General features: G+C 72.1%; 50 protein-coding genes (2 of these 50 cut by a window edge). 15 read left to right on the top strand and 35 right to left on the bottom strand.

Translation table 11 applies throughout. The features are described from left to right. On the top strand, nt 1-836 hold the 3' portion of the coding sequence (truB, locus tag BMY07_RS15310) for a tRNA pseudouridine(55) synthase TruB (RefSeq protein ID WP_092778723.1). It extends 64 nt beyond the left edge of the window; 836 of the gene's 900 nt are visible here — the last part of the coding sequence; the start codon falls outside the window, past its left edge; the stop codon is at nt 834-836. Here the strand turns inward: truB and BMY07_RS15305 are convergent. Then, nucleotides 833-2,134, bottom strand: coding sequence for an MATE family efflux transporter (locus tag BMY07_RS15305; protein WP_092779128.1), 1,302 nt, complete (start codon nt 2,132-2,134; stop codon nt 833-835). The two genes, truB and BMY07_RS15305, sit on opposite strands and share 4 nt — an antisense overlap. A gap of 253 nt (nt 2,135-2,387) precedes the next feature. Between BMY07_RS15305 and BMY07_RS15300 the strand changes: the two genes are divergently transcribed. Together BMY07_RS15300 and BMY07_RS15295 are read left to right on the top strand one after the other, a co-directional pair. Further along, nucleotides 2,388-2,831 (top strand): hypothetical protein, encoded by a 444-nt coding sequence (locus tag BMY07_RS15300; RefSeq protein ID WP_218150670.1) that lies wholly within the window; start codon nt 2,388-2,390, stop codon nt 2,829-2,831. A gap of 31 nt (nt 2,832-2,862) precedes the next feature. Continuing rightward, nucleotides 2,863-3,405, top strand: a complete 543-nt coding sequence (locus tag BMY07_RS15295) for a hypothetical protein (protein WP_092778720.1) — start codon at nt 2,863-2,865, stop codon at nt 3,403-3,405. Here BMY07_RS15295 and BMY07_RS15290 read toward each other — a convergent pair. The 11 genes from BMY07_RS15290 to rimP form a co-directional block, all read right to left on the bottom strand. Next, a complete protein-coding gene (locus BMY07_RS15290) occupies nt 3,353-4,741 on the bottom strand; it encodes an ABC transporter substrate-binding protein (RefSeq protein ID WP_092779126.1) in 1,389 nt (462 codons plus the stop codon). The genes BMY07_RS15295 and BMY07_RS15290 overlap by 53 nt on opposite strands. A gap of 199 nt (nt 4,742-4,940) precedes the next feature. Then, nucleotides 4,941-5,924, bottom strand: coding sequence for a DHH family phosphoesterase (locus BMY07_RS15285; protein WP_245782400.1), 984 nt, complete (start codon nt 5,922-5,924; stop codon nt 4,941-4,943). A gap of 59 nt (nt 5,925-5,983) precedes the next feature. Then, entirely contained in the window at nt 5,984-6,802 is an 819-nt protein-coding gene (locus BMY07_RS15280) for an alpha/beta hydrolase (RefSeq protein ID WP_092778718.1), read from the bottom strand. 146 nt (nt 6,803-6,948) lie between these two features. Continuing rightward, entirely contained in the window at nt 6,949-7,815 is an 867-nt protein-coding gene (locus BMY07_RS15275; protein ID WP_092778717.1) for an alpha/beta hydrolase, read from the bottom strand. A 133-nt stretch (nt 7,816-7,948) separates the two neighbouring features. Continuing rightward, entirely contained in the window at nt 7,949-8,326 is a 378-nt protein-coding gene (locus tag BMY07_RS15270; protein ID WP_281245068.1) for a GNAT family N-acetyltransferase, read from the bottom strand. A 140-nt stretch (nt 8,327-8,466) separates the two neighbouring features. Next, the gene (rbfA, locus tag BMY07_RS15265) at nt 8,467-8,919 is read right to left on the bottom strand and encodes a 30S ribosome-binding factor RbfA (protein ID WP_092778714.1); all 453 of its coding nucleotides are present in this window, start codon (nt 8,917-8,919) and stop codon (nt 8,467-8,469) included. Nucleotides 8,920-8,951: 32 nt separating this feature from the next. Further along, nucleotides 8,952-9,245, bottom strand: coding sequence for a DUF503 domain-containing protein (locus tag BMY07_RS15260; RefSeq protein ID WP_092778713.1), 294 nt, complete (start codon nt 9,243-9,245; stop codon nt 8,952-8,954). A 69-nt stretch (nt 9,246-9,314) separates the two neighbouring features. Further along, nucleotides 9,315-12,380, bottom strand: a complete 3,066-nt coding sequence (gene infB / locus BMY07_RS15255) for a translation initiation factor IF-2 (RefSeq protein WP_092778712.1) — start codon at nt 12,378-12,380, stop codon at nt 9,315-9,317. Between the two features lie 75 nt (nt 12,381-12,455). Further along, a complete protein-coding gene (locus BMY07_RS15250; RefSeq protein WP_211346489.1) occupies nt 12,456-12,824 on the bottom strand; it encodes a YlxR family protein in 369 nt (122 codons plus the stop codon). 22 nt (nt 12,825-12,846) lie between these two features. Further along, on the bottom strand, nt 12,847-13,860 hold the full coding sequence (gene nusA, locus BMY07_RS15245) for a transcription termination factor NusA (RefSeq protein ID WP_092778711.1): 1,014 nt from the start codon (nt 13,858-13,860) through the stop codon (nt 12,847-12,849). Continuing rightward, a complete protein-coding gene (rimP, locus tag BMY07_RS15240; protein ID WP_092778710.1) occupies nt 13,857-14,399 on the bottom strand; it encodes a ribosome maturation factor RimP in 543 nt (180 codons plus the stop codon). The genes nusA and rimP overlap by 4 nt, the downstream gene beginning before the upstream one ends. A 165-nt stretch (nt 14,400-14,564) precedes the next feature. On the opposite strand from rimP, the gene BMY07_RS15235 reads away from it, so the two are divergent. Further along, the gene (locus tag BMY07_RS15235; RefSeq protein ID WP_245782399.1) at nt 14,565-15,041 is read left to right on the top strand and encodes a hypothetical protein; all 477 of its coding nucleotides are present in this window, start codon (nt 14,565-14,567) and stop codon (nt 15,039-15,041) included. Then, nucleotides 15,038-15,529, top strand: coding sequence for a ferritin-like domain-containing protein (locus tag BMY07_RS15230; RefSeq protein WP_092778709.1), 492 nt, complete (start codon nt 15,038-15,040; stop codon nt 15,527-15,529). The genes BMY07_RS15235 and BMY07_RS15230 overlap by 4 nt, the downstream gene beginning before the upstream one ends. Before the next feature lie 403 nt (nt 15,530-15,932). Here BMY07_RS15230 and BMY07_RS15225 read toward each other — a convergent pair whose 3' ends face one another. From BMY07_RS15225 to BMY07_RS15215, 3 genes are all read right to left on the bottom strand, one after another. After that, a complete protein-coding gene (locus BMY07_RS15225) occupies nt 15,933-17,528 on the bottom strand; it encodes a methyl-accepting chemotaxis protein (protein WP_092778708.1) in 1,596 nt (531 codons plus the stop codon). Between the two features lie 128 nt (nt 17,529-17,656). Then, the gene (locus tag BMY07_RS15220; RefSeq protein WP_143073503.1) at nt 17,657-18,424 is read right to left on the bottom strand and encodes a hypothetical protein; all 768 of its coding nucleotides are present in this window, start codon (nt 18,422-18,424) and stop codon (nt 17,657-17,659) included. Between the two features lie 34 nt (nt 18,425-18,458). Continuing rightward, entirely contained in the window at nt 18,459-19,526 is a 1,068-nt protein-coding gene (locus BMY07_RS15215; protein WP_092779120.1) for an aminotransferase class V-fold PLP-dependent enzyme, read from the bottom strand. 24 nt (nt 19,527-19,550) lie between these two features. Between BMY07_RS15215 and BMY07_RS15210 the strand changes: the two genes are divergently transcribed. After that, nucleotides 19,551-19,961, top strand: coding sequence for a YjbQ family protein (locus tag BMY07_RS15210; RefSeq protein ID WP_092779118.1), 411 nt, complete (start codon nt 19,551-19,553; stop codon nt 19,959-19,961). Here BMY07_RS15210 and BMY07_RS15205 read toward each other — a convergent pair. Further along, entirely contained in the window at nt 19,936-20,889 is a 954-nt protein-coding gene (locus tag BMY07_RS15205) for an ABC transporter permease (RefSeq protein ID WP_342741543.1), read from the bottom strand. The two genes, BMY07_RS15210 and BMY07_RS15205, sit on opposite strands and share 26 nt — an antisense overlap. A gap of 124 nt (nt 20,890-21,013) precedes the next feature. On the opposite strand from BMY07_RS15205, the gene BMY07_RS15195 reads away from it, so the two are divergent. From BMY07_RS15195 to BMY07_RS15175, 5 genes are all read left to right on the top strand, one after another. Continuing rightward, complete coding sequence (locus BMY07_RS15195) at nt 21,014-21,721, top strand: DUF8017 domain-containing protein (protein WP_143073501.1); 708 nt, start codon at nt 21,014-21,016, stop codon at nt 21,719-21,721. 30 nt (nt 21,722-21,751) lie between these two features. After that, nucleotides 21,752-22,534 carry a DUF8017 domain-containing protein gene (locus BMY07_RS15190; RefSeq protein ID WP_092778704.1) on the top strand — a complete coding sequence of 261 codons (783 nt, stop codon included), beginning with the start codon at nt 21,752-21,754 and terminating at the stop codon, nt 22,532-22,534. Between the two features lie 59 nt (nt 22,535-22,593). Beyond that, nucleotides 22,594-23,331, top strand: a complete 738-nt coding sequence (locus tag BMY07_RS15185) for an HAD family hydrolase (protein ID WP_092778703.1) — start codon at nt 22,594-22,596, stop codon at nt 23,329-23,331. Next, nucleotides 23,328-24,209: a DUF8017 domain-containing protein gene (locus BMY07_RS15180; RefSeq protein WP_092778697.1), complete on the top strand. Its 882-nt coding sequence runs from the start codon at nt 23,328-23,330 to the stop codon at nt 24,207-24,209. The genes BMY07_RS15185 and BMY07_RS15180 overlap by 4 nt, the downstream gene beginning before the upstream one ends. Nucleotides 24,210-24,277: 68 nt before the next feature. Then, on the top strand, nt 24,278-26,842 hold the full coding sequence (locus BMY07_RS15175) for a hypothetical protein (protein WP_092778695.1): 2,565 nt from the start codon (nt 24,278-24,280) through the stop codon (nt 26,840-26,842). A gap of 18 nt (nt 26,843-26,860) precedes the next feature. Here BMY07_RS15175 and BMY07_RS15170 read toward each other — a convergent pair whose 3' ends face one another. From BMY07_RS15170 to mtnA, 4 genes are all read right to left on the bottom strand, one after another. Then, complete coding sequence (locus BMY07_RS15170) at nt 26,861-31,648, bottom strand: hypothetical protein (protein ID WP_092778693.1); 4,788 nt, start codon at nt 31,646-31,648, stop codon at nt 26,861-26,863. Continuing rightward, a complete protein-coding gene (locus tag BMY07_RS15165) occupies nt 31,645-32,448 on the bottom strand; it encodes a DUF4132 domain-containing protein (RefSeq protein ID WP_245782398.1) in 804 nt (267 codons plus the stop codon). The genes BMY07_RS15170 and BMY07_RS15165 overlap by 4 nt, the downstream gene beginning before the upstream one ends. Nucleotides 32,449-33,092: 644 nt before the next feature. Further along, entirely contained in the window at nt 33,093-34,838 is a 1,746-nt protein-coding gene (locus tag BMY07_RS15160; protein WP_092778688.1) for a proline--tRNA ligase, read from the bottom strand. Between the two features lie 69 nt (nt 34,839-34,907). Then, nucleotides 34,908-35,918: an S-methyl-5-thioribose-1-phosphate isomerase gene (gene mtnA, locus BMY07_RS15155; RefSeq protein ID WP_092778687.1), complete on the bottom strand. Its 1,011-nt coding sequence runs from the start codon at nt 35,916-35,918 to the stop codon at nt 34,908-34,910. Here mtnA and BMY07_RS15150 point away from each other — a divergent pair. Then, entirely contained in the window at nt 35,911-36,276 is a 366-nt protein-coding gene (locus BMY07_RS15150; RefSeq protein WP_092778686.1) for a VOC family protein, read from the top strand. The genes mtnA and BMY07_RS15150 overlap by 8 nt on opposite strands. A gap of 4 nt (nt 36,277-36,280) precedes the next feature. Here BMY07_RS15150 and BMY07_RS15145 read toward each other — a convergent pair whose 3' ends face one another. The 5 genes from BMY07_RS15145 to yaaA form a co-directional block, all read right to left on the bottom strand. Continuing rightward, entirely contained in the window at nt 36,281-37,477 is a 1,197-nt protein-coding gene (locus BMY07_RS15145; protein WP_092778685.1) for an RNA polymerase sigma factor, read from the bottom strand. Next, on the bottom strand, nt 37,474-37,827 hold the full coding sequence (locus BMY07_RS15140; protein WP_092778684.1) for a YciI family protein: 354 nt from the start codon (nt 37,825-37,827) through the stop codon (nt 37,474-37,476). Before BMY07_RS15140 ends, BMY07_RS15145 begins: the two co-directional genes overlap by 4 nt. A 184-nt stretch (nt 37,828-38,011) precedes the next feature. Further along, nucleotides 38,012-39,871 (bottom strand): DEAD/DEAH box helicase, encoded by a 1,860-nt coding sequence (locus BMY07_RS15135; protein ID WP_425426298.1) that lies wholly within the window; start codon nt 39,869-39,871, stop codon nt 38,012-38,014. 232 nt (nt 39,872-40,103) lie between these two features. After that, nucleotides 40,104-41,045, bottom strand: coding sequence for a serine protein kinase RIO (locus BMY07_RS15130; RefSeq protein ID WP_177215591.1), 942 nt, complete (start codon nt 41,043-41,045; stop codon nt 40,104-40,106). Nucleotides 41,046-41,633: 588 nt separating this feature from the next. Next, the gene (yaaA, locus tag BMY07_RS15125) at nt 41,634-42,380 is read right to left on the bottom strand and encodes a peroxide stress protein YaaA (RefSeq protein WP_092778683.1); all 747 of its coding nucleotides are present in this window, start codon (nt 42,378-42,380) and stop codon (nt 41,634-41,636) included. 61 nt (nt 42,381-42,441) lie between these two features. Here yaaA and BMY07_RS15120 point away from each other — a divergent pair, with 61 nt between their 5' ends. Continuing rightward, complete coding sequence (locus tag BMY07_RS15120; protein WP_092778682.1) at nt 42,442-43,398, top strand: GNAT family N-acetyltransferase; 957 nt, start codon at nt 42,442-42,444, stop codon at nt 43,396-43,398. A 65-nt stretch (nt 43,399-43,463) separates the two neighbouring features. On the opposite strand, the gene BMY07_RS15115 is transcribed toward BMY07_RS15120, so the two are convergent. After that, complete coding sequence (locus tag BMY07_RS15115) at nt 43,464-45,380, bottom strand: intein-containing Rv2578c family radical SAM protein (RefSeq protein WP_092778681.1); 1,917 nt, start codon at nt 45,378-45,380, stop codon at nt 43,464-43,466. Between the two features lie 76 nt (nt 45,381-45,456). Here BMY07_RS15115 and BMY07_RS15110 point away from each other — a divergent pair, with 76 nt between their 5' ends. Further along, a complete protein-coding gene (locus tag BMY07_RS15110) occupies nt 45,457-46,842 on the top strand; it encodes a YibE/F family protein (protein WP_177215590.1) in 1,386 nt (461 codons plus the stop codon). Here BMY07_RS15110 and BMY07_RS15105 read toward each other — a convergent pair. Beyond that, complete coding sequence (locus BMY07_RS15105; protein WP_245782397.1) at nt 46,814-47,485, bottom strand: hypothetical protein; 672 nt, start codon at nt 47,483-47,485, stop codon at nt 46,814-46,816. The two genes, BMY07_RS15110 and BMY07_RS15105, sit on opposite strands and share 29 nt — an antisense overlap. A gap of 1 nt (nt 47,486) precedes the next feature. After that, nucleotides 47,487-48,194 (bottom strand): MBL fold metallo-hydrolase, encoded by a 708-nt coding sequence (locus BMY07_RS15100; RefSeq protein ID WP_092778680.1) that lies wholly within the window; start codon nt 48,192-48,194, stop codon nt 47,487-47,489. A gap of 128 nt (nt 48,195-48,322) precedes the next feature. Here BMY07_RS15100 and BMY07_RS15095 point away from each other — a divergent pair, with 128 nt between their 5' ends. Continuing rightward, nucleotides 48,323-49,207: a peptidylprolyl isomerase gene (locus tag BMY07_RS15095; RefSeq protein ID WP_092778679.1), complete on the top strand. Its 885-nt coding sequence runs from the start codon at nt 48,323-48,325 to the stop codon at nt 49,205-49,207. Between the two features lie 60 nt (nt 49,208-49,267). On the opposite strand, the gene BMY07_RS15090 is transcribed toward BMY07_RS15095, so the two are convergent. The 7 genes from BMY07_RS15090 to ruvB all read right to left on the bottom strand — a co-directional run. Beyond that, entirely contained in the window at nt 49,268-50,023 is a 756-nt protein-coding gene (locus BMY07_RS15090) for a hypothetical protein (protein ID WP_245782396.1), read from the bottom strand. A gap of 177 nt (nt 50,024-50,200) precedes the next feature. Then, on the bottom strand, nt 50,201-52,495 hold the full coding sequence (locus tag BMY07_RS15085) for a RelA/SpoT family protein (RefSeq protein WP_092779106.1): 2,295 nt from the start codon (nt 52,493-52,495) through the stop codon (nt 50,201-50,203). Between the two features lie 227 nt (nt 52,496-52,722). After that, nucleotides 52,723-53,250, bottom strand: a complete 528-nt coding sequence (locus tag BMY07_RS15080; RefSeq protein ID WP_245782395.1) for an adenine phosphoribosyltransferase — start codon at nt 53,248-53,250, stop codon at nt 52,723-52,725. Next, complete coding sequence (secF, locus tag BMY07_RS15075) at nt 53,247-54,494, bottom strand: protein translocase subunit SecF (protein WP_092779102.1); 1,248 nt, start codon at nt 54,492-54,494, stop codon at nt 53,247-53,249. Before secF ends, BMY07_RS15080 begins: the two co-directional genes overlap by 4 nt. Before the next feature lie 5 nt (nt 54,495-54,499). Beyond that, nucleotides 54,500-56,341 carry a protein translocase subunit SecD gene (gene secD, locus BMY07_RS15070; RefSeq protein ID WP_092778678.1) on the bottom strand — a complete coding sequence of 614 codons (1,842 nt, stop codon included), beginning with the start codon at nt 56,339-56,341 and terminating at the stop codon, nt 54,500-54,502. A gap of 203 nt (nt 56,342-56,544) precedes the next feature. Further along, nucleotides 56,545-56,904 carry a preprotein translocase subunit YajC gene (yajC, locus tag BMY07_RS15065; RefSeq protein ID WP_092778677.1) on the bottom strand — a complete coding sequence of 120 codons (360 nt, stop codon included), beginning with the start codon at nt 56,902-56,904 and terminating at the stop codon, nt 56,545-56,547. Nucleotides 56,905-57,030: 126 nt separating this feature from the next. Beyond that, nucleotides 57,031-57,671 carry the 3' portion of a Holliday junction branch migration DNA helicase RuvB gene (ruvB, locus tag BMY07_RS15060; protein ID WP_092778675.1) on the bottom strand. 415 nt of this gene lie beyond the right edge of the window, so the window shows 641 of its 1,056 coding nt (coding positions 416-1,056); its start codon lies beyond the right edge, outside the window; the stop codon is at nt 57,031-57,033.

Genomic DNA, 57,671 nt, shown 5'->3' with positions numbered 1-57,671 from the left:
GCATGACCTCCCACGACGTGGTGGCCCGGGTCCGCCGCATCATCGGCACCCGCAAGGTCGGCCACGCGGGCACCCTCGACCCGATGGCCACCGGCGTCCTGGTCCTCGGTGTGGAGCGCGCGACGAAACTCCTCGGACACCTCGCCCTCGACCGCAAGACCTACCTGGCCTCGATCCGGCTCGGCGCCGCCACCACCACCGACGACGCCGCGGGCGAGGTCGTGTCGACCGCGGACCCGACCGGCGTCACCGACGAGGCGATCGCGGCGGGGATCGCGGTGCTGACCGGGCCGATCCAGCAGGTCCCGAGTTCGGTGAGCGCGGTGAAGGTGGACGGGAAGCGGGCGTACGCGCGGGTGCGGGCCGGTGAGGAGGTTCAGCTGGCCGCGCGACCGGTGACGGTGTTCCGGTTCGACCTGCTGGCCACCACGCGGACGGCCACGGGGGTGGAGCTGGACGTCATGGTGGACTGTTCTTCCGGGACCTACGTGCGCGCGCTGGCCCGCGACCTGGGCGCGTCCCTCGGGGTCGGCGGCCACTTGGGGGCGTTGCGCCGGACGACGGTGGGGCCGTTCGATTTGCGGGTGGCGCGGACGTTGGAGGCCCTGGAGGAATCACCCGGCCTGTCCTTGGACATGGCCGCGGCGGTGAACACCGCGTTCCCGCGACGCGATCTGGACCGGGTGGAAGCGATCGCCCTGTCCCACGGGAAACGCATTCCCGCGGCGGGGATCACGGGGACGTACGGCATTTTCGACCCGGCAGGCACAGCCGTGGCATTGGGCGTGGACGAGGGCAACACAGCCCGGGCCCTGGTCGCGCTCAACGTGAGCTAGCGCGTCGCCCCGGTCACCGCCCAGCGGCCGGAGCGGAGGCGGGCCAGCAGGGTGATGAGGCGCAGGAGGATGAACAGGGTGAGACCGGTCCAGATGCCCGCCAGGCCCCAGTCCAGGGCCAGCGAGAGCCAGATCAGCGGGAGGAAGCCGATCAGCGCGCTGGCCAGGGTGGCGGTGCGGAGGTAGGCGATGTCGCCCGCGCCGAACAGGACGCCGTCGAGCGCGAAGACCACGCCCGCCAGGGGTTGCATGGCCACGAAGAACCACCAGGCGTGCGGGATCTCGCTCAGGACGGCCGGGTCCATGGTGAACGCGCGCGGGAGCACATGGGACAGTCCCGCGAAGACGACGCCCAGCGCGATGCCGAACACGAGGCCGTAGCGGGCGAACTGGCCGCTGAGCTCACGCGCGCGTTTGGCCTGCCCCGCCCCGAGCGCCGCGCCGACAAGCGCTTGCGCGGCGATGGCGAGGGAGTCGAGGACCAGCGCCAGGAACGTCCACAGTTGCAGCACGACCTGGTGCGCGCCAACGGCCCCGACCGACGTCCTGGCGGCGACCGCGGCCGCGGACAGGAAGCACGCCTGCATGGCGAGGCTGCGCAGGACGAAGTCGCGGCCCAGCACCAGTTGCGCCCACATCACCCTCGGCTGCGGCGCGCGCACGTTGCCGCGCAACGCCCCGAGGAACAGCACCGCGGCGATGGACTGCCCGATGACGTTGGCGATCGCCGACCCGGCCAGGCCCCAGTCCAGGGCGTGCACGAAGGTCGGGCACAGCACCAGCGACACCCCGTTGCCCGCCAGCACGTACCCCAGCGGCCGCCGGGTGTCCTGCACGCCGCGCATCCACCCGTTGCCCGCCAGGGTGATCAGCACCATCGGCACGCCGAGCACCGCGATCCGCAGCCACCCCTCGGCCGCGTCCGCCACCGCCCCGGACCCGGCCAGCGCCCGCGCCACCGGCCCGGCCACCACCTGCCCGACGCCGACGAGGACCAGTCCCAACCCGATCGCCAACCACGTCGCCTGCACCCCCTCGGCGACCGCCTCCCCGCTCCTGCCCGCGCCGTGCAACCTGGCCGCCCGCGCGGTGGTGCCGTAGGACAGGAACGTCAACTGCGTCGACAACTGCGCCAACACCACGGCGCCGATGCCGAGTGCCCCCAACTCGAGCCCACCCAGGTGCCCCACGACCGCCGTGTCCACCAACAGGTAGAGCGGCTCGGCGGCGAGCACCGGGAGCGCGGGAACGGCCAAGCCGAGGATCTGCCGCAAGGAAGCCGAGCCGATTCTTCCCACCTGCACCCCCTAGTGACCGGAGAACACCGGCGGCAACCCGGTCCACCCACCAGACAATACGCAGCGGAATCGCCCACCGCCCGCCCGTGACCCCGATAACAGGGGTGCGGACTCAGGGGGAAGGAACGCCTGTCCACACAGGTCGCAATTGACCGAAGGTGAATTCCGTTTCGTCAGGCAGCATGATTATCGGCCGGTGCGCGCGGTGATCGACACGACTAGCCTGGGTACCGAGCGGACTGCTGGGGGCGCGATGCCGACAAGGTGGCCGGACTGGGGCGGGTTGGCCTACATCGGGGTCCAGGCGGCCTCGGTGCTCGGGGTTTTCGGCGGGATACCGGCCGAGGCGGGACCGGTGGTGTACGCGGGGTACGCCGTGCTCGTGTTCGGCGCGCTGCCGGTCGCGTTGATCGCGGGGTTGATGGTGCGGCACTCGCTGTGGGCCGCGGTCCCGTGGCACGGCTTCACGGTCTGGTGGTTCGTGCTCTTCGGCGTGTGGCACGCGTCCGGTGTCATCGCGCTCCTGGAGGGAGCGAGCAGGAGCTTCGCCTTCTCGGTGACACTCTGGTTCTCCGAGACCGGAAACCTCGTGGCGGCAGTGGCCTACCAGACCGCGATGGCCGCCGCGAGCGTCCTGTTGATCGCGGGTGACCGGAAGCGGGCCGATGCGGGGATGGGGACTGTCAGGTCACAGTGACGCCGTGAGTTCGCGTGGATACGGTGCAGGTATGGGGGACGACGAGGATCAGGGCGAGGTCGAACCGGTCTACCCGCTGGGGGCGGCGGTGTTCGCTCCCGCACCGGAACCGCCGCCGGACCAACCCGTGGCGCGTAACGGGCGATCAAGACCGCTGCTGAGCGTGCTCGCGATCGTCTGCGTGGGGGTGCAGATCGCGGCGTCCTTCGGTGTGTTCACCCCGGGATCGCGGCACAGCAAGCTCGACCTCATGTTCCTGGCCTGCCTGGCCGCCCTGGCCCTGGTGGTCAACCTGCTCGCCGTGGCGCTCCTCTGGAAGTCGTTGGTCGAGTCCGAACCCTGGTACGGCTTCCTCACGGTGCTGGTCGCGTTGTTCGCCGTGTGGCACGGGCTCTTCTTGTTCGCGCTCGTCCGGTGGGGACCGAGCCCGTTGTGGTCGGCCTTCGACAACAACAGGGCCTCCATCGCCTACCAGGCAGGCATGACGGTGGTGTACCTGGTGCTGTTCTTCGCCAACCTGGCTACTTCGCGCTCTTCCAGAACCGGGCCTGCTTGTCCGCCACCGCGTCGATGAAGTCGGAGGCGGAGATGTTGCCGCGCAGCAAGTTGTCGGTCAGCGGGTAGAGCACCGTCTCCACCCACCGGCCGCCCGCCACCGCGTTCACGCCGTCGAGGTACAGGGCCTGTTCCACGCCCGGGTCGGTCAGCTGTGCCTTGATGTCCTTCTGGGACTCCGGGACGGCCAGGTCGGCGCGGGGCGTCAGGTTGTCGGCGACCGCGGGGACGCCGGAGAGGATGTCCTTGTTCAGGACGTAGGCGATGAACGCCTTGGCCGCGCCCGGGTTCTTGGCCTTGGCGGTGACGGCGAAGCCGACCGGGACCCGTTCGGCGACGGTGTGCGAGGCGGCGGGTGGTTGCGGGAACGGGAACGAGGCGAGGCTCACCGAGTGGTCGCCGCCCTTGCGCGCCAGGTAGTCCTTGGTCTCGCCGGGCAGCCAGCCGGGCAGGGAGAGGTACGCCGCCTCACCGGTGGCCCAGCGGTGTTGCAGGGTCGGGTACTTCGCCGAGTCCCAGCCGGGGATCAGGTACCGGCCCTTGGCGATCTTCTCGACGAACTCGGCGGCCTGGTAGAGGCCGACGTCGTTGCGCCACACGTCCCCGGTCTTGTCCTCGGCGGCCTTCACCAGTCCGCCCGCGCCGAGGTAGCGCAACGCGGCCTGGGTGAACAGCGCCGCGTTGCTCGTGCTCCGGTCCCCGTCCTGGGCGATCGCAGCGACACCGGAGGACTTGGCGTTGTCGAACAACTGGAACAGCTCGTCGGTCGTCTTCGGCGCGGTCACCAGCCCGGCGATGGTGCGGTCATACCACCAAGCGGACCCGAACACCACGTACGGGATCTCGAAGATCTTGCCGTCCGGGCCCTTGTTCTGCGGGAAGTCGTAGGAGGCGACCGGGAGCACGTCGCGCACCTTCAGGTCGCCCTCCCCCACCCGGTAGTCGAGCACGTCCTCCACCGGCTGCGTGCCGCCGGACGCGACGACGGCGGCCATGACCTGGCTGACGTCCTGGTCGAACAGGTCGGGCACGGTGCCGGTGTTCAGCGCGGGCGCGACGTTGCGGGTCAGCAGGTCGCGGCCGAGCCACAGCACGTTGACCTTGACGCCGGTCTTGTCGGTGAAGCACCGGATGGCCTTGCTCAGCACCCGGCCCTGCGGCTCGTCGGCGTTCCACATCGACCAGTAGGTGAACTCCTTGTCCCCGTTGGGCCGGACACCCGCGTCCGGGCAGCCCGCGCCGAGGAACGCGTCCGCGCCCTGCGGGGCACCGGCCCCCGGGTCGGCACCGCCCCCCGAGCCGCACCCGGCGAGCGCGAGCGCGGACGCGAGCGCGAGCAGTTTGGTCGACCGCATGAGCACCACCTGATCGAGTCGCACAACACCGGCGGCGCCCGTCCCGACCCACACGCCCGGTAACAAATGGTTTATACCATCAGGCCATCACATGGCCGACCGAAAACGTCGGGAAGTCGCGCGCGGTTTTTCCCGGCAATCACAGCCGGTCCGCGCGCGATCACCGAGTGGTCCCGAAACCGGTGGGGTCCGAAGTGGACTAGGCGAAGGCGGCCTTGATGAGCACGAGCACGTCCTCGGCCGACCCGGCGGCGGGGAACCCGGCGGCCAGCCGGTGACCTCCACCACCGAGCGAGGCGGCCACCGCGCGCACGTCCGTGTCCCCCACCGCGCGCAGCGACACCGACCAGCGGCCCGGGGTGAGCTCCTTGGCCACCGCGGCGACCTCGGCCTCCTCGGCGGTGCGGATCAGGTCGACCACGCTGTCGGCGTCCTCGGGCTCCATGCCCTCCAGGTCGGTCAGCGACACCACGGTGACCACCAGGCCGCGGCCGCCGACGGCGTCGGGCACCAGCTGCGCGCGGGACAGGGCGCTGGACACCAGCCGCAGCCAGGCGAACGGGCGGGAGTCCATCAGCTCCCTGGCCACCTCGGTCGGGTCGACCCCGGCCGCCAGCAGCCTGCCCGCCAGCGCGTGCGTGTCCGGGGTGGCCCGGCGGAACGACCCGGTGTCGGTGATCAGGCCCGCGTACAGGCACCGCGCGATCCGCGGCGTCAGCTCGACCCCCAGCTCGTCGAGCAGGGCCAGGACCAGCACCACCGTGGCGGGCGCGGACTCGTCGACCACGTGGTCGGTGCCGAACCGGGTGTTGGCGACGTGGTGGTCCACCACCAGGACCCGGCCACCGGCGGCGATCGTGGCGGGCACCCGGTCGATCAGGGTGCCGAGCCGCTGCTCACTGGCGCAGTCCAGCGCGACCAGCAGCGGCGGCGCGGCGGGCACCTCGGCGGCGGGCACGACCATGTCCCCGGGGTCGAGCGAGCGCAGCGACCGCGGCACGTCGGCGGGGAACCCGAACGACACCCGCACCGCGACCCCGCGCGAGCGCAGCCCCATGCCGAGCGCGAGCGCGCTGCCCAGGGCGTCGGCGTCCGGGCTGACGTGCGCGAGCAGCGTCACCTCGGTCGCGGTGCGGAGCAGGTCGGCGGCGGCGGCCAGGTCGGCGGCAAGATCGGTTCCCACCACACCCAGGGTTCCCGCGTCGGGGCACGCTGTCCAGTCGGGCCCCCGACGTGCCGGGGTCAGGGCGTTTTCTTGCCGAGCGAGTCACCGACGAATCGCAGCACCTCGGGCAGGATCTTCTTCCAGTAGAGCGCGGAGTGGTCGCCGTCACCGAAGGTGGCCGGGTTGGCCTTGGTGCGCTGGGCCAGCTCCCGCGCCGCGGGCAGCAGCGGGTCGTCGGTGCCGCACCACACGGCGAACGGCAGGCCCGCGACCGCGGTGAGGTTGCGCAGCGGTTCCGAGCGCTCCCACTGCTTCTCGTCGGTGTAGCCGCCGAAGCGCTCGGCGTCGCGCCACGAGGTGAACACCGCCGGGCTCAGCGCCGTGAGCAGCGCGAGACCGGGGGTGCGGGCGTACTCGAAGGCGCCGACCGCGCCGCTGGAGATGCCCAGCACCGAGAACGGCGTCGCCGCCAACTCGGCGCGGCTGAGCCAGTCCGGCAGCTCCTCGGCCAGCATCTTCTGCGGCGCGCCGAGCCAGCCCGCGGTGCCGCCGTCCACCGCGACCACGGCGAACGGCCTGGTGCCCGCGCGGACGGTGGCGGTGAGCAGCGGCGGCAGGCCGATCTCGACGAACTGGTTGGCGTCGGTGCCCTCGCCGTGCAGCGCGAGGCAGACCGGCAGCGGGCCCGCGACCTCGCGCGGGCGCATGACGATCATCTTCACGTCGCCGATCGAGGAGCGCCAGATCAGGTTGCTCACCGAGGTCGAGTCGACCGGCGGCTGGCTGCTGGGCAGCGCGGTCGGCGCGGCCTGCGGGGTCTGCCCGCGCGCGCCGCAGCCCGCGACCGCGGCCGCCGAGGCGAGGAGGAACCCGCGCCTGGTCCAACGTCCGTCCACTGTGGAACTCCCGTGGTGGGATGATCGGGTGGTCAGCACCGGCCGGGGTGGCGCTGCACGCGCGCCCCGTCGCGGTCGGCCACCGCCCGGCAAGTGCGGAACAACAGGTCTACACCACCGGGCGCAGAAGGTCTACACCACTGGCCTCAGATGTGCGAACCGAGGAAGGACAGCGCCTCGGGCATCGCGGTGACCCAGTAGTCGGCGGTGTGGCCCCCGGGCGCGGTCCTGGCGACGGCGGGTCGCGCCGTATCGATGAGCCGGTTGGCCGAGGGCAGCAGCGGGTCGGCTTCGCCGCACCATACACCGAGTTTCACGCCCGCGAGGGCATCGATGTGACGAAGCGGCTCGGTCTGCTCCCACTGCGCGCGGCTGTCGAAGACGTTGCGGGCGCGCGCGTCGGTCCAGGACGTGAAGAGGGCCGGGCTGAGCACGGCGGCGGCGCGGACGGTCTCGCGGTGATCGCGGACGTAGTTGAGCGCGCCGTACCCGCCCATCGAGATGCCGAGAACGGCGAAGGGGCGCGGGTTGAGGCCCAGCTCGGCGAGCCAGCCGGGCAGCTCGTCGGCGAGCATCGCGGGCGGGTCGTCGGTGGGGGACGACTTGAGCCAGTACGACGCGTCACCGCCGTCGGCGGCCACCACGGCGTAGGCCGCGGCCGCGCTGAGCTGGTCGCCGACGCCGAGCTCGGTGAACACCCTGGCCCGGGCGCCCCGCCCGTGCAGCGCGAGGCAGACCGGCAGCGCCCCCGGCGCGACCCCGTCCGGTCGGAACGCGACGATCTCCACGTCCCGGCCGCGCGCTTTCGACCGGACCGTCTTGATCTCCAGCAACTTCGGCGGTGGCACGGTGCTCGTCGGCCCCATCTCGGTCGGGATCGGCGTCCTGGCGTCACTGGGCGCGGGCTTCTCGTCCTCGCGCAGCGCCCACGCGCCGAACAACCCCAGCCCGACGGCGGAGGCGACACCCCCCACCGATGCCGCGATAACCCGGCGGCGGGACAACCCGGCCATGCACTCCCCGAACAGCGGTACCCGAAGACGCCCCGACGACTCTCCGTGGAGTCAATCTTTCCGGGAACCGCCCGATAGCGCTAGTGCCCGTTCCACCGATCGTGGGATCAGCGCGCTCGGTGTCAACCGCCAGCTAGACCCCGAAGGCCGCCGGGTACCGGACGAGACCGGTCGGGGTGGGACGCCCGGGGTCGAGGGACAGGACCAGGAAGGCCTCGTCGGGCACGTCGAACGGCGCCAGGACACCGGACCCGGACGCCGGGGTGAACCCGAACCGCGGGTAGTACTCGGCGTGCCCCAGGACCACCACGAGGTTCTCCCCCAGCGCGCGAGCGGCGTCGAGGCCCGCGCGGATCGCCGCGGACCCGGCACCCCGGCGTTGGGAGTCCGGCAGCACCGAGCACGGGGCCAGCGCGAGGGCGGGCGACCCGCCGACGTGGCAGCGGGTCAGCAGGGCGTGGGCGACGACCGCGTCAGCGCCGTCGACCGCGACGATCGAGAGCCCGTCGATCCACGCGGCCGCGTCGGCGCGCAGCGCGTCGACCAGGTCGGCCTCGTCCCGGGTGGGGAAGGCCGCCGCGGTGACCGCGTGGATCGCCGCGATGTCGTCCGGGGACTCCGGGCGGGTGACCCACCCGGGCGGGCCGCCGGTCAGTCCTCGTCCTCGTCGTCCTCGCGCGGGGCGCGGTACGGGTCCGCCTCGCCCGCGTACGTGGCGCCCGAGGCGCGGGCGGCGACCTCGGCGTCGGCGGCGCGGGCGCGGGCCAGCAGGTCGTCGATGCGGCGGGCGTCGTCCGGCACGGTGTCGGCCATGAACGTCAGCGTCGGGGTGAAGCGGACGCCGGTGCCCTGGCCGACCAGGGTGCGCAGCACGCCGGTGGCGCTGTCGAGGGCGGCCTTGGCGGCGGCGTGGTCCGGTTCGACGTCGAGCTTGTCGCCCAGGACGGTGTAGTAGATCGTGGCGTCGTGCAGGTCGGCGGTGACCTTGGCGTCGGTGATGGTGACACGGGCCAGCCGGGGGTCCTTCACCTCGTGCTCCAGGGCCGAGGCCACGATCTGCGAGATGCGCTTGGCGAGCTTGCGCGCGCGGGGTGCGTCAGCCACGACGCTCCTTCTTTCCTTGTGCGGTCGGTGGTCTAGTCGTCCGGCCCGAGCAGCCTGCGCCGAGCCGAGAGCAGTTCCAGCTCGGGGCGCCCGGCAACCAGCCGTTCGCAGGCGTCGAGGACGTCGTTGACGTGCCCCACCTCGGCGGACACCGCCGAGACGCCGATCAGGGCGCGGCGGTGCAGGTCCAGGTGACCCGCCTCGGCGACCGCGACCTCGAACCGCTTGCGCAGCTCGGCCACCACCGGCCGGACCGCGGAGCGCTTCTGCTTGAGGGAGTGGACGTCCCCGAGCAGGACGTCGAGTTCCAGGGCACCGACGTACACCAGGCATCACCGAGGGGGGTGAGTAGGGAGCCCCGGGGGCCGGACGACCGGCCCCCGGGGCGTTACCGCTTACGTGCGCGGCTTCTCGCGCATCTCGTAGGTCTCGATGATGTCGTCGACCTGGAGATCGCTGTAGGAGCCGAGCGTCAGACCGCACTCGAAGCCCTCGCGGACCTCGACGGCGTCGTCCTTGAACCGGCGCAGCGAGCTGACCGGGAGGGACTCCTGGATCACCGCGCCGTTGCGGATGAGGCGCGCCTTGGAGTTGCGCCTGATCTCACCGGAGGTGACCATGCAGCCCGCGATCGTGCCGACCTTCGAGGACTTGAAGACGTCGCGGATCTCGGCGCGGCCGAGCTCCACCTCCTCGTAGATGGGCTTGAGCATGCCCTTGAGGGCCGCCTCGATCTCGTCGATGGCCTGGTAGATCACCGAGTAGTAGCGGACATCGATGCCCTCGCGGTTGGCCAGCTCGGTGGCCTTGCCCTCGGCGCGGACGTTGAAGCCGATCACGATGATGTTGTCCGCGATGGCCAGGTTGATGTCGCCCTCGGTGATCGAGCCGACGCCGCGGTGGATGACCCGCAGCTCGACCTCGTCGCCGACGTCGATCTTCGTGAGCGCGTCCTCGAGTGCCTCGACGGTACCCGAGTTGTCGCCCTTGATGATCAGGTTGAGCTGGCTGGTCTCCTTGAGCGCCGCGTCCAGGTCCTCCAGGCTGATGCGCTTGCGCTTCTGCGCGTTCTGCGCGGCCCGGTTCCTGGCTGCCCGCCGCTCGGCGATCTGGCGCGCCGTGCGGTCCTCCTCGACCACGAGGAAGGTGTCGCCCGCGCCGGGCACCGAGGTGAACCCGATGACCTGGACCGGACGGGACGGGGTCGCCTCGAGGATGTCCTCGTTGAACTCGTCGACCATACGCCGCACGCGACCGTAGGCGTCGCCCGCCACGATCGAGTCGCCGACGCGCAGGGTGCCGCGCTGCACGAGGACCGTGGCCACCGGACCGCGACCGCGGTCCAGGTGCGCCTCGATCGCCACGCCCTGGGCCTCCATGTCGGGGTTCGCCCGCAGGTCGAGCGCCGCGTCGGCGGTCAACAGGATCGCCTCGAGCAGGCTCTCGATGTTGGTGCCCTGCTTGGCCGAGATGTCGACGAACATGGTGTCGCCGCCGTACTCCTCGGCCACCAGCCCGTACTCGGTGAGCTGCTGGCGGATCTTCTGCGGGTTGGCGCCTTCCTTGTCGATCTTGTTCACCGCGACCACGATCGGCACCTGGGCCGCCTGGGCGTGGTTGATCGCCTCCACCGTCTGCGGCATGACGCCGTCGTCGGCGGCGACCACGATCACCGCGATGTCGGTGGCCTGGGCGCCGCGGGCACGCATGGCGGTGAACGCCTCGTGACCGGGGGTGTCGATGAAGGTGATCAGCCGGTCGTTGCCCTCGAGCGAGGTCGCGACCTGGTAGGCGCCGATGTGCTGGGTGATGCCACCGGCCTCGCCCTCGTGCACCGTCGTCTTGCGGATGGTGTCGAGCAGGCGGGTCTTGCCGTGGTCGACGTGACCCATGACGGTGACGACCGGCGGGCGGGCCTGCAGGTCCTCCTCGTCGCCGGAGTCCTCGCCGTAGCTGATCTTGAACGAGTCGAGCAGCTCGCGGTCCTCCTCCTCGGGGGACACGACCTGCACGGTGTAGTTCATCTCGGAGCCCAGCAGCTCCAGGACCTCGTCGGAGACCGACTGGGTCGCGGTGACCATCTCACCGAGGTGGAACAGCACCTGCACCAGCGAGGCCGGGTTGGCGTTGATCTTGTCGGCGAAGTCGGTCAGCGAGGCGCCGCGGGCGAGCCGGATGACCTCGCCGCTGCCCTTGGGCAGCCGGACACCACCGACGCTGGGCGCCTGCATGTTGTCCATGTACTCCTGGCGCTTCTGGCGCTTGGACTTGCGACCGCGCCGCGACGGACCGCCGGGGCGGCCGAACGCGCCAGCCGCGCCACCGCGACCACCGGCACCGGGACGGCCACCGCCGCCACCGGGGCGGAAGCCACCGCCACCGCCTGCCGGGGCACCGCCACCGCCACCACCGGGACCGCCGCGGAAGCCACCGCCACCGCCGCCGCCACCACCGGGGCGGAAGCCGCCACCAGCACCGCCGCCACCGGGACCGCCACGAGGACCGCCGGGTCCACCGCGGAAGCCACCGCCGCCACCGGCACCGCCGCCGGGGCCACCACGGGCTCCGCCGGGGCCACCACCGGGACCGCCGCGACCGCCACCAGCGGGGCGGGCGGGCCGGGGCGGCATCATGCCGGGGTTGGGCCTGGGCGGCATGTTGCCCGGGTTCGGGCCACCAGCCGGACGCGGGCCCGCGGGACGGTCACCGCGGGGACCACCCGCGGGACGGTCGCCACCGGGACGCGGCGGCCGGTCGCCACCGGGGGCACCGCCACCGGCGGGCCGGTCACCACCGGGCCGGGGCGCGCCCGGCCGGGGGGACGGGGCGCCGCCACCGACGCCGAACGGGTTGTTGCCCGGCCGGGGCGCGCGCGGCCCCGGCTTCGGGGACTGCGTCCTCGGCGGCACGACCCCGCCACCAGGACCACCCTGCTGGGGCGGCGTCGACCGCTCCTGGCGCTGGGCGGGCTTGGGGGCGGCGGGCGGCGTCGCGGGCGCGGCGGGCGGGGCCTGCGCGGCGGCGGCGGCCGGGGCCTGCTGCTCCCGCACGGGCTCGGCCTGGCGCGGCGCGGGCTTGGGCCGCGGCGGGCCGGGGACGAAACCGGGCTTGGGCGGCGCGGTCTGCGCCTGGCCCTGGGTCTGGGTCCGCGCCGGAGTCGGCGCGGGTGCCGGTGCGCTCGGGGCGCTGCTCGCGGCCGCCGGGGCCTGCGCGGCGGGGGCGGGGGCCGCCTCCGGGCGCGGCGCCGGGGGGCGCGGGGTCGGCTTGGGGCCGGGTCGGGGGCCTGGCTTGGCCTCGCCCTTGCCCGGGTAGGCGTCCCGCAACCTGCGGGCCACGGGCGCCTCCACGGTGGAGGACGCCGACTTCACGAACTCGCCCAAGTCCTTCAACTTGGCGAGTACATCCTTGCTGGTGACTCCGAGCTCCTTCGCGAGCTCGTGCACACGGGCCTTGCCTGCCACTGCTCTCCTCGTCTGATGAGGCCGGCGGCAGTCCCGTCGACCTCGTCCTATCGTCGCGCGTTCATGTCTTCAGCTTCACGGCTGACTCATGACGGGTCGACCTGCTTCCTCTGTTCCACCACGGGGCGGGAGTATCCCGGTCCCGACACCGCCTGCGACCCGCTCGATCTCCGATCGCAGACCGGCCACGTCGAGCGCGCCCCCGACCTTGAAGGCCCTGGGGAACGCCCGCCGCTTCTCGGCCTTGGCCAGACACCCCGGCTCGGGGTGCACCCACGCACCCCTGCCTGGCATCCGTCGCCGTGGATCGGGCACGACAGCCCCGTCCACGAGCACCACTCGCAGCAGTTCCGCGTCCACCGCCCTGACCCGGCACCCGACGCACGTGCGCACGGGGCCAGGCCCCGACTGGCGAGCGGAAACCGGTTCCTGATGACGAACCATGGGAAAGTCTATCTTGTCCGGCTCACTCGGCCGAACCGGATACCGGAGCGGCCTGCGCGCCCGCCGCGGCGTCGCTGCGGATGTCGATGCGCCACCCGGTCAACCGGGCGGCCAGCCGGGCGTTTTGCCCCTCTTTCCCGATCGCCAGCGACAGCTGGTAGTCCGGGACGACGACCCTGGCCGTCTTCGCGCGCTCGTCCACGACCGTGACCGAGACCACCTTCGCGGGTGACAGGGCGTTGCCGACGAAGGTCGCCGGGTCCTCGGAGTAGTCGATGATGTCGATCTTCTCGCCCGCGAGCTCGCTCATCACGTTGCGCACCCGGGCGCCGACCGGGCCGATGCAGGCGCCCTTGGCGTTGACCCCGGGCACCGACGAGCGGACCGCGATCTTCGAACGGTGCCCCGCCTCCCTGGCGACCGCGGGGATCTCCACGGTGCCATCGGCGATCTCGGGCACCTCTAGCGCGAAGAGCCTGCGGACCAGGTTCGGGTGCGTACGGGACAACGTGATCTGCGGTCCCCGTGTTCCCCGGGTGACGCCGACGACGTAGCACTTGATGCGCGTGCCGTGCTCGTAGGACTCACCGGGGACCTGCTCCACCGCGGGCAGCACGCCCTCGGTGTCGCCGACCTGCACGACGACCATGCCGCGCGCGTTCGCCCTGGTGTCGCGCTGCACGACACCCGCGACGATCTCGCCCTCCTTGGCGGAGAACTCGCCGAAGGTGCGCTCGTGCTCGGCGTCGCGCAGCCGCTGCAGGATGACCTGGCGGGCGGTGGTGGCCGCGATCCGGCCGAAGCCCTCCGGGGTGTCGTCCCACTCGTCGGCGACCTCGCCGTCTGCGCCGGTCGTGAACGCCAGCACCCGGACCAGGCCGGTGCGCTTGTCGATGTCGATGCGGGCGTGCGGCTGGTGCCCCTCGGTGTGCTTGTACGCGGTCAACAGCGCCGTCTCGATGGCGTCGATGACCGTCTCGAACGGGATGTCCTTGTCCCGCTCGATCGCCCGCAGCGCCGCGATGTCCACGTTCATCGCGCGTCCTCCTCAGTACCGGACGCCCGACCCTCGAGCATCGCCAACTCCGCCACCGGCGGTTGCTTGAACTCCACCTCGACCACGGCGTGGGCGACCTCGTGGTAGCCGACCCGGCGCAGTGCGTCGCCGACGAGCAGCTGCACCCCGCCGTCGGCGTCCTCGTCCGCCGCGCCGACACGCGCGGTGAACACCTCTCCCTCGACCGGGCGAACCTTCACCAGCCGCAGCCGGGCGCGCCGCCAGTGCCGGGGCCGGGTCAGCGGCCGGTCGACCCCCGGCGAGGTGACCTCGAGGGTGTAGGGGCCGCCGAGCACCGCGTCGTGCTCGTCGAGCACCGCCGCCACCGCCCTGCTGACCACCGCGACCTCGTCGAGCCCCACCCCGTCGTCGCCGTCAACCACGACCCGCACCAGCCGCCTGCGGCCTGCCTGGGCCACGTCGAGCTGTTCGAGCTCGAACCCGGTGGAGGCAATGGCGCCCGCCACGACCGGCTCGAGCTCGGCCGTGACGCGGTCGCCTTGTCCCTGGTTGGCCACGTTGGCCGCTCCCTGTTCTGGTAGACGGTGCGATTGTCTGCCGGTCGGCGGTACTGCCGCCGACCGTGGTCACCTAGCGTATCTCGCCGGTCCGGGGGCAGCCGCCGCAGGCGATCATCCCGGCTCCCCGACCGGACGGACCGGGGCCTGGCAGGATGACCGGCTGTGAGCGTCCTCCCTCCCCTGACCCGCCGCGCCCTGCTGGTGACGACCGCGGTGGCCGGGCTGGCCGCCTGTACCCCGAAGCCGACCGCGCCGCCACCACCCGACCCGCTGGCCGCGTTGGCCGCACGGGCCCGGGCGGACGCGGCACTGGCCAACGCGATCGCGGCGGCGGTCCCGGCCCTGGCGCCGAACGCGTCGGCCGTGGCCACGGCGCGCACGGAGCACGCGGAGCTGCTGCAGCGGGAGGTGGACCGGGAACGACCGCCCGCACCGTCGTCGTCATCGGCGGCTCCCCCCACCACCGCTGCTCCCTCCGCGCCCACGGACCAGGCAGCCGCGGTGAAGGCGTTGGTGGACGGGTTGACGGCGGCGCAGCAGGAGGCGATCGAGGTGGTGGTCGGGGTGCCGAGGTACCGCGCGGGGATGGTCGGGTCGGTGGCCGCGGGGTGCGCGAGCCTGGTGGAGGTGCTGGCATGACGCAGCCGGGAACCGAGGTGGCGTCGACGTCCGTGCCGCCGTCACGACCGCCACTGCCCCAGGACACGGCGGCGGCGGTCCAGGCGGCCCTGGGCGCCGAGCACGCGGCGGTGTGGGTGTACGGCCTGGTGAGCGCCTTCCTGCCCGCCTCGTTCGACAAACCGATCGCCGAGGGCGCCCAGTCCCACCGCACCCGCCGCGACACCACCGAACGCCTCCTCGGCGCCTCCGGCGTCACCCCGGCCCCCGCCGAACCCGCCTACCTGCCGCCCAAACCGGTCACCAACCAGGCCTCCGCCCTGGAACTGATCATCAACGCCGAACAGGACTGCACCACAGCCTGGCGAGCCGTCCTCGAACGCACCGACGACCCCACCACCCGCACCACCGCCGCGACGGCCCTCACCGACTCCGCGGTCCTGGCCACCCGCTGGCGCAAGACCGCCGGACTCACCCCCCTCACCCCCGCCTTGCCCGGCCAGCCCTAGCCCGAGCAGCCTTCGGGACCAACCTGCGTCAGACAGATACGCCGGAAGGCGTCGCCAGCAGATCCCACGGCACCTTCGGTCGGCGCTTTTCCAACCCACAGGCGACTTTCCCCACCACCGCAGCACGGCCCGCCGCGGACCCCAGCGGCGGCCTTCGGCGCACACAGCCGCGGTCGCTCGCCGCCCACCCCCGGCGGACGGCAGACCCCCGCCCACCCGGGGGCCACCCGCATCCAGCGTATCGCTTCGCGGCCTTTGTCAAGTGGGTGAACCAGGTGCCTGTGGACAGGTCAGGCCTATGTGGACAACCCTGACGCGACAACCTCTCGAGCACCGGACAAGCAGAAACCGGGCAGCACCCCGAAAGGGATCCAGCCCGGTCTCCTGGCACGTGCCGAAGTGGTCAGTACCGGAAGCGGGTGACCATTTCCTGGAGCCTGCCGCTGAGGTGGGCCAGTTCGGTGGTGGCCTGTTCCGCCTCGGTGACGCCGCGGGTGGTCTCGTCGGCGGCGCCTGCTACCTCGGTGATGGCGGAGGCGATGGCGTTGGTGCCGTTGGCCGCCTCGGAGACGCTGCGGCTGACCTCGTCGGAGGTGGCGGACTGCTCCTCCACCGAGGCGGCGATGGCGGACTGGAACTGGTTGACGCGGTCGATGACGTGGACGATCTGGCCGATGGCGGCGACGGCGGCCTCGGTGTCGGTCTGGATGGCGGCGACGCGGCGGCCGATGTCCTCGGTGGCGCTGGCGGTCTCCTGGGCGAGGTCCTTGACCTCACCGGCGACGACGGCGAAGCCCTTGCCCGCGTCCCCGGCCCGCGCGGCCTCGATGGTCGCGTTGAGCGCCAGCAGGTTGGTCTGCTCGGCGATGGAGCGGATGGTCTTGAGCACGTCGCCGATCTCGGCGGAGGACGAGCCCAGGCGGGTGATGATGTCGTTGGTGTGCTGGGCGGTCGCGGTGGCCTCGGCGCCGACCTTGGCGGCCTCGGAGGTGTTGGCGGCGATCTCGCGGATGGAGGCGCCGAGCTCCTCGGCGGCCGCGGAGACGGTGTTGACGCTGTCGGACACCCGGCCCGCGGCGTTGGACACCTCACCGGCGCGGTGCGAGGTCGAGCCCGCGGCGTCGGTCAGCCTGCCGTTGGTGGCGGCGAGCCGGTCGGCGGAGCCCGCCAGGCCGGAGGCGGAATCGGCGACGTCGGAGACGACGGTGCGGATCTCGTTGACGGCGTGGTGCAGCGCGCGGCCCATCTCGCCGATCTCGTCGGCCGACCCGACCGCGACGTCCTGGGTGAGGTCACCGGCGGCGACCTTGGTGGCGTAGTCCTGCAGGGTGCGCACCGGCTTGCGGATGCTGCGGGTGAGCAGCCAGCCCAGGGCGAGGGCGAGCAGCACGGCGACGGTGATGACCGCGATGGTCAGCCAGCGCGAGGTGCTGGTCATGTCCGAGATGTCCTGGCGCTGGGTCTCGGCGTAGCGCACCAGGTCGGCGGTCAGCTTGGCGAAGCCCTCGTTGACCTTGGGCAGGTTCGCCTGGGCCTCCTGGTTGTACTTGACCTCGTTGGCGGTGTCGCCGGAGGCGGTGGCGGCGCGGCGGTTCTTGTGCGAGGTCCAGAACGCCTGGTTGTCGGCCATGAGCTGGGTGAGCACCGGCTGCAGCTCGGCCGGGATGCTGGTGGCGAGCTTGGCGAAGTCGGTCTCGGACTGGGCCAGGTAGCCGTCGCGGCCCTTGGCCAGGCTCTCCAGCGCGGCGGGGTCCTTGACGGTCTCCATGACGACATCGGTCAGCAGCGCGGTCAGGTTCGACGTCTGCGCGGCCTTCACGTCCACCAGCGGGGTGACCGTGTCCTCGGAGATGGCGGTGGCCCGGTCCCGCAGGTCGCCCTGCTGGGTGATGCTGAAGACGCCGAGCGCGACGACGACGACAGCGAGCGCGAGGAAGGCGCTGAACACGCGGGCGCCGAGGTTGCGGCGCAGCGGGTTGCGGGTCACTCGATCAGCCATGCGATGTTCTCCCTGTCCGGCGCGCGGTCCGCCCGCGCGGCGACTACGGGCGGCACGGCGAACGCCGGGACACCCTCAGCCCTGGTTATCGGGAGCGGGAGGTGCGGCTGTAGGAGTTTGCGCGGGTCTCAGCCGCCGGGGTTGGGGTCGATCTCGGCGCCGAGGCGCAGCGCGTCCGCGCAGACCTTGTCCAGCACCGGCTTGTCGGCCTTGGTGCCGACGGCCTTGCCGTTGGCCGGGGCGAAGTCGGCCTCGACGATGACGACGGTCTCGCCGGTGAGCTGCGAGTCGTAGCCGTTGCTCAGCGACTTCAGCGGCGGCGCCTTGACCACGCCCTCGCGGACCAGGTCCTTGACGTTGCCGGTGCCGTCGTTGTCGGTGAGCGCGATCAGGCCCGCGGCCTTGTCCTTGTCGACCATCCGCACGACCGAGACCGCGACCAGCGCCTGGCGGCCCTTGACGTCGGCGGTGAACAGGGCCTGGGTGACCCGGCGGCACTGGCCGGGTTGGGCGAGCAGCTTCTGGGTGTCGTCGTAGGCGTGCTGCCCGCAGTCGCTGTCCACCCTCGGTTGGGTGACATCTGGGTGGGCGACGAAGGTGTAGACCCCGGCCGAGCGGGGCGCGGTCGACGGGGTGGTCGGCGTGGTCTGCGTGCCGCCGTCGCGCTGGACGTAGAAGAACGCCAGGCCGGACAGCACGGCGACGGCGACGAGGCCTGCCGCGCGCAACGCCCAGGTCAGCGCCGGGTTGGTCTTGGCGGCGGGGGCGGGCTCCTGGAACCGGAAGGGTTCCTCGGGGCGCCGCCCGCCCTGCACGCGGGGGATCCACTCGGTCTCACCGGAGCGGTTGTACTGCTCGGGCGGCCAAGGCGGTCCGGGGCGCTGGGGATCCGACACGAACGCTGACAGTAGTTGGTGTCGCCCGCCGGTGTCATTCGACCCGTTTCATCCGACTTGGTTCCCGTGCCCTAGCCGGGGGCCGCCGCTTCACCGTGTTGACGGCCAGGTCGACGTCCTCGACCGTGTTGTACAGGTGGAATGCCAGCCTGGCCCGGCCCGCGCGGGTGGCGAAACGGATGCCCACGGCGGTGAGACGGTCCGCGGCGTCGGGCAGGTCGAGTGACACGATGGCGGAACCTGCGGGCGGTAGGTCGAAGCGAGCGCGTAGGTCGTCGGCGAGCGCGACCACGTGGGCGTGCACGGCGTGGATGTCGAGACTCGCGAGCCAGGGCAGCGCGGCGGCGGCACCGACTTGGGAGAACCATGCCGGGCCGAGGTCGTAGGCGCGCGCGTCGTCCGCTAGGCGCAAGGGCATCCCGTAGACGGAGTTCCAGGGGTTGTCGCCCGCGAACCATCCTGCGGCTACCGGGTGGGTCCACTCGCGGGCGTGGGGGCGGACGGCGAGCCAGGCGGCGCCGCGCGGGGACAGCAACCACTTGTAGCCCGCGCCGACGACCCAGTCGACCCAGGTCAGGTCCATCGGGAGCCAGCCGAGGGCCTGGGTCACGTCGAGCAGGACGCGGGTGCCCGCGGCGCGCAGGCCGGGCAGGTCGGCGATGGCGCCGTCGGCGGACTGCACGGCGCTCACGGCGACGAGGTCGAAGCCGGGGGCGCGGTCGACGAGTTCGGCCGGGTCGACCTCGGTGACGGTGACGCCGCGGTGGGCCTGGGCGGCGAAGGGGAAGGTCACGCTGGTGAACTCGCCGCGGACGGTGAGCACGCGCGTTCCGTCCGGCACGGCGGCGGCGACGGAGGCGATGAGCTGGGAGACCGCGGTGCCGATCGCGACCTCGGCGGGGTCGGCACCGATCAGGGCGGCCCAGGCGGCGCGGGCGGTGGCGATGTCGGGGCCGAACGCCGGGGCATTGTCCAGGCCCAGCGCCCACCGCCGAACCGCGGCGGCCACGGCGTCGACGACCCGGGCCGGTGGGACGCCGATGCTCGCCGAGTTGAGGTAGCCGGGGGTGATCTCGAACCGCTCTCCGAAGGCCGCGCGCACACCCCCGACAGTACGGTGGTCAGCGTGTACAGCGAGGAGTTCGAGATCAGGACCGGCACGTCCGAGGTGGTCCACGACCTGACCGGCACCTGCGGGCAGTTCCTGGCCGACACGGGCGCGGTCGACGGCCTGCTGCACGTGTGGGTCCCGCACGCCACCGCGGGCGTCGCCGTCCTGGAGACCGGCGCGGGCAGCGACACCGACCTGCTGGCCGCCCTGCGCGCGGTCCTGCCCCGCGACTTCCCCTGGCACCACCGCCACGGCACCCCCGGCCACGGCCGCGACCACGTGCTGCCCGCGTTCATCCCGCCGTACGCCAGCATCCCGGTCCTCAGTGGACAGATGACCCTCGGCACCTGGCAGTCGATCTGCCTGGTCGACACCAACGTGGACAACCCGGTCCGCAAGGTCAGGCTGAGCTACCTCCCCGGCTGACCTCCACCCGACCCGGCAGCCCAACAGCAACCAACCCCACGACGGCAAGGCCACCGAGCACCGTCAGACCCAACGCAACATCGGGCGCGCTTGGGGTGTCCTGCAACAGGCTCCGCAATCCTTCCGCGGCGAACCTAAACGGCGTCCACGACCACAAGAGCGCGCGGTAGGCCGGGTTGAGCATCTCCGGAACCTGTCCCGCCACAGCGGGTGCGATGAGGTAGAGCGGCCCGAGGATCGCCATCGCCCTGATGCCCAGGTAGCGCAAGAGAGCCCCTTGCACAGCAGCGAAAGCGACGGCGATGAGCAAGAGGTAGCCCAAGACGGACGCGTTCAGCGGCAGCGTGGAGTCCCATAGCGCGAAGAAGCCCGCGACCACAGCGACACCGGCAACGCTAACGGCTGCGATGAGGGCAAGACGCTGGGTTGGCGTCGCGTGGAGGTTGGACCTCGCGCCCAGAACGACCAGTCCTGCGCCCGCGACGAGTCCGGCGATCCACAGCAGCGCGGACGCGGCCAACGGCGCCGTTCGACCGGCCGTGCTCGCCGGGGAGATCGTCTCGACCCGCGCCTGGCCGCCCAGCGCCGCTGCCGCACCGGTGAGCACCTGCTGCGCAACCTGCGTTCCCTGCGGGTTGACGGCACCGGAGAGCACGATCGTCGCCCCCGACCCGCCGAGTTCGAGGACGCCGTAGACCGCCTTGTCCGCCAGCGCCGCACGGGCTCCCGCCGGGGTGTCGACCCGCCAGGCGACAGCGTCTCCGCCGTGCGCGGCGATCTTCTCGGCGGCGGGCCGCAGCGCGTCGGGCGCGGCGATGGCGAGCGGGACTCGGTCGGGGCGGGCACTGGCCTGGGTGCCGAAGGTGAGCAGGCCCAGGACCGCGGCGACCGCCGCACCCACGACCGCGAGCAGTGCGAACAGGCGCATCGGGACTTCCATTCATCGACTGTTGAATTCGACGGCGAGGGTAGCGCCGCGGCGACCGCGAAGTCAACGTGTGTTGAAATTGGCCGTGGGGTGTGGGGGCGGGTGGCTGGACTACGGTCATGGGGTGCGCAACCAGCGGGTGGCGATCGCGGGGCTCTCGCTTGCGGTGGTTGGGGTGGTGTTGGGGGCGGTCGTGGTGTTGGGGGCCGGGGAGGACGAGTCGGGGGCGCCTCGGGTGACCGCTGTGCCGTTGACGCGGACGAGGGCCGCGTCGCCCGCGTCGCCGAGTCGGGCGGGGTGGCAGGTGGTGGACGACGCCGACACCGGGCTGCGGTACGAGGTGCCGTCGGAGTGGGCGCTGGCGCCGGACACCGAGACGCTGGAGTCCTCGTCCGGCACCGTGCTCGGGCACCTCACCGACTTCGGCACCTACCTGTGCCAGGGCGCGGAGTACGGGCGGGCCTTCTCCGGCAGCGGGCGCGTCGAGGGCGACCCGGCGGACGTGGCGACCGAGGTGGCCGCGGCGATCGCCGCCGACCAGTACAGCGACGGCAGCCAGACCGCGAAGGTGACGCTGTCCCGTCCGACGCCGGTGGTGCGCGACGGGGCCCGTGGGACGGTGATCCGGGCCGAGGCCGAGGTCATGGCCGACGAGGTCGCTGACAGCTGCGCCGGCACCCGGGGCGTGGTCACGGTGATCGCGCTGGCCACGGCGGTCGGCACGTCGGTCGTGGTGCTGGGGGCCGACACCGACGACCGGGGTCCCGCCGTGCCGCTCGCGGATCCCGACGCGCTGCGGGGCATCTCCGACAGCGTCCGTCCCCGCGGCTAGCCCGGGGTCCGCAGGCTACTCTCAGCGGTCGTGACGTATCCCGGTGGTGACTACCAGGGCCTGGGCTTCTACCCGGGTCCACCGCGGCGGGACCGGCGGCTGCTCGTGATCATCGTGTCGGTGGCGGCGATCGTGCTGGTCGTGGGCGCCGTGGTGGCGATCATCCTGCTGCAGCGGCAGTCCTCGACCCCCGCCGCGCCCACCAGCAGCACCGGGCCCACCAGCACCACCAGTTCGGCGGCGAAGACCACCACGACCACCGAGCAGGCCGGGCGGAAGGTCGAGAACGACACCGCGAAGCTGTCCTACGTCGTGCCGGACTCGTGGACGCCGATCGACAGCGCCACCCCGATCACCCTGAAGGCGCTGCCCGGGGTGTCCATCGACCACCTGGTCGGGCTGACCGAGTACCAGTGCGGCGGCAAGTCCTACAGCCGCGGCGTGGTCGGCGGCGGCAAGGTCGCCAGGGGCGAGCTGAACCAGCGGGCCACCGAGATCGCCCAGGCCTTCGGCAAGCAGCTCTACACCGGCGGCTCCGGCGTCGAGGTCGTCCCCGGCACGCCCGAGCCGGTCACAGCCGCGACCGGGGCGGGCACCGAGCTCAAGGGCGTCCGGGTCACCGCCGCGGTCACCAGCACCGGCGACGCCTGCCTGGCGGGCAAGGGCGAGCTGGTGGTCGTCCTGCTCGACGACGGCACCGACCTGCGCCTGCTCCTGGTCAACGGCGACACCGAGGGCGGCCCCGCCACCCCGCCACCGGCCAGGTCCGCCGAGCTGGACACCATCGCCGACAGCGTCCGCCCCCTGGGCTGAGGCAGGCCACCTGGCTGTCGGCCCTGCTGGCGAGCACGCGGTCGTGCCACGATGGCCGGGTGAGTGAGAAGCGCATCCTGGTCCTGTGGGACGTCGATCAGACACTCGTCGACTACAGCGGTACCGGGCGGGAGTGGTACGGGCAGGCGTTGACGGCGGTGGCGGGTGTGGAGCTGGCGCACGTGCCCGCGTTCCCCGGGCGCACGGAGCGGTCGATCACCGTGGAGTTGCTGGAGGCGCACGGGGTCGAGTGGACCGAGGAGCACGTCGAGCGGATGTTCGCCGAGCTGATCACCATCGCGACCGCGGCCAGGCCGCACCTGACCTCGCTCGGCCGGGCGCTGCCCGGGGCGCCGCAGGTGCTGGCCGAGTTGGCCGGGCGGCCGGAGGTGGTGCAGTCGCTGGTGACCGGGAACCTGGTGGAGTTGGCGGATTGCAAGCTGGCCGCGTTCGACCTGCTGCCGCACGTGGACCTGGAGGTCGGCGGGTACGGCTCGGTGTCGACCGACCGGCACGAGCTGGTCGCGGCGGCGCGGCGGGCGGCGGAGGCCAAGTACGGCACCACGTTCGACCCGCGCTCGATCGTGGTCATCGGCGACACCCCGCACGACGTCGCCGCGGCCCAGCACCACGGCGCGGTGGGCGTGGCGGTCGCGACCGGGCGGCACTCGGTGGCGGAACTGGTGGCGTGCGGGGCGGACGTCGTGCTGACCGACCTGACCGACACCGACGCCGTCGTGGCCACGCTGCTGCGCACTGCGCCGACGGACGGTGACCAACTACCGTCTGGCGCATGAGCGATCCCGGCGGCCCGTACTACCAGGTGGACCCGATGACCGGCAGGCCGGTGGCCTACCAGGGTTTCGGGATGTACCCGCCGCCGCCCCCGCCCCGGCGCAACCGGACGCCGTTGATCGTGACGCTCGCGGTGGCCTTGGCTCTGGTAGTTGGCACTGTCGTGACCATTGTCGTCTTGCAGTCGGGTGGCACCGATCCGGTCGCGGTGCCGCAGTCCACGACAGCCGAGCCGACGCTGGGCACTACGTCCCCGCGAACACCGTCGACCACCCCGCGCCGCACGACGACGTCTCCGCTGCCGAGCGACGCGCGGGTCCCGGCGAGCATCCCCGGCTGGCAGGGAGTCCTGTCGCCGAGGGAGAAGGCGGGCTACGACGTCCCGAAGGACTGGAAGGTCGAGACCCCGGGCACCGTCGTCGGCTTCAGCGACAACGACGACAACCCGTCCGCGATCATGCACGGCACGACCACGTACAAACCTGAGGCCTGCCCGAACTCACGCGGCTCTTATCGCGGCCACACCGGTTTCGTCACCGCGGGAGCAGCGGACCCAGAACGCGCCGCGGTAAACGGCGCCCGCCTCTTCGCCGATGCCGCCGCCCTCAACCCGGACGACACAAGAGCCCCCGTCAGCACTACCCCGCCGGTCCCGGTCAAAGTAGCCAACGGCACCATCGACGCCGTCATGGCCACCGCCACAGTCACCGCCACCCACCCCGGCGAGTGCCCCTCCCCCACCGTCCTGTTCACCGCGGTCGCCTTCAAGAACGGCACCTCCACGGTCCTGTTCATGATGTACCTCGACCAAGGCGTCCCCGACGCCCTCCCGGCGGACATCGCCGCGCAGATCATCACCACCATCCGCCCGATGGGCTAGCCCGCCGTAACGGACCGACTCCACTCCGCGAAGGTACATCGTACGATTCGACGGCGGGACGGAGTTCGGTGACCACGGCGGCACACACCCGGGATCGGTGGCACGACGACCTCTACACCGACGTCGTGGCCGAGGCGATCGACAAGCACGAGATCAGCGGCAAGCTCACGGAGGTCCCCGGCATCGATGCCGATTTCCTCCGGCGCCGGTGCGCCAGGGAGAAGGACCGGCTGCTGGCCGACATGGCCGACGACGTCCTGGCCTTCGACCTGGCGGCGTCTCGCGAGCACCTGCTGTCGAACCGGACGCTCGTCGCCAAGGCCACGCGGGTGGTGCTCACCACGCCGGTGCTGCACCGGCTGCTCGCGCTGTCCGGCCTGCTCTCGCTCGTGCTCGCCTTCCTCTTCTACCGCCCCGGCCCCCTGGACGCCCACCCCCACATCGTCATGCTGCTGGCCTCGGCGGCCTTGGTGGCGGTCGGTGTCGTCGTCACCTGCGTGCCGGACCTGGCCGCCAGGGTGCCCCTGCGGTGGCACGAGGAAGCCGTCGCGGGCGTGCACGCGGTGGCGGTGCTGCTGTTCCTCTCCGCCATCGTGTGGATCGCCCCGGTGCAGCCGCCGGGTGGCGGGCCGGGGGCGGACCGACCGGGGACGTTCCTGTCGATCGCGGGGATCTGCGCGCTGTTCTTCCTGTGCGCGTTCATCCGGGTCAGCCGGGAGTCCAGGGGCGAGCTGACCACGAACCCCCGGGTGCCGTTCATCATCCTGATCGGGGCCCTGCTGCCGCTGGTGATCACCGTGCTGCGGGCGCGCGGGGACAACGGGATCGCCCAGGCGCAACCGCAGTGGTTCCTCGTGGCCGTGGGCGCGAGCCTGCTCGCCCTGGTCATGGTGATCACCCTGTGCGGGCTCGGCGCGCAGCCCGCACAGGTGCTGCTGAGCGCGGACACCGCCACCAAGGCCCGGGTCCGGCGCAGGCTGCGCGACGAGGTCGTGCTGCCGCTGCTGCGCGAGGAGATCAACGGCATGCAGCCGTCCTTCGAGACCACCATCCAGGTCACCGAGGCGCCGGGGCTGAGCCAGCTGTCCGACCCGATGTACAAGGTGCCCACCAAGGCAGCCGGGCAGATCGCGGACCTGTTCCGGACCATGCCCGGCGGCAGCATCGGGCTGGCCGGGTCGCGCGGCGCGGGCAAGTCGACGGTGATCGAGGCGGAGTGCGAGCGGGCGCCGGACACCCTGGCGACCATGGTGTCGGCGCCGGTCGAGTACTCGGGCCGCGAGTTCCTGCTGCACCTCTACGCGAAGGTCTGCCTGGAGGTGCTCGGCCCGGCGGCGGAGTCGGCGCACGGGCCGGACGTCGTGGGAACCGTGGGCAGGCGGTCGCGGCGGTGGGCGACGGCGGTGTACGGGGCCGTGGCCGTCGTGGCGGGCGGGATCCTGATCCTGCTCGACAGCATCGGCGCCAAGGTGCCCGCGCAGTCGGGGTGGGGTGTGGCGCTGGTGGTCCTGGCGATGGGGCTGTTCTCGCAGCTGGTGTTCCGGCGGGACACGACCCGGTTGCGCACCGCCGGGGCGGTGCCGCTGGTGGAGTTGGCGGCGGCGCGGTTGGAGGAGATCCGGTTCCAGCAGTCGTTCACGGCCACCTGGAGCAGTGCGGTGAAGGCGCCGGTGGGGGTGGAGGGGACGTTCGGGGGTGGGCGGGGGCTGACCAGGCAGCAGATGCACCTGCCGGAGATCGTGGACTCGTTGCGGGCGTTCCTGGCGCGGGCGGCGCGGGAGCGGCAGCGGGTGGTGATCGGGATCGACGAGTTGGACAAGATGCGGTCGGAGGCGGCGGCGGAGCAGTTGCTCAACGAGATCAAGGGCGTGTTCGGGGTACGCGGCTGCTACTTCCTGGTGTCGGTGTCCGAGGACGCGATGAGCTCGTTCGAGCGGCGCGGGCTGCCGTTCCGGGACGTGTTCGACAGCACCTTCGACGAGATCGTCTGGTTCGAGCCGCTGACCCCGGCCGAGGCGGTGGCCACCATCGACCGGCGGGTGCTGCTGATGCCGGTCCCGTTCAAGCACCTCTGCTACGCGCTGTCCGGCGGTCTGCCCCGCGACCTGATCCGGACCGCGCGCAAGGTCATCGACGCGCAGCGGCCGACCGGGCCGACCGACCTGTCCACGGTCGCCGGGAAGCTGGTCACCCAGGACGTCGCCCGCAAGGCGCACGCCATCGCGATCGCCGCGCGCAAGCTCGACCACGAACCGGAGATCGGCGCGTTCCTGCTCGAGTGCGCGGGGCTGCGGGAGTCGACGGCCTCGGCCGAGCAGTTGCGGCGGCGGATCAAGGAGATGGCGCCGTCCGCGGTCGGGCAGGGGCCGCTGGCCAGGCTCGTCGAGGAGCTGACCTGCTACCTGTACTACGCCGCGACCGTCCTGGAGTTCTTCGACGCGACCGCCGGGACGCGGCGGTGGACGGCCGGGCCGCCGGACGCCCCCGGGGACCTGGCGCGGTTGGCCAGGGCCCGGGAGGCGTTCGCGGTGAGCACCAGGGTGGCGTGGGAGTCGATCTCCCGCTTCCGCGAGGCGTGGTCGATGGTGCCCGACCCGTACCCGGCCGCCGTCACCATCCCCTCGCCCCGCTAGCCCCCCGCCCGCTGGGGATCAGCCGCGCCGGGCGGTGCCGAGGTCCTCGTAGCCGGGTGCGTCGCCTGCCCGGACCCGGGTCCAGGCGCGGGTGAACAGGTCGGCGGTGGGTTCGCGGGCGACGATCACCGGGGGTGGCGAGTCGGTGAAGCCGTACATCGGGGTCTTCCAGGCCTCCAGGGGCAGGTGCGGGGTGGACAGGGCGAGCCAGCCACCGGGGAGGAACAGGGAACGGCCTGCCCTGGCGCGTTTCGCGGTGAGGACGAGGTCGGTCTCGGCCAACGCGGCGCGCGCCTTGCGCAACCGGGTCGGTTTCCAGCCCGTCCAGCGGGCGACGTTCGCGTCGGTCGGATCCGGTAATGCCAACAGTTGCAGGTAGAGCGTGGCCGCGTCTTCGTCGATGGCGTGCGCGGTGGCCACCTCGGAAACCAGGTGCGGAACCGACACCGTGGGGTCTTGGAAGTAGACCTGGGGATCGAACCCGGCGGGGAGTTCGGCCGCACAGGCCGCGGTAAGGCCATCGCAGGCGAGGAGATCGAGCACATGGAGGTAGCCGGAGTGCGCGATCTCCATGGCGGCCACGAGCATGTCCCGGTCGTGCGGGCCGAGTAGACCCGGCCAGACGAACAACGAGTAGTCGTCGCCGTCGTAGTGCACGTCGAGCCACTCGCGGACGCGGACCGAACCGACCTCTGTGGACGGCTCGGCGCCGATCAGCCCCCGGATCTCCTGCGAGCTGAGCCACTCGCCGAGCGAGAGGCCGAAACCAGGGTGCGCGACCCGCTGCCGGGCCAGTGCCAACGTCTCCGAGAGGGCCGCGCGGTGCGGTGAGCCTGCCGGGAGCCGTTGGGCCAACCAGGCCAGGACACGGGCCACCGTCAGCAGGTTCGAGTCGCTGAAGCCGCCGCTGTCCTTGGACACCAGCCTTCCCTCGACCAGCCGCATGTGCGCGTCGGTGTGCAGCCACGGGGTGGCTGCCGGGTTCAGCGCCGCCGTGACGTGCTCGGTGGCGCGCGAGTACGGGAGCCGGGTGGTGGCGTCGGCGAGCAGGGCGTCGTCGATCGGGCGCATCGCGCCGAACTCGTCGGTCCACACCGCGGCGACCGCGACCGCGTCCGGGCCGCTCGTCCACAGGTCCTCCGGCTCGGCCGGGACCCCGGCGGCGACCACCGCGCGGCGGAACCGGTCCCCGAGGCCGCGCAGGCGTTCGCGGGCGGCCTTCGCGCCCGGCACGGACAGCCCGAGCACGGCGCGGTCCTCGGTGCTGATGAACCCCGAGCCCCAGCGGAAGACGCCGGGCATGCCCGCGAGCAGGTAGGTGGCCTCCGCCGTGCCGAGGCCGGTGCGTTCGACCAGGGTCGCCGCCGCCTCGGGCCGCCACGGGTACGGGCCGCGTTCGGCGAGCAGGTCGAGGAACCGGGTGATCCAGCCGCGGTCGAGCGGGCCGAAGTCCTCGGCGCTGTCGACCACCCAGCCCTCCGGCAGGGCGAACCCGCCGCGGGTGAACTGGAGGCCGGTCGCGGTGCCGCCGGGGCTGAACGAGCTGGTGTAGCTGACGGCGACGAACCCGTCCGGCGTCGGGTGGACCCGGTGCCGGTGCGCGGTCTGCTCTTTGGGCACCTCGGCCACCACGCGGCGCCACTGACCGGGGCTGTCGAGGATGCCGCTGTCGGCGATCCACCGCAGCACCTGGACAAGAGTGTCGCGTTCGGACGGTGGCGTAATCGGCGACGCGGCGCGCAAGGCCACCGCGCCCAGGTGCGGCACAAGGTCGACCCATTCGACGTTGACGCCCTCTGGGAGCCCTTGCTCTACCTGCACCGGTTCCAGGGAGACCGCGTGCAGTGCCGCCGTGAGCGCGGGCAGCGCTGTGCGCCCGGTGCCCGCGGCGTCGCTGCGGTTGCGGCGGAACCAGTCGAGCGCGACGGCGACCTCGTTCTCGGTGGCCGTCGTGCCGGTGTCGCCCTGCTCCCCCGCCAACGCCCGCGCGGCCTCGGCGATGCCGTCGAAGTCGCGCCGGAAGATCACCAGGCCCGCCGCACGGCGGAGCACGGAGATCACCCCGGCCAGCAGGCCCGGGTGGCTGATCTCGGGCAACGCCGCTCGGGCGGCCGTGATCACGTCATCGGTCCCACCGCGCAGGAGCGTGGCGTAGCGGGCGTGGTTCGCCTTCTCGTCGTCCCACTCCTTGAGGTCGCCGTCCCACTTCTCTGCCTCGAGCTCGGCGACGGCCGCGGCGAGCACGGTCTCGACGGCGTCCTTGGTCACCGCGCGCAGAGCGGCGGACCCGGCCTCGTCCCGCGGGCGCAGCAGGTGCCACCACCGCAGCGGGACCACCAGCGGCGTGCCCGCAGCGTAGGTCGGGTGGTGCTCGCCGCGCTGCACCGTCGCGACGGGGGCGCCGTCCGCGTCGAGGAGCGTGGTGTCGGACCCGTCCTCGCTGACGGTCAGCCTGGTTCCGGGCAGGTCGAGGAGTCCGGACACGGGAACGGTCGCGGTGACCATGCGGCCGTCGACACCCTCACCGGTCCAGGTGCCGTCGGGCTCTTGGCGGACACGCCAGCCGTGCAGTCCACCGGCGGCGCCCAGCGGGCTGGTCGCGGTCGCCGGGGTGGTCGGGCGCAGGTCGCACCGGGCGAGGTCGAGCCGCGCGCCGTCCACGGCGAAGTCGCTGAGGAACGCGGGCGGTGTGGAGCGGCCCGCGGTTCCAGTGACCGGGTCGATCTGGCGCCACGTGTCGTCGTTGCTGCTACCTGCCCACACCCCGATGCCGTCGCCGTAGGCGTGCGTGGGCTGCGGGATCACTGTGTCGCCACGGTGGACGGCTCGCTTGCCGGTGAACCTGCCGCCGCCCGGCAGGGCTACTGAGGGCTTGATGTCGAACAGGTCGTAGACGTCGAACGCGCTCGTGGCGATGTGCTTCGCCGGGTTGTCGCTCCAGTACGCGAACTGCCCCTTCGGGCCGTACCACTGCACCAGCAGGACACCGTCGTGCCAGGACGCGGCCGTCCACTCGTACCACTTGTGCCTGTCGGCGGCGGAGAGGGCCGCGGTGTGCTCGGCGACCACCTCGTCCGGCCCCACCACGGCGACGGACTGGTCGCGGCCGACGACGAGCGCGGGCCAGCCCTCGCCGCGGAACCCGACCTCGGCCGCCTTGGCGCCGAACCCGGCGACGGCCTCGTCCAGGGCGGGCCAGCCCAGCTCGTCGACCAGGCCCGCGCGCAGGGTCTTTACCGCCGCGGCGGCGATATCGGCCCCGGCGATCGCCGCGGCGGCGTCCGGGGCATCGGCGAAGGCGTCGGCGACCCGGAGCAGACCCAGTTCGGCGAGGTTCTCGGCCAGGGTCGGCACCGTCGAGCCGAGGTCGGTGGTGTGCGCGGTGATCCAGCCGCGCAGGGCGTGGCGCAGACCGGGGACGGCCATGACCTGCCGGACGGTCTCGGCCTTGGCGATGTCGTCGCTGTCGGACCCGCTGTAGAGGTGCGAGGTGACCGCCTCGCCCAGCGTGGTGCCCCGCGCGGAGGCAGCGAACGCGGTGAGGTCGCGGCGGCCGGAACTGGTGTCTGCCAGCCAGTCGGACAGGTCGATCCACTCGGCGGTGGTCTCGACCGGGACGCCGCGGGAGAGCAGCAGGTCGATCAGGTCGAGCTCGACCTCGCGCCACCGGCCGCCAAGCCGGACCTGCTCCCCATCGGCCAGCAGCCGGTCGACCATGGCCTCGGCGAGGGTGAGCAGGGCGGCCGAACGGGCCACGAACCCCCAGCCCGCGGCCCTGATCGCGGCGACGGCGGCCAGCCACCCGGCCGGGGTGGTCGACACCGCCGGGTCGGGCGGGCCGGTGAGCGCGGTGGTGGCGCCGCACTCGGTCAGCAGGTCGATCCACTGGTCCACTGTGGACTTCTGCTGCGGGACGAACGCCAGCAGGCGGGCGCGGACGGCGATGTCGCCCTTGGCCAGGGTGATGAGCGCGTCGCGGTAGGACTTCCAGAACCCACCTGTGGCACGGGAGATGGACGCGGCTTGGAGGACGTCGCGAAGGACTCGCTCGTCCTCGGTTCGCGCGTCGAGCTTCGCGGCCTTGGCCAAACGGCGCAGGTCCTCGGGCATCCCCGCGTGGGGCGGTAGGCCTGCCCTGACCCGTTCGACGCATAGGGTGCGGAACCGGTCGTAGGCCTCTTCTGCGGTGTAGCGGCGGGCGAGGTCCTTGGCGTAAGCGGTCAAGGCCTTGGCGGGCAAGGCACCGGCGAACGCGAACTCCAGGAAGACAGCGCGCACGCGCTCCGGGTCGACAGCGAGGTCGTGGACCTGCTCGGCTTCTCTTGCCTTGCCGAACATGGTCGCCGCGTAGCTGGTGTTGCCGTGCTTGAAGAAGATCCGCGCGGCCTCTTCGTAGAAGGTCGGCAGGAAGTGCGGCGCCGAGCGGCCCAACATCGCCGCGAGGTCGGTGAAGCCTTCCTTGGCCGCGCCCGCCTTCGACTTCGCCAGGCGGTCCAGGCGCTCGATGTCCTTGACCAGCGCCAGCGCGTGCCGCGCGTTGCCGGGGTCGTGGATCAGCGCCCACGCGGGGAACCCCAACGCGGACCGCCTCGCCACACCCACGGGTGCGGTGCTCGTCGGCGCCGCGAACCCCAGGTACTCCGCGGTCAGGTCCTCGGCCACGCCCAGCACTTCCGGCGCCAGCCGCACGACGACACGGTCCTCCAACGCGGGGTGCTCGTAGTGCCGGGCGACAAGAACGTCGCGGTCGTCGCCCGCGTTCGTGCCGGGCAGGACGGCCCCGGCGGCCAGCAGGTCGGCGCTCATTCAGCCGCCTCCTCGACCGCGCGGCCCGCGTGGATGGCCGAAGCCATCCGCATCCCCTCGGACCAGGCGACCGGCCCGACCTCGGCCAGCGGGACGGTGGTGCCGTCGGGGCGGGTCCACCAGAGCTCGCCCGTCCAGGCCTCGCTCTCGGGGTACTGGTCGGCGCCGACCCAGTAGCGCGCCTGCAGGGTCGCCCCGCCCTCGAACACCGCGCAGACGGCCTCGCCGCCGCGCACCGGGTAGCCGAGGGTGCGGCAGCGGGCCAGCACGTGGTTGATCTGCTCGAACCTGGCGCCGGAGAAGTCGGCCACGGTGGTGCCGGAGGGCAACTCGGCCTGCCGGCTGAAGGTCTGCCGGAACAGCTGCTGCACCCGCTGCTCCACCCCGAGCTCGGCGGCGAACTCCCGCAACTCGTCGAGGTCGTCGAGCAGCACCGGGTGCGGCACGGTGACCGTCTCCGGCCGCACCCACACGGTGTCGCCGTCCAGGGTCACCAGCCCGACGCCCCGCTCCGGGTCGGCGTCCCTGATGAACCCGACGTCACCGGCGTCGACCACGAGGTCGCGCACCACCGACCGCCACGCGCTGTCCGCCCACACCTGCCCCAGCAACACGGTCGGCACCGGCAGCGACTTGGCCAGCCACCCGTCCACAGTGGAAAGACACTCGGCGTCGTGCCGGTCGAGCCACTCGACCAACTGCCGCAACCGCACCACCACGTCGTCTTCCTTCAGCGCGGCCGGAACCGCCCCCAACACCTTCCCCTTGGCGTTGCGGCACTGCACCCGCCCCCCGTGCACCCGAACCTCATACCCACCCGAAGCGCCGACCCACCCCACGTGCCCACCCCTGACCTCAGTCCCGCCAACGCCGCCACCCTAGCGACCCGCCCCGACAGTCCGCCCCCATCCATCCCCACCCCTCCCGAATGGACCGACACGCCCCTGCCTCAGGGCGCAGACAAGGGCACAGCGCGACTGTCGACTGTGGGATGGCCAGCTACAGGGAGGGCGTCTGGCAACAGCCTCAATCCGACGAACGGGCCTCTGGCCCCAGACCGGCTCTCCAACCCCAGACCGAGCCTCTAACCCGAGACCAGCTCGCCAACCCCAGACCGAGCCACTAACCCCCGAGCCCCAAGCCCCAGACTGAGCCGCCTACCCCAGGCCAGGCCACTAGCCTCTAGTCCCAGGCCGTGCCTCTGGCCTCAGGCCGGGCCTCCAGCCCCGCTCCCGCCCCCAGCGCCCCCTCGCGCACGCGGTCCCGACCCTGCCCAGCCCCCACCCACACCGGGGGGCGTCCCAGTGCCAGTCTATCGGCACCCCCCGACAGTCGATCTTGAAACGGGCCGCTCAAGATCCACATGTGGATAACTTCTGTCCCTGAACCGGGTGAAACAAGATGGCCGCCCCCCGAGGGGGACGGCCATCCGGGAAGCCAAAGATCAGCTGGTCAAACCCACAACGTGGTCGACAACGGAGTCCACCGCGATCTCCGTGCGGTCGCCCGTGGCCCGGTCCTTCACCTCGACGACGCCGTTGGCCAACCCGCGGCCGATCACGACGATCGTCGGGACCCCGATCAGCTCGGCGTCCTTGAACTTGACCCCCGGTGAGGCGGGGCGGTCGTCGAGCAGGACGTCGACGCCGCGGGTGTGCAGGTCGGCGGCGAGCTTCTCGCCCGCTTCCAGCAGGGTCGCGTCCTTGCCCGCGACGACCACGTGGACGTCGGCGGGTGAGACCTGGCGGGGCCACACCAGACCTGCGGAGTCGAAGGTCTGCTCGGCGATGACGGCGACCAGGCGGGAGACGCCGATGCCGTAGGAGCCCATGGTGATGGTGATGGGCTTGGAGTCGGCGCCGAGCGCGGTCAGGCCGAGGGCGTCGGAGTACTTGCGGCCCAGCTGGAAGACGTGGCCGATCTCGATGCCCCTGGCGGCGACGAGGGTGCCGGTGCCGTCGGGGGCGGGGTCGCCCTCGCGGACCTCGGCGGCCTCGATGGTGCCGTCCGGGGTGAAGTCGCGGCCCGCGACCAGGTCGACGACGTGGTGGTCAGCCTGGTCGGCGCCGGTGACCCACGCGGTGCCGGTGACCACGCGCGGGTCGACCAGGTACCTGACCTTGTTGTCGAGCAGCGCGCGCGGGCCGATGTAGCCCTTGACCAGGAACGGGTTCTTGGCGAAGTCCGCCTCCTCCAGCACCTGGAACTCGGCGGGCGACAGCGCCGCCTCCAGCCGCTTCGGGTCGACCTCGCGGTCGCCGGGGACACCGACCGCGAGCAGCTCCCACTCGGTCGCGCCGGGCAGGCGGACCTTGAACAGGACGTTCTTGAGCGTGTCGGCCGCGGTGAACGTCCGGCCGAGGTCGGCGCCGTTGAGGAACTCGACGAGCGTATCGATGGTGGGCGTGCCCGGCGTGTGGTGCGCCCGCGCCTCGGGCAGGCCGTCCAGCTCGCGCGCGGGGGGCGCCGGGGTCACGACCGCCTCGACGTTGGCCGCGTAGTCCGAACCGGTGCTGCGGACGAAGGTGTCCTCACCGATCGGCACCTCGGCCAGGAACTCCTCGGAGGCCGAACCGCCCATGGCGCCGGAGGTGGCCTTGACGATCACGTAGCGCAGGTTGAGCCGGTCGAAGATGCGCACGTAGGTGGCGCGGTGCGCGGCGTAGCTCTCGACCAGGCCCTCGTCGGTGAGGTCGAACGAGTATGAGTCCTTCATCAGGAACTCGCGGCCGCGCAGGATCCCCGCGCGGGGACGCGCCTCGTCGCGGTACTTGTTCTGGATCTGGTAGAGCGAGAGGGGGTAGTCCTTGTAAGAGGCGTACTCGCCCTTCACGGTGAGCGCGAACAGCTCCTCGTGCGTGGGGCCGAGCAGGTAGTCGTTGCCCTTGCGGTCCTTGAGGCGGAACAGGTTGGGGCCGTACTCGGTCCACCGGTTGGTCGCCTCGTAGGGCTCGCGGGGCAGCAGCGCGGGGAACTGGATCTCCTGCGCCCCCATCGCGTCCATCTCCTCGCGCACGATCGCCTCGACCTTGCGCAGCACCCGCAGACCGAGCGGCAGCCAGGAGTAGACGCCGGGGGCGACCCGGCGGACGTACCCGGCGCGGACCAGCAGCTTGTGGCTGGGCACCTCCGCGTCGGCCGGGTCCTCGCGCAGGGTGCGCAGGAACAACGTCGACATCCTGGTGATCACGGTAATGCTCCTCGTGTCGGGCGGGTGCCCATAGAGCGTAGTGACCTGCCGCTGGTCAGCGCATCGGGGTTACGCGGGCTCGATGACGCGGTCCTCGGTGACGATCGCGGTGACCAGGTCGGCGGGGGTGACGTCGAAGGCGTAGTTCAGCGCCCGCGTCCCCTCCGGGGCGGTGCGCACTCCCCCGAACCCGGTGACCTCCTCCTCCGACCGCACCTCGATCGTGATGGCGGAACCGTCAGGCGTGGCCTCGTCCACGGTGGACTCCGGTGCGGCGACAACGAACGGGATCCCGGCGCGCGCGGCCGCCAACGCCAGCGGGTACGTGCCGATCTTGTTGACAACGTCACCATTCGCGGCGATCCGGTCGGCTCCTACGACCACGGCGTGCACAAGACCGTTCGCGATGACCGACGGCCCGGCAGAGTCAACGACGAGCGTGTGCTCGACACCCATCTCGGCAAGCTCCCACGTCGTGATCCGCGCCCCTTGCAGCAAGGGCCGGGTCTCGTCGGCGTAGACGTGCCCGAGCCTGTCCCGCGCGTGCAGTGACCGCAGCACACCGAGAGCGGTCCCCCACTCGACACACGCGAGCGCGCCCGCGTTGCAGTGCGTGTGCGCGTTGATCCGGCCGGGCACCCGGGCGGTGAGCCAGTCGGCGCCGCGCTCGGCGAGTGTCCGGTTGAGCCGGACGTCGTCCTCCAGCACGGTGATCGCCTCGACCACCGCCTCGGGGATGCCCAGTGCGAGCTTGGCCAGCACCCGGTCGACGCCCCAGGCGAGGTTCACCGCCGTGGGGCGGGCGGCCCGGATCCGGGCCGCCGCGGCGACCGGGTCCGTTGTGGACAACGCGGCCAACGCGACGCCCAGTGCCCCGGCCACGCCGAGCGCGGGGGCGCCGCGCACGGCCAGGGTGCGGATCGCGGTCACGAGTTCGGGAACAGTGCGTAGCTCGCGGGTGACGACTTCGTGGGGGAGGCGGGTCTGGTCGACGATGACGATGTGGTCGGACTGCCAGTCGATGGTGCGCACGGGTCCATGATTGTCGGTCCTGGCGGTTACGGTGCGGGGTATGACCATTGGTATCGCAGGTGTGACCATCGATTGCGCCGATCCGCGCACCCTCGCCGCCTTCTGGACGCGGGCGCTGGGCTTCGAGGTGGCCCAGGACTTCGGCGGCGAGTTCATGTTCCTCGGCCCGGCGGGCGCGCGGCAGGGCGAGGCCGTCTTCGTGGGGCTGCAGCGGGTGCCCGAGGAGCGCGCGGGCAAGAACCGCGTCCACCTGGACTTCACCACCGCGGACCGCGCGGCCGAGGTGGCCAGGCTGGTGGACCTGGGCGCGGTCGAGGTCGGCGCGCACGACGTGCCCGGGCTGTCGTGGACTGTCCTGCAGGACCCGGAGGGCAACGAGTTCTGCGTGGGGTCGAGCAACGGCTGACGTCTCACAACCCGGACAGTCCGGCAGCGCGCACCGTGAGGTGGCGGCGCTCCACCGCGCTGGTGGCGCGCTTGGCCGCCTCCCGGTAGTCCGCGCGCGCCGCCTCGGTGTCGCCCGCCAGTTCCAGCAGGTGCGCCCGGGTCGCGTAGAGCCGGTGGTTGCGGGTCATCCGCTTGTCGGCGGCCAGGGTCGCCAGCAGCGCGAGCCCGGCCCCGGGTCCGGCGGTCATCCCGACGGCCACCGCGCGGTTGAGGGTGACGACCGGGCTGGGCGCGACCCGGTCGAGCAGCTGGTAGAGACCGGCGATCTGCGGCCAGTCGGTGTCGGCGGCGGTCACGGCCTCGCTGTGCACCGCCGCGATCGCCGCCTGGAGCTGGTAGGGCCCGACCCGGCCCGCGGTCAACGCCCCGGTGACGAGGTCGACCCCCTCGGTGATCGCGGCGCGGTCCCACAGCGACCGGTCCTGCTCGGCGAGCGGCACGAGCGCGCCCGCGCGCAGCCGGGCCGGGCGGTGCGAGTCGGTGAGCAGCATCAGCGCGAGCAGGCCAGCGACCTCGGTGTCGTCGGGCAGCAGCGCGCGCAGCCAGCGGGTCAGCCGGATCGCCTCGTCCGACAGCGCGGTGGCGGTGAGGTCGGCGCCGTCGGTGCTGGTGTGGCCCTCGGTGAACACCAGGTACAGCACGTGCAGCACCGCGTCGAGCCGATCCGGTCCCGCCTGGCCGAGGTCGACGTCGCGGACGGTCTGCCTGGCCCGGCTGAGCCGCTGCGCCATGGTGGCCTCCGGGACCAGGAACGCCGCGGCGATCTGGGCGGTGCTCAGGCCGCCGACGGCGCGCAGGGTGAGCGCGATCCGCGAGGACGGGCTCAGCTCCGGGTGGCAGCAGAGGAACAGCAGCTCCAGGGAGTCGTCGTAGGCCGCGTGGTCGACCTGGACCGGGGTCCGCGCGAGGCGGTCCTGCTCCTCGCGGCGCCTGCGGGACGCGTCAGCGCGCAGGTGGTCGACGAGTCTGCGCGAGGCGACGGTCACCAGCCAGGCGCGCGGGTTGTCCGGGACCCCCTCGGCAGGCCACCGGGTCGCGGCCGCCACCAGCGCCTCCTGCACGGCGTCCTCCGCGCCGTCGACCCACCCGTTGCGGCGCACGAGAGCCGCGAGGACCTGCGGCGCGAGCACGCGCAGCAGGTCCTCACCGACCTCGCTCACGGCGCCTCGTGCAGGATCGGCCACACCTCGACCGGGCTCTCGTCGGCCCACGGCATGTCCGCGGCGATCTGCTCGGCCCGCTCCTGGCCGTCCACGTCGAGCAGGTAGAAGCTGGCGATGTACTCCTTGGTCTCCAGGTAGGGACCGTCGGTGACCGCGGGCGCCCCGTTCTCGCGCCGCACCAGCCGGGCCAGCACGGCGTCGGAGAGGCCGTAGGCGCCGAGCAGCTCACCGCTCTCGCGGTAGCGGGTGTTGAACGCCTCCTGCTTGGCGAGGGCGGCGGGCCACTCCTCGGCCGGGATGGCGTCCCACTTCTCCTGGTTGCCGTAGATGAGCAGCAGGTACTTCATGCCAGTTCTCCCTCTCCCGGTGCGGACCGCCGCGGCCCACTCCCACCCTGAAGTCGGAGCGGCGCCGACAGGCTCTACATCCACCGGCGAACATTCTTCCCGCGCCCGCCGACCGCCACCGCCTCCACAATGGAAAGAGGCCCGCCCCCAGCGGGGACGGGCCTCTTCCTACTGCCTACTCGGCTCAGCCGCGGCGGTCGTCGCGCCAGTTGCGGGAGGTGCCGGTGCGGGCGGCGCCATCGCGGGGCGCGAAGTCGCGGTTGCGGTCGGTGTTCTCGCGGGGGGCGCGGTCCCTGGAGTCACGGGCGTCGCCGCGGGGGGCGCGGTCGCGGAAGCCGCCGCTGTCGCGGGTGCCCGCGCTCGCGCCGCCGCGGTAGCCACCCTCACGGGCAGCACCACCGGTGTTGCCGCGGTAACCGCCCTCGCGGGGTGCGCGGTCGCCGCGGTAGCCACCCTCGCGGGGTGCGCTGTCGCGGTAGCCGCCCTCACGCGGGGCGCGGTTGTCGCCGCCCGCGAAGTCGCGGGTGCGGTGGTCGCGGCTGGGCTCGCGCCGGTCGTCGCGCGGGTGGCCCTCGCGGCGCTCGGTGCCCCGGCCCGTGGTGGCGCGGCTCTCGCGGGGGCCGCGGCCCTCGAAACCACCGGTGCGGCGGCGGAACTCGCCACCGGCGCGGCGCGCGGTGTGACCCGCGCGGGGGGCGCGGACCGGCATCGGCTTCTCGATGACCGGCTCACCGCTGGGCACCCGGGCGCCGGTGATGCGGATCAGGTCCGCGTCGCCGGGCCGGACCTTGGTGTGCTCGGGCTTCACGCCTGCCCGGTCGGTCAACCGGACCACGGTGCGGCGCTGGTCGTGGGTCACCACGGTGACCACGGTGCCCGCCTCACCGGCGCGCGCGGTGCGGCCCGCGCGGTGCAGGTAGTCCTTGGGGTCCGCGGGCGGGTCGACGTGCACGACCAGGCTGACGCCGTCGACGTGGATGCCGCGGGCGGCGACGTCGGTGGCGACCAGGACCGGCATGTCACCGTCGCGGAACTGGCTGAGCACCCGGTTGCGGGCACCCTGGGTCTTGCCGCCGTGCAGCGCGCCCGCGCGGACACCGACCGAGCGCAGCTTGTCGGCGAGCCGGTCCACGTGGTGCTTGGTGCGCACGAACATGATGGTGCGGCCGTCGCGGGCCGCCATCTCGGTGATGACGTCGGCCTTGTCCTGCTTGGACACCAGGAGCATGTGGTGCTCCATGGTGGACACGCTGGCGGTGGAGCTGTCGACCGAGTGCGTCACCGGGTTGCTCAGGTAGCGGCGCACCAGCTGGTCGACGTCACCGTCGAGGGTCGCGGAGAACAGCAGCACCTGGCCGTCGCGGTTGGTCAGGTCGAGGATCTCGCGCACCTGCGGCAGGAAGCCCATGTCGGCCATCTGGTCGGCCTCGTCGATGGCGCTGAACTGCACCGAGTCCAGCACGCAGGTGCCCTGCCGGACGTGGTCGGAGAGCCGACCGGGGGTGGCGATGAGCAGGTCGACGCCGCGGCGCAGCGCCTCGGCCTGCCGCGGGAAGGACATGCCGCCGACCGCGGTGCGGCACCACAGGCCCAGCGAGCGGGCCAGCGGGGTGAGCGCGTCGCTGACCTGGAGCGCGAGCTCACGGGTCGGCACGAGCACCAGGGCGCGGGGGCGCAGCGGCTTGGCCTCGCCGCCGTCGAGCCTGGCCAGCAGCGCGAGGCCGAAGGCGAGGGTCTTGCCGGAGCCGGTCTGGGCGCGGCCCAGCACGTCGCGGCCCGCCAGCGCGTCCGGGATCGTGGCGGTCTGGATCGGGAACGGCTGGTTGATACCGGCCTCGGTGAGCGCCCGCAGCAGCGGCGCGGGCAGGCCCAGGTCGGCGAAGGTGACGCCGGTGGGCTCGAAGCGCCCCTTGCCGCTGGCGCGGTGGCGCGGCTTGCGGCCATCGGCGGTGTCAGCGGAGTCGACCGCGTCGGTGTCGACGGCGGCGTCGAGCTCGGCGTCGAGCTCGAGCAGGGCGTTCGTGGGCAGGGCAGAGTCGAGCAAGGGAGTCCTCTCCGGACGATGGCACGTCTCGGGAGGCTCCGCCCTCTTCTCAGGAGGCCGGCAGGCTATCGCACGGACGAGCCCGGCGCGTGTGTCACGCCGTCGGGTGGGTGTAGGCACCGGCTGTCGTTTCACCGGAGCCTCTGGTCGGCTCCGCTCACGGTGCGCTGCCCACTCTACCCGACGGCGTGACGTTCCCCCGCACGGCGGGAGCGGGATCACGTGTCGCGGGTCAGCCGAGCCCCGCCACGTCGAGCAGGTGGGCGGTCAGCACGCCTGGGTCGACGAGCTGCTCGGACAGCCCCCGACCTGCGAACCACCGGCTGATGTTGGCCACGTCGCGGGCCAGGAACTCGGCCCCGGCCGGGTTCGCGACGAGGTCGACCACCTGCGGCAGATCGATCACCATCAGGTGACCCTCGTGGACCAGGACGTTGTACGCGGACAGGTCGCCGTGGGTCAGCCGGTGCACCGCGAACAGCTCCAGCGCGGCCACCAGTTGCTCCCAGAGGTCGCGCAGCTGCTCCGGCTCCGGCCTGCTCTGGGCGAGCCGGGGCGCGCCCTGGCGGTCGCCGTCGGCCAGGAACTCCAGCAGCAGCTCGGTGCCGTCGCGCTGCACCGGGTAGGGCACGGGCGCCCCGACCGACCACAGCCGCGACAGCGCGGCGAACTCCGCCACCGCCCACTGCTCGGCGATCAGGTTGCGCCCGAACACCGTCCGGTTCGCGATCGCCCTGCTCTCCCGGGACCGGCGCATCCGCCTGCCTTCGAGGTAGCCGGAGTCGCGGTGGAACAACCTGTGCTCACCGCTGCGGTACCGCTTCGCCGCCAACAGGCAGCTCTCACCGCCGGGAACCGCGCGCTCGATGACGAACACGTCGGCTTCCTTACCGGTCTTGAGCACCCCGAGCTCGGAATCAGCCGCGGCGTCACTGGTGACGAGCCAGTCGGGCCTGGGGTGGGGGCCTTGCTCGCTGTCGGCCCACGTGGACCAGCGATCGGCACCGTCGGGCAGCTCGAGCTCGGCGGTGTACGCGTCCTCGCGGACCCGGGCCAGCCGCAGCTTCTCGGCCTCGGTCAGCCTGCCGGAGCGCTGGGGCTGGGGATCGTCGTCGAACCTGCGCCGCCGCATCCGGCTGGACTTGGGGGCGTCGTCGAAATCGTGCTCTCGCACTGGGTGGGACTCCTCGGTTGGAAGGACGCCCCACCACCGCGTCTTACCGCGGCCCCGGCAGGGCGGGTGGACGGGACAGCGCCACATCCACAACGACGGTCGTCGACATCACGGCACCTCCCTTGATCTCCACCGGCTTCTTCACCACCGGCCTTGCGGGGCATAGCTTGGCTGGGCACGTTCGGGGGCGCAACCGAATTAACGGGTGAGCTTGTTCTTGCTGGTGGGGGGAGGTTTCGGGGTCTGTGGTCCCGCCTGGGAGATTCACCCGGTTCAGGGACAGAAGTTATCCACATGTGGATCTTCGGCGGCCTGTTTCAAGATCTACTGTCGGGGGATGCCGATAGACTGGCACTGGGACGCCCCCCGGTGTGGGTGGGGGCTGGGCAGGGTCGGGACCGCGTGCGCGAGGGGGCGCTGAGGGCGGGAACGGGGCTAGAGGCCAGCCTGGGGCTAGGGGGCCGACCTGGACGCTCGGCCTGGGGTTAGAGAGCCAGCCTGGGGTTAGAGGCTCGGTCTGAAGTTGGAGAGCCGGTGTGGTGTCAGACGCCTGGTTGGGGCAGTTGGACCTGGGTGTAGGTCTTGGGGCTATGGGGTGACCACGAGGTCCAGGGCGTTGGGGGTGGGGGTTTTGGTGAGGGTGAGGCCTGCCGTGGCGGCTACTGAGATGAGGCCGCGGATGGTGGTGGGTTCGCGGGGGGTTGTGGCCAGGGCGGCGGCCAGGCGGCCCTTGTAGGCCTTGTTGAAGTGGCTGACGGTCTTGCGGCGGCCGTCTGGGGACTCGGTGACGACTCGGATGGTGATGGCCGCCGGGATGGTGGCGAGGTTGGCGTAGGCGCCGGAGCGGAGGTCGATCAGCAGGTCGTCCACAGTGGACAGGGTCTTCTCCAGCGACGGGCGCCACAGTGGGCGGAGCGGGCCCAGGGCAGGCAGCACCGACGCGCCGGAGAGGCGGTAGGCGGGGATGGGGTCGGCGGCGCGGAGCACGCCGAACAGGGCCGAGGCGACGGCGAGGCGGGCGTCGGCGCGGCGGCGCTGGGCCTTGGTGAACGACGGGATGGCCATGGCGTCGTAGAGGACGCCCGTGTAGCGCTCCAGGGCCGGGCGGGTCGGCGCGGCGAACAGGGCCGCGTTGCGCTCCACCTCGTCGACCTGCCGCTCGGACAGGTCGAGGGCGGCGAGGCTGGCGGGCACGTCGTCGGCGAGGGCGACCAGCGCGGTGGCGACCTGGTCACGGACCGGCGTCAGTTCCGGGAACGACAGCGCCGCCAGGTCGAGCGCGGGGCCGTCGCCGCCGTCGCTCTTGGTCTCGGAAGGGGGGAGCAGCACGAGCACCGGCCGAGCGTAGAGAAAACCGGTCGAGCGGACCGCCCCGGGTGTCCTACCGTGGCTCGATGTGGACCTGACGTGGCGCGCCCTGGCGGACTCCGACGCACCGGCCTGGGTACGGCTGATGGCCGAGGCCGAGGCGGTGGACCAGGTCGACGAGCACAGCGGTGTCGACGACTACGCCAAGCTGGTCGACGACGCCGGACCGGAGGACACCGTCGCCGTGTTCGACGGCGACACCCTGGTGGGGTACGGGATCGCGTTCGGCAGGCCGGGCGCGGTCGAGGTCGACCGGATCCGGTTGCTGGGCGCCGTCGCACCGTCGCACCGCCGCCGCGGCATCGGCGCGGAACTCCTCCGGCGGTCGCAGGGCGCCGCGCGGGCCAGGCACGCCAGGCTGTTCCCCGACCTTCGGCTGGAGGCCGTTGTCGCGGCGCACGACCGGAACACCGACCTGGCCACGATCGTGGCCGCCGCTGGCTACACCGCGACCCGCTGGTTCTTCGACATGCGCGCCACGCTCACCGAGGACCTGCCCCGGGTGCCGGTCCCGACCGGGTTCACCCTGGAGCGCTACCGGCCCGAGTTCTCCGAGGCGCTGCGGCTGCTGCGCAACGACACCTTCGCCGAGCACTGGGGTTCGACCGACGTCGACACCGCGTTCTGGGAGAGGCACTTCGTGACGTCCCCGCCGCTGGAGCCGACGCTGAGCGCGCACCTGCGCGACGACGAGACCGGCGACCTGGCCGCGTTCGTGCTGAGCCTGCAGCACCCCGCCGACACCGCCGCGCGCGGGTACAAGGAGCTGTGGGTCGCCGACGTCGGCACCCGCACCGCGTGGCGTGGTCGTGGCCTGGCGACCGCACTGCTGTCGACGCTGTTGCACGACGCCAGGACCGCGGGCTTCGCGACTTCCGGCCTCAGCGTTGACGCCGACAACCACACCGGCGCGCTGGGGGTCTACGAGCGCGCGGGCTACAAGGTCGTCGCCAAGTTCACCCAGCACGTGCTCGCCCTCGACTAAGAGACGGGCAGCCGCACCGCGCCCGCCTCAGCGTGCCCCAGCGCGGTGCGGCCAAGCATCCCCTCTTACAGCAACGTCAACTGCGTGTCCCCCGCGTTCTGCGTCTCCGCAGTGCGTTGAGCGGGGATGGGCGGGTCGAACCGCGATGTCGACAGCGCGTGGCGCCGCAGCAACGGAGCGACCCTGGCCGATAACTCCGCCCGGTACCCAGCGGACGCGTAGCTCGACACGCCATAGACACGCCGGTAGAGCGGGACCAGCTCAGGGTGCTCCCGCGCTAACCACGCGGCGAACCACTCGCGGGCCCCGGGTCGCACGTGGAGCGCGGTGACCATCACGCTGGTCGCTCCCGCTGCCGCGATCCCTGAGAACAACGCGTCCAACTGCTCCACCGAATCCGTCAGCCCCGGTAGGACAGGCGCGACAGCCACACCGCACGACAAGCCTGCGTCGTTGAGCCTGCGCACCATCTCCAGCCGTGCCTGCGGTGAGGCCGTACCCGGCTCCAGCACGCGTTGCAGCTCACGGTCCAGCAGCGCGACCGACACACCGAGCCACACCGGCACGTCAGCGCTGACCGCGCGCAACAGCGGGATGTCCCGGTTGAGCAAGGTGCCCTTGGTCAGGATCGAGAACGGCGTGCCGTGCTTGGCGAGGGTGCCGATGATCCCCGGCATCAGCCGGTAGCGCCCCTCCGCCCGTTGGTACGGGTCGGTGTTGGTGCCCATGGCGACCGGCGACCGGTCCCAGCGCGGTGATGCCAACTGTCGCGTGAGGACCTGCGGTGCGTTGACCTTCACGACGATCTGGCTGTCGAAGTCGTGCCCCGCGTCCAGGTCGAGGTACTTGTGGCTGTTGCGGGCGAAGCAGTTGTGGCTGACCACACCGTTGGCGATGAAGTCACCCGTGCCGGTGGTGATGTCGAACAGCGGTAGGTCCAACCCCAGCGGTTCGATCGACACCACACCGAGTTGGGCGCCGGACTTGATGGCCGCATCGTCGATCGCACGCTTCTCGGTGGCGGCAGGGTCTGTGGTGTGGAACAAGCGCAGGTGCTCGGCAAGACCGCCGTCGATCCGCACGCACGACTTACCGCCAGCGGCGCGCCGGGACTCGATGGCATAAGAGAACCCGAAGGCCTCCAACGCCTCCGTGACGGCCGTCAGCGCACGGTCGCCCAGGTTGGGCAACCTCAGGATGCGGTGCGAGAACGTGCCGTCGGCGTCGAAGGCACCCGCGAGCAAACCCTTGCGCCACTCGTCGGTCGGGGTGCGCGGCCACTCCACCGGCAGGGTCAACGCGAAGTCACCGGTGAGGTACTCGGCCACCCGTGCCGCCGCGCGCTCGGAACCGGTGACAGTGCCGTCACCACGCGCGATGCCGGACAGGTAGCCACGCCGGTAGTCAGCGGTGTCCTTGGGCGGTAGGGCGAACCGGCCGGTGCCCATCAGCTTGTTGCCGGCGGTCAGGTGCGGCCGCCGCGACGGTCCGGAGACCTCGCCGGTGACGTGCTTCCAGCCGCGTTCGGTGAGGAACCGGTGCTCCCCACTCGCGATGAGCTGGGTTCCGTCGACCAGGGTGACCCGGTAGGCAGGCTTGACCGTGGACCAGTGGTCCAACACCTCCGTGGGCACGTAGTGCCGATAACTACCGCGCCGCTCGGTCCCGTAGACGCGGTCGCCGACTCGCAGCTCGGCCATCGGCTTCGTAGTGCCATCGGCCATCAGGACGGGCGTGTCGCCGTGCAGGCAGTAGCTGCACGCGTGCGTGCAGCCCCGGTACGGGTTGATCGTCCAGCGGAAGGGCATTGATGAGTTCTCCGGCATCCGGTTCAGCACCGACTTCGCCAACACCTCGTGGAACACGACACCCGCGAACTCCGGGGTGCGGACACTGCGCACCAACCCGGGCAACCCCGGCAACGCCTGTTCTCCCGCAGCGCTCTCCCCCGTCTCCCCGACTACCTGCCGCTGCCATCGCACCCCTCTATTCGAACACGCGTTCGAACGCGGCGCAACCAGTTCACCCCGATCGGGACCCGACTGGCACGATGTCGCGGTGCAGGACTGGGAAACCCAGCCGATTCCCCGGGTGACCGAGGCAGAGCTGACCAAGCGCGGCGACGTCGACCACGGCGACCGGGACAAGAGCGCCGCCAGGCACCGCCGGAGCAGCGGGCCGGACACCGGTAGAAGGCGCGCCGAACACAGCGAACCCCAACACCGCCAGCCCGAGCACAGCGAACCCGAGCCCGCCAAGACCGGACACGGCCATGGCCATCACGGCCCAGCGACGCCGGCGTCCCCGCGTGTCCGAAAGTTCCTCTTGGCCCTACTGGCACCGTTCGCGCTAGCGGCCCTCGTCGGCATGGTCTTGCTCTACCCGACCGGCGACGGACCGGAGACCCGTGGCCAGCAAGCGGTGTCCGGGACCGTCACCGCTACCGAGGCGAGTCCGTGCAGCAGCGGGGACACCTCGTCGGACCAGTGCCTGACCGTGACCGTCGAGATGACCGATGGCACGGCCAAGGGCAGCGACATCCGCACGACCGTCCCGATCGAACCGAGCACCCCGCGCTTCGCGGTCGGCGACGACGTCGTGCTCGCCTACAACGGCGGCGACGCGCTCAGCGGCGGCTCTTACCAACTCGTCGACTTCCAACGCGGACTCCCTCTAGGTGTCCTCGCGGCACTCTTCGCGATCGCGGTGTTGGTGCTAGGGCGCTGGCAAGGGCTCAAGGCGCTGGTGGCACTGGGGTTGAGCTTCGCGGTACTGCTGCTGTTCGTCCTACCGGCGATCCTGGCCGGGGAGAACCCGCTGCTCGTGGCGGTCGCCGGCGCGGGCGTGATCATGTTCGCGGTGCTCTACCTGACTCACGGCCTGTCCGCGCGGACCTCGACCGCGGTGCTCGGCACCATGGTCAGCCTGGGCCTGATCGGCGTGCTCAGCGCCGCGTTCAGCGCGGCGACCAACCTCACCGGCCTCGACGACCAGACCACCACCCTGCTCGGCACCCTCGGCCACGGCATCGACACCAGGGGGTTGCTGCTGGCCGGGATCGTGATCGGCGCGCTCGGCGTCCTCGACGACGTCACCGTCACCCAGACCAGCGCGGTGTGGGAGCTGCGGGCGGCCAACCCGGCGCTGGGCAGGCGCGAGTTGTACGCCGCAGGCCTGCGCATCGGCCGCGACCACGTGTCCTCCGCGGTCAACACCCTGGTCATGGCCTACGCCGGGGCCGCGCTGCCGGTGCTGCTGTACTCGTCGCTGTCCGGGGTCGGCCTCGGCACGGTGCTGGAGTCGCAGACCATCGCCCAGGAGATCGTGCGGACCCTGGTGGGCAGCATCGGGCTGGTCGCCGCCGTCCCGGTCACCACGGCCGTGGCCGCGCTGGTCGCGGTGCGGGAACCGGCGCTCAGTCCAGCGACGCCACGAACCGGGTGATCGCCTCGGGCCGCAGCCGCTGGGCGAGCTTGCCGGTCGGGGCGAGCGAGCCCAGCCGGAACAGCGGCCGCTCCGGCGCCGCCTCCCCCTTGGCCTCCGCGCGCAGCTGCGCGACCAGGAGCTGGGAGAACACCAGGCCTGCCGGGTTCTCGCTGCCCGCGAGCGCGTCGGCGAGCTTGCGCAGCACGAGGATGCCCAGCTCGCGGCCGCCGGTGCCGGAGTACATCGCCAGCGCCACGTTGATCGAGGTGCTCTTGTGCCCGACCAGCATCCCCACGGTGCGGATGCCGCGCACGTCGGTGACCAGCAGCTCCAGCCGGTCGGCCGCGCGCAGGTCGACCGACTTGCTGCCGATCGTGCGGGCCACCACGGTCGTGCCGCCGCGCAGCCACAGGGTGCGCCGCGCGGACGCCCAGGCCAGCAGGAGCAGCAGCAGGACCACCACGCCCGCGGTGACCAGCCCGGCGGTCTGCCCGCCGATCAACCCGACGACCCCGCCGAGCGCGGCGCCGAGGACCAGGGCGACCAGCAGCGACAGCACGCCGCGGCGGCGGTCGGGTTCGGTGAGGCTGAGCGGGATCAGGTCGGTCGGCGCCTTCGGCGGGACCTGACCTGCCGGGATCGGATTGGTCTCGTCGGCCACGTCAGATCCCCTTGCCCCGGCCGCGGTGGGCGGAGGAGGGGTCGGTCAGGTCGACCATGCCGGTGAGGAACGGGTTGCCGACCCGCTCCTGCCCGATGGTCGTGGTGGGGCCGTGCCCGGGCAGGACGACGGTGTCGTCGTCGAGTTCGAGCAGGCCGCGCAGCGACTCGGTCATCCTGGCCATCGACCCGCCGGGCAGGTCGGTGCGGCCGATCGAGCCCGCGAACAGCGTGTCGCCGGAGAACAGCAGCTTGCCGCCCTCGTCGGTGGTGTGCCCGAAGCTCACCGACCCCTCGGTGTGCCCGGGGGTGTGCCGCACCGTGAGCCGCAGACCGGCCAGGTCCAGCTCGGCGCCGTCGGCCAGCTCGCGGACCTCGGCGGGCTCGCGCACGGTCAGCGGGCCGAAGAACCGGGCGGCCTCGTCGCTCATGCCGCGCAGCGGGTCGCTGAGCATGTACCGGTCGTCCGGGTGGATCCAGGCGGGCACGTCGTTGCCGTCGCAGACCGGTGTGACGGAGAAGGTGTGGTCGAGGTGCCCGTGGGTCAGCACGACGGCGACCGGCGCCAGCCGGTGCTCGGCCAGCGCGGCCAGCAGGGCCTCCTCGGCGTCCTGACCAGGGTCTACGACCACGCAGGGGCCGCCGGGCTCCGGCGCGATCAGGAAGCAGTTGGCTTGGAAGGCGCCTGTCGGGAAGCCGACGACGAGCACAGGTAAACCTCCGGTCGCGGATTCTTGGCTTCTTCTCAGCCTAGTAGGCCCTACCTCCACGCGGTTCTTACCGGGGGTCCCCATAGACTGCGCGCCAGCCAGTTTGCGGTCAGCTAGGAGGGTGCGAGGTGCCGAGCAACGAGCAGCGCCGAGAGGCGGCCAAGCGCAAGCTTGAGCGCCAGCTCGTCAACAGGGCAGAGCGCGCCCGCAAGCGTCGGATCGTCGGGGTCGTCGGCACCGTCGTGGGCGTGATCGCGGTCGTCGGTCTGATCTACTGGCTGGCGAACATCGGCGGCGGCAGCACCACCGACACCGCGTCGTCGAACACGGTGGCGACCAGCGAGCCGGACACCCCGCCGGACACGCCCACCTCGATCCCGACCGAGCTGGCGCCGGTGCCCAAGCGGGCCACCCCGCTGCCCGCGAAGGTCACCTGCGAGTACCCGGCCGAGGCGGACAAGCCCGCCGCCAAGCCCGCGACGCCACCCTCGGGCAAGGACGTCGCCGCCACGGGTACCGCCAGCGCGACGCTGACCATCAACGGCGCCGAGGTCAAGGCCACCCTGGACCGCGCGCTCGCGCCGTGCACGGTCAACAGCTTCACCAACCTGGCCAAGCAGGGGTACTTCAACGACACCCCGTGCCACCGGTTGACCACCACCGACGGCCTGCAGGTGCTGCAGTGCGGCGACCCGTCCGGCACCGGCAGCGGCGGCCCCGGCTACAGCTTCGACGACGAGGTCTTCCCCGAGATCAAGTACGGCCGCGGCCTGCTGGCCATGGCGAACGCGGGCAAGAACCCGGAGACGAACAAGGGCACCAACGGCAGCCAGTTCTTCATCGTCTACGGCACCGCCGAGCTGCCGCCGAACTACAACCTGTTCGGCTACATCGACGCCGACAGCATGAAGAAGATCGACGAGATCGCCAAGGCGGGCACCATCTCCCAGGGCAACCCGGGCGACGGCAAGCCGAAGAACGAGGTCAAGATCTCCACCGTCGCCGTGGCGTGACCCAGAGCCGACGACGCCCGCCCCGGGGTACGGGGGCGGGCGTCGTTCGCGTTCGAGGGCTTACCAGCGGTCGTACGCCTTGAGGGTGCGCAGGCACTCCACGGTGAACCACCCCGCCCACTCGTGCTCGGTCGCCGGGGTCCAGCTCTCCCAGCGGACCCGCCAGCCGCCGTCGTCGTGCTGGGCGTCGACGAGGTCGTCGAGACTGGCCGACATCTCGTCGTCGGTGAACCAGGCGCGGGCGAGGGAGTCCGGGGTGGACGCGTACTCGTGCGGGCTGTGCAGCTCGGCGGGGTTGTATCCCTCCGGGACTGTCCCCTCGGCACCGATGCGCACGAGCCCGTTATCCCGGACAAGCCCGCCGAGGCGCGCGGCCGTCTCCTCCGCGCGTGACCGGTCAGGGGCGTTGTCGAGGAACCCCACAACGCCAAGGGCCTCGTACGGGTGCGTGGTGGTAAGAGCGTCGATCCGGGTCCAACAGAACTCGGCGGCACTATCGACCCACGGGTGCGTCACGCCTGCCTGCCACAGAGCACCCACCAGATTGGCCGTTGGCAGCAGCGAACCCTCGTAGGTGTCCGAGACCTGCCACCACGGCGCGCGCGGGTAGTCGCGGATGTTGGGGTGCACGAACGGCACTCCCCCACCTTCGGCGGTGATGGACTCCAGGTACTCGACCACACCATCCGGCGCCGCCTTCGCCTCGTGCAACACGTGCAGGGCGGCCAGGGTGGTGATGGGCTGACTACCCGGTCCTCGGCCGTCAGGCTCAAGGGCGTTGCCGTACCCGCCGTCCGGGTTGCGATAAGCGGCCAAGGCAGCCAGAACGGGCTCGGTAGGACCCCCGTCGAATAGCAGGTCAAACCGCCTGCGGTCGAGAATCCGCGCAGCACGCCGTACAAAGTCCGCAGCCTGTCCAAAGGCTTCTTCGCTCAGAGTCTTCACGTGTTCCAACGTAGGCCCTCGCACCGACGCGGACTTGTCGTCAGACGCCTAAGAGGCCGAGGTAACCCGGTAGACGTCGTAGACGCCTTCCACGCTGCGGACAGCCTTGAGCACGTGTCCCAGGTGCTTCGGGTCGCCCATCTCGAAGGAGAAGCGGCTGACCGCCACCCGGTCGCGGGAGGTGGTGACGGAGGCCGACAGGATGTTGACCTTCTCGTCGGCCAGGACCTTGGTGACGTCGGAGAGCAGGCGGTGCCGGTCGAGGGCCTCGACCTGGATGGCGACCAGGAACACCGACGACTCCGATGGCGCCCACTCCACCGGCAGCAGCCGCTCGGGGGTGCTGAGCAGTTCGTCGGCGTTGGTGCAGTCGGTGCGGTGGACGCTGACGCCGCCGCCGCGGGTGACGAAGCCGAGGATGTCGTCGCCGGGGACCGGGGTGCAGCAGCGGGCCAGCTTGATCCACACGTCGGTGGCGTCCTTGACGATCACCCCGGCGTCGCCGGAGCTGCGCCTGCGGGTGATGGTGGACGGCGTGGCCCGCTCGGCCAGTTCCTCCTCGGCGTGGTCGACCCCGCCGAGCAGCGCGACCAGGCGCTGCACCACGTGCCGCGCGGAGATGTGGCCCTCGCCGACCGCGGCGTAGAGCGAGCTGACCTCCGGGTAGCGCAGTTCGCGGGCCAGCGCGGTCACCGAGTCGGCCGACACGAGCCGCTGCATGGGCAGCCCGACCCGGCGCACCTCCTTGGTGATCGAGTCCTTGCCCGCCTCGATCGCCTCTTCCTTGCGCTCCTTGGCGAACCACTGCTTGATCTTCGCCCTGGCCCTCGGCGAGGCGGCGAAGGCGAGCCAGTCGCGGCTGGGTCCCGCGCCCTCGGCCTTCGAGGTGAAGATCTCGACGACCTCGCCGTTCTCCAGCTTGCGCTCCAGCGCCACCAGGCGGCCGTTGACCCGCGCGCCGATGCAGCGGTGCCCGACCTCGGTGTGCACGGCGTAGGCGAAGTCGACCGGCGTCGACCCGGCGGGCAGCGTCTCCACATCGCCCTTGGGGGTGAACACGAAAATCTCGCGGGTCGCCAGGTCGTAGCGCAGCGACTCCAGGAACTCGCCGGGGTCGGCGGCCTCCCGCTGCCAGTCCAGCAGCTGCCGCATCCAGGCCATCTCGTCGACGTCGACACCGGCGTGGGTGCCCTTGGTCTCCTTGTACCGCCAGTGCGCCGCGATGCCGTACTCGGCGGTGCGGTGCATCTCGTGGGTGCGGATCTGCACCTCCAGCGGCTTGCCGTCCGGCCCGATCACCGTGGTGTGCAGCGACTGGTACACCCCGAAGCGGGGCTGGGCGATGTAGTCCTTGAACCGGCCGGGCATCGGCTGCCACAGCGCGTGCACCACGCCCATCGCCGCGTAGCAGTCGCGCACGTCGTCGACCAGGATCCGCACCCCGACCAGGTCGTGGATGTCGTCGAAGTCGCGGCCGCGCACGATCATCTTCTGGTGGATCGAGTAGTAGTGCTTGGGCCTGCCCTCGACCTTGGCGGCGATCCGCGAGCCCTCCAGGTCCGCGCCGAGCTGCCCGATCACGGTCTTGAGGTAGGTGTCGCGCGAGGGCGCCCGGTTGGCCACCAGCCGCACGATCTCGTCGTACTTCTTGGGCTGCAGGATGGCGAAGGCCAGGTCCTCCAGCTCCCACTTGACGGTGGCCATGCCCAGCCGGTGCGCCAGCGGGGCCAGCACCTCCAGCGTCTCGCGGGCCTTCTTGGCCTGCTTCTCCGGCGGCAGGAACCGCATGGTGCGCATGTTGTGCAGCCGGTCGGCGAGCTTGATCACCAGCACCCGGGGGTCGCGGGCCATCGCGATGACCATCTTGCGGATGGTCTCGGCCTCCGCCGCGGTGCCCAGCTGCACCTTGTCCAGCTTGGTGACGCCGTCGACCAGGTGCGCGACCTCGTCGCCGAAGTCGGCGCGCAGCCGCTCGATGGAGTACTCGGTGTCCTCGACGGTGTCGTGCAGCAGCGCCGCGACCAGCGTCGTGGTGTCCATGCCCAGCTCGGCGAGGATGGTGGCGACGGCCAGCGGGTGGGTGATGTACGGGTCGCCGGACTTGCGCCGCTGGCTGCGGTGCATCTCCTCAGCCACGTCGTAGGCGTGCTGCAGCAGCCCGAGGTCGGCCTTCGGGTGCAGCTCGCGGTGCACGACGGCCAGCGGCTCGAGCACCTGCTTGACCGGGGCCGCCCGCTGGGCGGTGATCCGCCTGGCCAGCCGCGAGCGCACCCGCCGGGTCGCCGAGCGCCCCGGCTCACCCTCGGCGGCGGGGGCGGCCGCCGCCTCCGCCTGCGCCCTCACGTCATTGGTCACCCATGCTCCCGGCAGTCGGTCCGCCGTCCGCGGCGCACGTCGACCGGGTCACCACCGTGGCCCGGGTACCGAGAATAACTCCGAATCCCCCGGTGACCGGGCAGTGGGGCGACGAAGCGCCCCCTGGAGACGGTGAACGCCGAATGACGACCGGGCAACCGAAGATCACACCGACCGCCCGGCTCAGCCCCCGCACCAGCCGACCCGGACGGTCCTCAGAGCACGGCCAGTGCCTCCACCGGTACCCCGGCTCGGGCTCGGCCACCCAGTGCGGCGAGTTCCAGGACCACCACCGCACCGGCGACCTCGGCCCCAGCGCGCCGCACCAGGCCTGCCGCTGCGGCCAGGGTGCCGCCGGTCGCGAGGACGTCGTCCACCACGAGCACCCGCCTGCCGGGGTGCAGGGTGTCGGCGGGGAGTTCGAAGGTGGCAGAGCCGTACTCCAGGTCGAAGGTGACCTGGTCGGCGACGGCGGGGAGTTTGCCGGGTTTGCGGATGGGGACGACGCCGAGGCCGTGCGACGCGGCCAGGGCGGCGCCGAAGAGGAAGCCGCGGGCTTCCAGGGCGACCACGGCGTCCACGTCGGGTGGTACCGCGGCGGCGAGGGCGTCGATGACCGCGCGGAAGGCGGCGCCGTCGGCGAGCAGAGGGGTCAGATCACGGAACAGGACGCCCGGCTCGGGGAAGTCGGTGACTTCCCGGATGAGACCGAGCGCCCTGTTCAGCGGTGTGGCAGTGGTCAACGACGCTTCTTGCCGCTGGGGCGGGCGGTGCCGCGGCGGGCGTCGGTGGCCTTGGGGGTGCGGGCCGGGACGCTGCTGGCGACCGCGTAGGCGCGCTCGCGGCGCACCTCGGCGTCCACCGCGTCGGGGTCGTCGAGGTCGAGCTCGGCGGCGGCCTCCTGGCGGCGGGCGGCGTTGGCGCGGCGCAGTTCCACGCGCTTGGCCTGCTCCTTGAACTTGGGCTCGGTCATCTTCAGGTCCACCAGGATCGGGGTGGCCAGGTAGATCGACGAGAGCACACCGGCGAGCATGCCCGCCAGCTGCACCAGCGCCAGGTCCTGGAGCGTGCCCACGCCGAGCAGGCCGACGCCGACCACGAGCAGGCCGATGACCGGCAGCAGCGCGATCAGCGAGGTGTTGATCGAGCGCATCAGGGTCTGGTTGACCGCGAGGTTGGCCGCCTCGGCGTAGGTGCGCCTGGTCAGCCCCAGCAGGCCCCGGGTGTTCTCCTTGACCTTGTCGAACACCACGACGGTGTCGTAGAGGGAGAAGCCGAGGATGGTGAGGAAACCGATCACCGTGGCCGGGGTGACCTCGAAGCCGACGATCGAGTAGACGCCCGCGGTGAAGATGACGTCGTGCACCAGCGCGGCCAGCGCGCCGACGGCCATCCACTTCTCGAAGTACAGCGCCAGGAAGATCGTGACCAGCACCAGGAACACGATCAGCGCGATGAGCGCCTGGCGGGAGATCTCCCCGCCCCAGGTGCCCGAGACCGCGCTGTCGCTGATCTGCGCCGGGCTGGACTCCCCGGTCGGCGACTGCGGCTTGAGCTCGGTGAACAGCGCCTGCTTGAGCGAGGTGACCTGGGCGACGCTGAGCGACTCCGACTTGATCTGGATGGTGGAGTTGGTGCCCGCGCCGACCTTCTGCACCGCGGACGGCTCGGCGTTGAGGGTCTTGGTGAACACCTCCGTCACCCGGTCGGTGGAGATCTCGCCGCTCGCGCTGACCGCGGGCATGGAGATCTTGGTGCCACCCTCGAAGTCGATGCCGAGGTTGAAGCCGCGGAAGATCACCGACCCGAGGCAGACCAGCATCAGGATCCCGAAGATCACGTACCAGCGCTTGCGCTTGCCGACGATGTCGAAGGCGCCGGTGCCGGTGTAGAGCCGCTCGAAGACGCTGTGCTTGCCGCCGACGACGACATCGCCGGTCGCGCTGACGGGTGCCTTCTTCTCGGCTGGGGTCTCGTTGGTGGACACGGTCGTCACACTTCCTTCGCGGCGGTGCCAGCGGGGACCCGCGCGGCGCGCTGGGCGACCGCGGAGCGCTGCGTGGAGCCGAGGCCGGAGAGCTTGGGGCTGGACAGGAACTTGGACTTCGAGGCGACCGCCACCAGCGGGTGGGTCACCAGGAACACCACGATCAGGTCGAGCACCGTGGAGATGCCCAGGGTGAACGCGAAGCCGCGGACCTGGCCGACGGCGAGCACGTAGAGCACGGCGGCGGCGAGGAAGAGCACCGCGTCCGCGGACAGGATCGTGCGCCGACCCCGGACCCAGGCGCGGGGGACCGCGGAGCGGAACGAGCGGCCCTCCCGGATCTCGTCCTTGAGCCGTTCGAAGAAGATCACGAACGAGTCCGCGGTGAAGCCGACCGCCACGATCAGACCGGCGACGCCGGGCAGGTCGAGGCTGTAGCCGATCCAGCGGCCGAGCAGCACCAGCACCGCGTAGACGATCACGCCGGAGAGCACCAGCGACAGGATCGTGAGCAGGCCGAGCAGCCGGTAGTAGACCAGGCAGTAGAGGAACACCAGGGCCAGGCCGATGGCGCCCGCGATGAGGCCCGCCTCCAGCGAGGCGATGCCCAGCGTGGCCGACACGGTCTCGGCCTCGGAGGGCTCGAACGACAGCGGCAGCGAGCCGAACTTGAGCACGTTGGCCAGCTTCATCGCCTCGGCCTGCTTGAAGCCGCCCTGGCCGCCGGTGATCTGGGTGTCACCGTTGATGGCGCCCTGGATGGTGGGCGCGGACACGACCTGGGTGTCGAGCACGAACGCGGCGCGCTCCTGCACGTGCGAGGCGGTGTACTCCGACCAGACCTTCGAGCCGGTGGCCTTGAAGCTGATGCTCACCACGTAGCCGACGCCCTGCGGGTCGAGCTGCGAGGTGGCGTTGTTGATCTCGGTGCCCTCCAGGAACGACGGGCCGAGGATGAACTTCTCCACCCCGTCCTGGTCGCAGGCGGCCAGCGGCAGCGACTTGTCGTCGTTGCCGACCAGCGGGTCCTTCTTGCCCGGCGCGCAGTCCAGCGCCGCGAGCGCGGCCTGCTGCAGCGCCTGGTCGGCGGGGACCTCGGCACCGTCGGCGCCCTTGCTCGGGGCGAGGGTGGGGGCCTGGCGGCACTTCTTGCCCGCGCTGATCAGGGCGGGCGTCTCGGCCTTCGGGTCCGCGAGCAGGGCGGTGTACTGCGTGCACGGGTTGTCGGCGGGCGGCGGGGTGGCCGCCGAGGTCGTCGCCGGGGGCGCCGCGGTGGTGGTCGCCGCGGGCGCGCCGCTGGAGGGCTGCTGCGCCGGCGCGGGCGCCGGGCGGCCCTGCGGGGCGACCGTCGAGCTGGGGGCCCCGGAGGCGGGGGCGCCGGAGGTCGGCGCGCCCGAGGTCGGGGTCGGCGGCGCGGAGCCGGTGACCGACGGCTGCGGCTCGGTCGAGGGCTGCGGCTGGGCCTGCGCGGCGACGGAGCCGACCACCGGGCGGAACCGCAGCTGCGCGGTCTGACCGAGGTCCTTGGCCTTCTCGCCGTTCTCGCCGGGGACGGTGATGACGATGGTGCTGCCGTCGAGCACCACCTCCGCGCCCTGCACGCCGGTGCCGTTGACCCGCGTGTCGATGATCTCGCGGGAGACGTTCAGCGACTCCTTCGACGGCGGCTCGCCGGTCTCCGTGCGCGCGGTCAGCGCGACCCGGGTGCCCCCCTGCAGGTCGATGCCCAGTTTGGGCACCGCCCGGTGGTCGCCGGTGGCGAACACCAGCGTGTAGAGGACAGCGACGATTGCTACGAAGAACGCCAAATAGCGTCCTGGGCGGATCTGCCCAACCGGTGGTGCCACGGTCGGTCCGTCTCCTCGAGTCGCGCGGGCCGCGCACGGATCTGGTTGACGTGCGCGCCGCGATAGGTGGTCATGACACTGCGCCCGCACCCGTTCGCTCTAGCGGGTGAGGGCGCAGCGTAGCGCCTGCGGGGTCAACTCAGTGTTGCATGCCTCACGTCGTGCCCCGCGCCTCGGGCGCCGAACTGCCGAACCCGGGCGATTCAGTTCTTCGGCTTGCCCGACTCGGAGGCGTCGTCGGCCGGGATCGACTCGTGCTCGCCGGTCAGCTCGGTGGCGTCGTCGTCCTCGTCGATGACGTCCGGGCCGACCTTCTCGCGGATCGCCTGGCGCAGCCAGACGGTCTCCACGCCGGGGGCGATCTCGATGCCGATGCTGGCGTCGTCGGAGATGTCGGAAACGGTGCCGTAGAGGCCGGAGGTGGTCATCACCCGGTCGCCGACGGTCAGCGAGTTCTGCAGCTCCTGCTGCTGGGCCACCATCTTCTTCTGGCGGCGGGAGCCCAGGATCAGCGGGATCGCCAGGACGGCGATGAGCAGCAGGGGGAGCAGGGCCTGGTTCATGTCACTCCATCCACGGGGCGGCGCGCCACCCGGTGCGAAACATCCGTTTGTTCGGGTTGTCGTCCTCGAGTCTGCCAGGTCGCGGGGACCCGGTGCGGCTCGGCTGATCGACCCGTGTGCGTGCGGTCACTCGGAGAACAGGGTAGGCGCAGCCCAGCCGGGGGCATCGGTTGGGGCGGTGAGGCCCAGGTGGGACCAGGCGAGGGCGGTCGCGACGCGGCCCCGCGGCGTCCGCGCGAGCATGCCCGCGCGGACGAGGTAGGGCTCACAGACTTCCTCGACGGTGGTCTGCTCCTCGCCGACCGCGACGGCGAGGGTGGCGACGCCGACCGGGCCGCCGCCGAAGGAGCGGACGAGCGCGGTGAGCACGGCCCGGTCGAGCCGGTCGAGGCCGAGCTCGTCGACGTCGTAGACCTCCAGCGCGGCGCGGGCGGTGGCCCGGTCGACGGCGCCGTCGGAGCGGACCTCGGCGTAGTCGCGGACCCGGCGCAGCAGCCGGTTGGCGATGCGGGGGGTGCCCCGGGAGCGGCCCGCGATCTCCTCGGCGCCGTCCGGGCGCAGGTCGACGCCCAGGATCACCGCCGAGCGGCGCAGCACCAGTTCCAGGTCCTCGGGGACGTAGAACTCCATGTGCGCGGTGAAGCCGAAGCGGTCGCGCAGCGGTCCGGTCAGCGACCCGGACCTGGTGGTGGCGCCGACCAGGGTGAACGGGGCGATCTCGAGCGGGATGGAGGTGGCGCCGGGGCCCTTGCCGACCACCACGTCGA

It is taken from the genome of Actinokineospora terrae, from assembly GCF_900111175.1.
Taxonomy (GTDB): domain Bacteria; phylum Actinomycetota; class Actinomycetes; order Mycobacteriales; family Pseudonocardiaceae; genus Actinokineospora; species Actinokineospora terrae.
Note: the sequence above shows the minus strand (reverse complement) of the source record. Positions and strands in the feature narration are given on the sequence as shown.

Coding starts and splice junctions, on each gene's coding strand:
- BMY07_RS15300 (WP_218150670.1), top strand. CDS start 2,388: ATGCCGACAAGGTGGCCGGACTGGGGCGGGTTGGCCTACATCGGGGTC.
- BMY07_RS15295 (WP_092778720.1), top strand. CDS start 2,863: ATGGGGGACGACGAGGATCAGGGCGAGGTCGAACCGGTCTACCCGCTG.
- BMY07_RS15290 (WP_092779126.1), bottom strand. CDS start 4,741: ATGCGGTCGACCAAACTGCTCGCGCTCGCGTCCGCGCTCGCGCTCGCC.
- BMY07_RS15275 (WP_092778717.1), bottom strand. CDS start 7,815: ATGGCCGGGTTGTCCCGCCGCCGGGTTATCGCGGCATCGGTGGGGGGT.
- BMY07_RS15250 (WP_211346489.1), bottom strand. CDS start 12,824: ATGGTTCGTCATCAGGAACCGGTTTCCGCTCGCCAGTCGGGGCCTGGC.
- nusA (WP_092778711.1), bottom strand. CDS start 13,860: ATGAACGTGGACATCGCGGCGCTGCGGGCGATCGAGCGGGACAAGGAC.
- BMY07_RS15230 (WP_092778709.1), top strand. CDS start 15,038: ATGACGCAGCCGGGAACCGAGGTGGCGTCGACGTCCGTGCCGCCGTCA.
- BMY07_RS15225 (WP_092778708.1), bottom strand. CDS start 17,528: ATGGCTGATCGAGTGACCCGCAACCCGCTGCGCCGCAACCTCGGCGCC.
- BMY07_RS15205 (WP_342741543.1), bottom strand. CDS start 20,889: ATGCGCCTGTTCGCACTGCTCGCGGTCGTGGGTGCGGCGGTCGCCGCG.
- BMY07_RS15180 (WP_092778697.1), top strand. CDS start 23,328: ATGAGCGATCCCGGCGGCCCGTACTACCAGGTGGACCCGATGACCGGC.
- BMY07_RS15170 (WP_092778693.1), bottom strand. CDS start 31,648: ATGAGCGCCGACCTGCTGGCCGCCGGGGCCGTCCTGCCCGGCACGAAC.
- BMY07_RS15150 (WP_092778686.1), top strand. CDS start 35,911: ATGACCATTGGTATCGCAGGTGTGACCATCGATTGCGCCGATCCGCGC.
- mtnA (WP_092778687.1), bottom strand. CDS start 35,918: ATGGTCATACCCCGCACCGTAACCGCCAGGACCGACAATCATGGACCC.
- BMY07_RS15140 (WP_092778684.1), bottom strand. CDS start 37,827: ATGAAGTACCTGCTGCTCATCTACGGCAACCAGGAGAAGTGGGACGCC.
- yajC (WP_092778677.1), bottom strand. CDS start 56,904: ATGAACCAGGCCCTGCTCCCCCTGCTGCTCATCGCCGTCCTGGCGATC.